This is a genomic window from Sphingopyxis sp. MC1, from assembly GCF_000371385.1.
In the GTDB taxonomy this organism is placed as follows: Bacteria; Pseudomonadota; Alphaproteobacteria; order Sphingomonadales; family Sphingomonadaceae; genus Sphingopyxis; species Sphingopyxis terrae.
This window is the reverse complement of sequence record NZ_AOUN01000006.1, coordinates 225549-283219: the sequence shown is the minus strand read 5'-3', so window position 1 is coordinate 283219 and position 57671 is coordinate 225549. Positions and strand designations below refer to the sequence as shown.

The following is a 57671-nucleotide window of genomic DNA, read 5'->3' as shown; positions in this document are numbered from 1 at the left end:
GCGCGCATGATTCGGGGATGATTCGTTGACTGCGGATTGTCGCCGATCAGCAACTCCTCATAGAGCTTTTCGCCGGGCCGCAGGCCGGTTTCTACGATCTCGATATCACCGTCGGGATTGTCGCTGTCACGGATCGAAAGTCCCGACAGGCGAATCATGGTGCGGGCAAGCTCGATGATCTTCACCGGCTGGCCCATATCGAGCACGAACACTTCGCCGCCCTTCGCCATCGCGCTCGCCTGTATGACGAGCTGCGCGGCTTCGGGGATCGTCATGAAATAGCGGGTGATCTCGCGGTCGGTGACGGTGACCGGGCCGCCGGCGGCAATCTGCGCCTTGAAGCGAGGGACGACCGACCCACTCGAACCGAGGACGTTGCCGAACCGGACCATGCTGAAGATCGTTTTCGAGCCCGGCTGTTCGGCACGCGCCTGAAGGATCAGTTCGCACACGCGCTTCGAGGCACCCATGATGTTCGTCGGGCGCACCGCCTTGTCGGTACTGATCAGGATGAAGTTCGAAACTCCAGCGGCCTCCGCCGCCTCGACGCTGTGAAGCGTCCCCATGATATTGTTGCGCAATCCTGACAGCGGGTTCGCCTCCACGAGCGGCACATGTTTGTAGGCCGCGGCGTGGAAGACCGTATCAGGCCGGTAGTGTCGATAGATGCGCGTCATCGACGAGCGTTCGGACACATTGGCAAGCTCAGGGATCAGCGGGACATCGACGCCAAGCTCTTGCATCAACTCGCCGAGTTCCTGCTCGATCGCGTAAAGCCCGTATTCGGACTGTTCAAGCAGGATCAATCGGGCAGGGCCGCAACGGACAATCTGGCGGCAAAGCTCGCTGCCGATCGATCCCCCGGCGCCCGAGATCAACACAGTCTTGCCGACGATCGTCTTGCCCATCAGCAGCTCGTTCGCGGCGACGGTTTCGCGACCGAGCAGCTCCTCAATCTGGATTTCGCGTAGATCGCTTACCGTGATGCTGCCGTCGATAACGTTGGTCAGATTCGGCAGCGAGCGAACATAAATCCCTTCGTTCTGGAGGGTTTCGATAATCTCGCGCCGCCGCGTGCGCGACGCGCTGGGGATCGCAAGCAATACTTCATCCACATGCGTATCGTCGAGCAGACGCTCCAGCCGGGTGGAACCGAAGACGGGCGTACCGTCGAGGCGCTGTCCGTCGAGTCGCAGATCGTCGTCGATGAAGCCTACGAGATGGACCTTCGGTTCGTGTCGCAGCGACAGTGCGAGCTGCTGCCCGGCGCGGCCGGCTCCGTAGACGAGCACACGGCGGGCATCGACATCGACGACCTTGAGCAGGTCGAGCAGGGCGAAGCGGACAAAGATACGGCTCGACGCCAGCAGCAGGAGGAAGATGATCGGGTGCAGGACGGCCAGTGTGCGAGGTACGTCGTGGATGCGGAAGGTTACGAGGATCGCGACCAGCGGCAGAGTAAGCAGACCGCAGGCGATAACGAGATCGGCAACAGTACGAGCGCCTGAATAGCGTACGAGTGAACGATAGACACCCGCTCTCCAGGCTATGGGATACCATAATGCCAGCGCGATGGCGCTAAAGATCAGGATCGGCGTTGACACAAGATCCCAGACGCCGAGCCGCAGCGAAAAGGCGATCACCACCGCTGCGTAGCACAGCATGGCGTCAACGGCGACGGCCGTGAGCTGGCGCTGACGACGGGGCCGATCAACAATGAAGTTCAGGATGGCGACGCGAAAATGGCGCCGATATTTATCGTCGGAGATCATCATTTATCGACCAATTTCAGATGAATATCCAACACCTCGAAGCCCCCGATAGTTGCTAGCGAGGTTGCGCTCAAGGGAGCAGTTACGCTTCAGCAATCTGAAAGTCTCCGTTCCGGAGAAAAATATTTGGCGCATACGAAACACTCTCCGCCCCACAACGCAAACGCGGCCCGGCTGCATTGGTTCCGCTGCTAGGCTGTCAGTTACTTTCAAACCCGCGCGGATTCTCCGACTGCCACCGCCAACTACTAGCACACATAGCGTCCGCAGCGAGGTCAGCACGCCACCCGAGCCGGTCGAAAGCCTTTGTCGTTGCGGCAACGCTGCTTGCGACGTCACCTAGTCGACGCGGGGCGATTTCGACGGCGATGGCGTGGCCGCAGGCGCGCTCGTAGGCGGCGACGAGTTCCTTGACGGTGATGCCGGTACCGGTTCCCACGTTGATCGCCTCGCAGCCGATGGCGCGCCCACTGTAGTCGATCGCCGCGAGATGCGCGGCAGCGAGATCGACGACGTGGATATAGTCGCGCTCGCCGGTGCCGTCGCGGGTGTCATAATCGTCTCCGAAGATCGCAAGCTTCTCGCGCCGGCCCACCGCCACCTGCGCGATGAAAGGCATCAGATTATTGGGGATACCCTGCGGGTCTTCGCCGATGCGGCCCGATTCATGCGCGCCCACGGGATTGAAATAGCGCAGCAGCACCGCCGATGCGTCCGGGGTCGCTTTGGCCCAGTCGCCGATGACGCCCTCGGCCATCGCCTTGGTCCGGCCATAGGGGTTGGTGGGGGCGATCGGATGATCCTCGTCGAACGGCAGATAATGCGCCTCGCCATAGACGGTTGCCGATGAGGAGAAGACGATCCGCTTGCACCCGGCGGCATCCATGGCCGCGAGCAGGTTCATCGTGCCGCTGACGTTGGTCTGATAATAGAGGAGAGGGAGGTCGCTCGATTCCCCGACGGCCTTGAGCCCGGCGAAATGGACGACGGCGTCGGGCGCAAATGTGGTCACCGCATCGCACAGCGCGTCGGCGTCGCGAATGTCTGCTTCGACCAGCCCCATGTCGCGGTTGGTCAATTGCCGCACCCGGTCAAGCGCGACGGGCGAGCTGTTCGCGAAATTGTCGAACACGCACACCTCATGCCCCGCCGCCAAAAGCTGAACGAGCGTGTGGCTGCCGATATAGCCGGCGCCGCCGGTAACAAAGACTTTCACCCATCGCCTCCTTGCTTCGCCTGCCTAGCGGTTCGCTGGCCATGGTCAATTCTGAAGGGCTTAGGCGCCAGAAGCAAAGGGTGCGTTACGTGCTTTGGCTGCGACGAAAATAGAGCGCGCTCGATCCGTCGCTGGCAAAGACGGGCTCGCGGGTGAAGAGCGCCGGGACATGCTGCGCAAAAGCATCGTGGGTTGCGGGCGTTAGCGCAGCAAGCTGGCCGCCGACGATCCACAGCACCGTGTCGGCAAATTGCGCGACCAGCGAAAGGTCGTGGAGCACCGCGACGACCGTGCGGCCGTCGGCGGCGAGCGCGGCAAGGCATTCCAAGACGCGATATTGATTGGCGGGATCGAGCGCCGCGACCGGTTCGTCGACGAGCAGGACCGGCGTTTCGGCGGCGAGGACGCGCGCGAGGCAGGCGAGGGCCGCTTCGCCGCCCGACAGGCTGGTAACGCCGCGATGGGCAAGGTCGGTGCAGCCGGTGGCGGCCATTGCGCGGTCGATCGCCGCCTTGTCCTCGGCCGAGAGCCGTCCCGGTGCGGCGCCATAGGCGAAGCGGCCGAGCGCGACCATGTCTGCAACGCTGATGTCCCAGGCGAGTTCGTGCACCTGCGGCAGATAGGCAAGCCGCCGCGCGCGTTCGGCGGGGCGCAGTGAAGTGACGTCGGCGGCGCCCATGCGAATCGTGCCCTGCGCTGGCACGACGCCCGCCACCGCGCGAAGCAGCGTCGATTTGCCTGCGCCATTGGGGCCGACGATCGCGGTCAGCTGCCCCGGGTGGAAGCGGGCACTGATATCGTCGATTAGGGGCGTTCCTTGCGCCTCGACGCGCAGCGCCTCGATGATCAGGTCGTCAGTCATGCGCACCTCCACGGCCGCGGCGCAGCACGATGAGCGTGAAGACGGGCGCGCCCGCGAGCGCGGCGACGACGCCGAGGCGCAGCTCGTTGTCTGTCGGCAGGATGCGCACAACGAGATCGGCAAGCACGAGGAGCAGCGCGCCCAGCCACGCCGACGGCGCCAGTGTCCGCCCCGGATCGTGCCCCGTCCACGGGCGAACCAAATGCGGCGCGACGATCCCGACGAAGCCGACCGCGCCGGCCAGCGCCACCGCAGCGCCGGTCGCGATTCCGGTTCCGGCGACGATCGCGATGCGGGTGCGGCGGACGTCAAGGCCGTGCGCCGCGGCAGCAGTCTCGCCAAGCGTGAGCAGCGACAGGTTCGCGCGCTGGGCGAACAGGAACAGCGCGCCGACGAGGATCAGCGGCGCGGTCATCGCGAGATCGGCGAGCGACCGGTTGGCGACCGACCCGAGCGTCCAGTTGACGAGATCGGAAAGCGAAAAGGGATTGGGCGCGAAGTTGAGGATCAGCGCCATCAGCGCGCCCGCGAGGCTCGAGAGACCGACGCCGACGAGGATCAGGCTCGCCATGCCCTGCGTCCGCACCGCCGCCGAGGCGAGGAGCAGGGTCGCGAGCGCGGCGCCCGCGATCGCGCCGAGGGGAAGCGCCCAGGGGAACAGTGCCGCGAGCCCGAAATAGAGCGTCAGCGTTGCCCCGAGCGTTGCCGCCGCCGAGACGCCGAGGATGCCGGGTTCGGCAAGCGGATTGCGCGTGAGCCCTTGCAGCGCGGCGCCGCAGAGGCCCAGTGACGCGCCAACGACCGCGGCGCTGAGCACGCGCGGCAGCCGGATGTCGGCAAGGATGATCGTCGCGGCGGAGTCATGCCCGCCGAGCCAGCCGGCGAACAGCGACGGCGACACGCCATCGGGGCCGGTCGCCAGCGCAAGCAGCGCGGCAAGGAGGAGCAGCGCGGCGAGGGTCAGGTTCAGGCGCGTCATCGCATATCCCTTCGCGCATCGGCGAGCGCCTTGACCGCGTGTCCCGTCAACCAATTGCCGCACGAGAGCCAGCCGCCGGGCACCTCGACATCGCGGGCATGGCGCGTGGCTTCGGTCACGACGGGGTGGCGCGAGGCGGTCCAATAATCCTGCCGATAGCGCGCGCTGTCGAAAAAGGCACGGAACACGAGATCGGGCGGACGGCGCACCATCTCCTCGATCGGCAGGCTGCCCCAGCCGGGGCGGGTGCGATAGGGGGTGAAGCCCGCCGCCTTCATGACCTCGGCGACCAGTGAACCGGGGCCGGTCGTGACGTCGCCGGGGGTGATGTAAAGCGCGGTGCCCGCGTGCCCGCCGCCCCGGCGCGCGGCGGCGACCTCGGTATCGAAGGCCTTGACCAGCGCCGCGGCGCGCGGGCCGGCGCCGAGCGCCGCGCCTGCCTGGAGCATCTGGCTTCGGACATCGGCGAGCGTGCCCGCATAGCCGAGCTGCACGACCCTTATCCCCATCGCTTCGAGCTGCCGGTCGAGCTTCGCGCTGCCGCCATAGGAGCGCACGACCACCGCGGGGCGCAGCATCGCAATATCCTCCAGCTGCGGGCGCAGCCGCGGCAGGCCCGCGGCGCGCGGCGCGGCAAACGCGCTGTCGCTCGCCGCCTCGAAGGATATGGCGCGGATGCGCTCCCGGGGCACGAGGCCAAGGAGCATCTGGTCGGCGCAATAGTCGATGCTGACGATGCCGTGACGGGCGGGGAGCGGCGCGCGCGGCTGGCAGGCCGAAAGGGCCGTCAGCATCGCGAGGGCCGCTCCCGCGCGCATCAGAAGGCCCAGCGGGCCCCGACATAGGCCGAGCGGCCCGCGGTGCCATAGCCGGCCACAGTCTGATAATCGGTGTTGAACAGATTTTCGATGCGGCCATAGACATCGATCCCGGCGACGAGCGGGTAGCTCGCGCGCAGATCGACCAGCCAATAATCGTCCAGCGTCACATTGTTGGCGCGATCGTCGAAGCTTTTGCCCGCATAGCGCGCGGCGACCGACAGGTCGGCGCCAGCAAAGGCGCCGCCGGGCGTCCAGCCGAGTTCGGCATTGGCAAGATGCTTGGGGCGCCGCGCGAGCCGGTTGCCCTCGTAGACCGAACCGGGGGTGCGGTCGGTGGCGACGACGAGGCTGTAGTTGGCGCTGAAGCGCAGGCCCGGCGACAGCTGTACCGCGCCCTCGACCTCGACCCCTTGGCCGCGCGCGCGGTTGATATTGTCGTAGGTGCCGAAAGGGCGGTTGCCCGTCGCGCAGATGGGGGGCAGGGGATTGGGACCGGCGGGGCAGCTCACGAAATCGATAAGATTGCGCGTGTCGCGGCGATACCAGGCGATATCGATGAACCCGAGCGGTGCGGCTTCGATGCGGACCCCGACTTCATAGGCGCGGGCGCGCTCGGGCTGCAGATCGGGGTTGCCGTAGGCGCCTGCGGTATCCGAAAGCTGGAACAGCGTCGGCGCCTTGAAGCCTTCGCGATAGCTCGCGCGCAACGTGACATGATCGCCGAGCTTCTGCCCCGCATCGAAGGCGAGGCTCGTCGCGCCGCCGAAGTCGCGGTGATTGTCGCGGCGCACCCCCGCGGTCAGCGACAACGTCTCGGTCGGCTTGCCAACGATCATCGCCCACAGTCCGGTGGTCGCGGTGCGGCCGCTGTCGCTCGAAAAGGCGTCGGCGGTCAGCGAGCGCGTCCATTCGCGCTCGGCGCCCGCGATCAGCCGCACTTGCTGTCCGCTCGCGTTGCCCGCGGTCAGCCAGTCGATGCTGTACGAAAGCCGTTCGCTGCGCCCGCGCGCCTTGAAGCTCGGATCGCTGCCCGCCGCCGGGTCGTAATTGTCGCGGTTGATGTCGGCAAAGCCGAAGGCGAGCTTGTGCGAGAAGCCGGTCGTGCTCGCGTTGCCGCCCGGGCGGTGTTCGACCGAGGCGGCGGCATAATGTTCGCGCATCTTTTGATATTCGGCGGTGTCGCCGAAGCTGTAGGTCGGGGGCGCGAAGCCGTCGAGGTCGACGCGGCTGTCGGCATACAGGCCGAAGGCGCGGAAGGTCAGCGTATTGCCGATCTCGGTCCGGTTGGTGAGGTTGAGCGCATATTGGCGGTATCCGTCGCGCTCGGTGCCGACCGCGGCGTTGCTGATTCCGTCGGTGCGGACATAGCCGCCGCCGAGGCCGAATTGCGACGCGCCGAGATCGGTGCGGAGCTGACCGTTGACCCGCGCCGTATCGCGCGCGCCATATTCGGCGCCGATCCGGCCGCTCGTGCCGCCGCCGACCGCGTCGGGCTCGGTGGTCGAGATGGCGACAACCCCGCCGATCGCCTGGCTGCCCCACGGCAGGCTGTTCGCGCCGCGCAGCACCTCGATGCGGTCGATCGCGCCGAGCATCAGATTGGCGAAGTCGAAGCCGCCGCCCGGCGAGGAGGGGTCGCCGACGCGCACCCCGTCGATGACGACCAGCGTCTGTTCGCCCTCGGCGCCGCGGATGCGCACATTCGATACGCTGCCGAGGGTGCCATATTGGGTGATGCTGACCCCGGGCAGGCGCGCAATCAGATCGGCGGCGGTGCCGTTCTGGGCGCGGCGGATGGCGGCGGCGTCGATGACCGAGACCGAGGCATTGCTTTGGTCGGCGCTGAGCAGATCGCCAACGACGGTGATCGTCGAACCATCGGGATCAGCGTCCTGCGCCCATGCAGGCGAGGCCGCGGCAACGGCCACGAGCGACAAGGTGGATTTCCAGAAAAATGACTTCACGAGTACCTCCAGCGTAACGGCTTGCCGTCACGCGAGGATCCTCGCCTGCGCCCGGTACACCCCGCCCGCGTGCAGATAACGGCGACGCCCTGGCAGGTCTCCTGGCTCGCCGGGTCAGCGGTGGGATGCGGCCTTCCCGGAAGACAAGCTTCCAGTGGCATGATTGCATCCACCTCGCCGGACTACAGTTGCGGGGGCAGCGCCGGATCGACCGGTCTTCCCTTTTCATGCCTGTTTCCAGGCAACCCGAGGTCACGGTGCGGGCCGCTAGCAAAAGCGCGGCCGCGCTGCAATCGCCAATTCGCAGGCCGAGGTTGGACCGGCGCGCCGTGTTTCAGGTGAAGTCGGGGTTGGCCGCGGCCGGCTCGATAGCGGGCTCGGCCGGGACTTTCCTGTCGGCGGCGCCAGAATGGCGGCCGCGAACGGCCCGGGCAACGAGGAGGGTCGTGAGCGGCCAGACGATCGTATTGAACAGGTCCATACGCGTGTCGGGCCAGTTCCAGTTGCCGAGATTGATCCGGTCGAGCACTTCGTTGCCGCAGGCGGCGATGATGACGATGCCGAGCGGCAATATGTCATCGAGGCCCCGGCGCATCACGAGCGCGGTCGCGAGGAAGATGAGCATCCCCGCATGCAGGTGCAGCATCGCATCGGGGAGGCCCGTCGTCGCCCCGATATCGAGAATGAGGCCGTGATAATCGGCGGCGGCTTGCTGCAGAATTTGCATTGATCTCTTTCAAATTGCGCGGAATTTCGAATCGGGCCGCCGCCCCTTGCCGCGCGCTGCCTGAACCTCGCTTGTATGCGTCGAGCTTGCGGGCATTGGCGGAAAAGTTGAAGGCCCCGCCGTCCGGCGGGGCCTTCGAGGCTGGTGCAATCCTATCCACTGGAGGTGCCCGGCCCTTGTCCAAAACTCAATCTGCCATGAGCTTTTTCACCGCTACAAATATTTGTCAACGAACGATAATTTATTTCGAGCCAAATTGGATGCTATTGTGCATTCGTCGATGGACGAGGATTCAGCATCGCTTGCCCTCATGCGGAAATACATTCCGTTTCAATATACTATCTTTTTTTGCGATCGCTGGCGTTGCTTTTGCCATGCCCTGCGAAGATTGAAATCCGCTGCGCGGCGAGTGGACGCCGCTTCGCGATATATCGATCGCAGCGCGGATAATGACGCTAACCTTGACTTGCTGTGGGTTGCAATCGTTGGCGCTTCGACCGACATTGCTGCCCCAGGGAGCCGGGCATGGATTTTGCGTTCGACAATAGTTTTCATGACGCCATGCCGGGCTTTTACGCGCCCGCGGAGGCGGCGAAGCCGTCGGCGCCGACGCTGTTGATCTTCAACCATGCGCTTGCCGAACGGTTGGGGATCGATGCGGCGGGCGCGAGCGATGCACAGCTCGCCCGGATCTTTTCGGGCGAGGAAATGCCCGGTGGCGCCAACCCGCTGGCGCTCGCCTATGCCGGGCATCAGTTCGGGCATTTCTCACCGCAACTGGGCGACGGCCGTGCGCTGCTGCTCGGCGAGATCGTCGCGCCCGACGGGGCGCGGTTCGACGTGCAGCTCAAAGGGTCGGGGCCGACGCCCTTTTCGCGCAACGGCGACGGCAAGGCGGCGATCGGCCCCGTGCTGCGCGAGTTCCTCGTGTCCGAGGCGATGGCGGCGATGGGCATCGCGACGACGCGCGCGCTTGCCGCGGTGGCCACCGGCGATCGCGTCCAGCGCGAGCAGGCGCACCCCGGCGCCGTGCTGACGCGCATCGCGAGCAGCCATATCCGCGTCGGCACCTTCCAATTCTTCGCCGCGCATTTCGGCGCCGACCATGTCGCGCAATTGTCGGATTATGCCGTGCGCCGGCATTTTCCCGAGCTTGCCGAGGCGGCCAATCCGCATCTGGCGCTGCTCGACCGGGTGATCGGCCTGCAGTGCGATCTCGTCGCAAGCTGGCTGGGCGCCGGCTTCATCCACGGGGTGATGAACACCGACAATGTCGCGATCAGCGGCGAGACGATCGATTATGGCCCCTGCGCCTTCATGGACCGCTTCGCGGTGAACACCGTCTTCAGCTCGATCGACGCGAACGGACGCTATTCCTATGGCCGCCAGCCGCAAATCTTGCACTGGAACATGGCGCGCTTCGCCGAAGCGCTGCTCCCGGCCATCCACGCGGTAAGGCCGGACGATGTCGAAGAGGCGAAGGCGCTTGCCAACGCCATTCCCGAACGCTTTCGCATGGCCTGGTTCGCACGGATGCGCGCCAAGCTCGGCCTGACGCAGCCGGGCGATGGCGATGCCGAGTTGATCGACGGCTTGTTCGATCAGCTCGAGACGCATCAGGTCGATTTCACGCTGTTCTTCCGCGCGCTCGCCATGCTGCTCCGCGGCGAGGGCGATATGTTGCAGGCGCTGCTCCCGGCGCCCGACGCCATGGCGCCGTGGATCGCCGAGTGGTGGGCGCTGATCGAGCGCGAGCCCGCAGGGCCGCTCGAATGCGCCGACGCGATGGACCGGGTCAACCCGCTCTATATCCCGCGCAATCATCTGGTCGAGGCGGCGCTGGTCGATGCCGAGGCCGGCGATATGACGGCGTGGCGCGAACTGCTCGATGTCGTGCGTCAGCCGTTCGTGCCGCGGGGCGAGTGGGAGGCTTTTGCCCACCCGGCACCCGAAGGCTTCGGACCCTATACGACCTTTTGCGGAATCTGACCGGCGTGCCGGGCGCTGTTGAGCGGCCGCCCGGCACTTGCTAGAGCGGCCGCCAACCCAATCGAGGATCGCATCTTTGTCCCAGACCGAATCGGCGGCAGCCAGCTCGCCCAAAATCACCGTGGTCGGTACCGGCTATGTCGGCATATCGAACGCGGTGCTGCTCGCGCAGCGCAACCGCGTCGTCGCGCTCGATATCGATCAGCAGAAGGTCGATCTCATCAACGCCCGGACCTCGCCGATCGCCGACCCGGAGATCGAGGAGTATCTGGCGAACCGTCCGCTCGATCTGGTCGCGACGACCGACAAGCAGGACGCCTATCGCGACAGCGATTTCGTGATCGTCGCGACGCCCACCGACTATGATCCGGACAATAATTATTTCAACACGAGCACGGTCGAAGCGGTCATCGCCGACGCGCTGGCGCTCGCGCCGCGCGCGCTGATCGTTATCAAATCGACGATTCCGGTCGGCTTCACCGACCGCATGCGCGCCGAGTTCGGCAGCGACAATATCGTCTTCTCGCCCGAATTCCTGCGCGAAGGGCGCGCGCTTTACGACAATCTCTACCCCTCGCGGATCATCGTCGGCGACACCAACCAGCGCGCCGCCGATTTCGCGCGGCTGCTCGAGCAGGCATCGCTCAAGGACAAGACCGATGTGCTGCAGACGGGCAATACCGAGGCCGAGGCGATCAAGCTGTTCGCCAACACCTATCTTGCGATGCGCGTCGCCTTCTTCAACGAACTCGACACCTATGCCGCGATGCACGGAATCGACAGCCGGCAGGTGATCGACGGGGTGGGGCTCGATCCCAGGATCGGGCAATTCTACAATAACCCGTCCTTCGGCTATGGCGGCTATTGCCTGCCCAAGGATACCAAGCAGCTGCTTGCCAATTATCAGGACGTGCCGCAGAATCTGATCCAGGCGATCGTGGCATCGAACACCACGCGCAAGGATTTCATCGCCGCCGAGGTCGTTCGCCGCAAGCCGCGCGTTGTCGGCATCCACCGGCTCGCGATGAAGGCGGGATCCGACAATTTCCGCGCGAGCAGCATCCTGGGCGTGATGAAGCGCGTCAAGGCCAAGGGGATCGAGGTTATCGTCTATGAACCGCTGATCGAGGAGGATCGGCTGTTCAACTCGCGGGTCGTGCGCGATCTTGATGCCTTCAAGGCCGAGGCCGACGTGATCATCGCCAATCGCGTCGCCGACGAACTCGCCGATGTGGCCGACAAGGTCTACAGCCGCGATCTGTTCGGCGCCGATAGCTGAGCGGTTGCCACGGGGCCGCCTTTTCGACGGACCGAGCCGGTTTCCCCGAAAATCGGGTTGCGTGCGTGCGGCGGGCAAGCCACAAGTGCGCATCGGTTGTGGACAGATGGCCAGCGAAAAAAAGCGTCACGAATTGAACGGCTTTGGCGTCGATGCTCGGCGGCGGTGGGGACTATTGTCCGCGTCGCTGCTCTCGCTCGCCTGCGCCAATGCGGTAGCGGCGCAGGAGCGCGAACCGGCCGCGCCGCCGGCTGCAGAGGCTGCGACCGCGGAGCCCGCTGCGGCCGATGCGCCTCCGCCTGACGATGATACCCCGATCGCGAGCCCATCGCCGCCGCCCGAAGGAGTCGTCTTGCCCGAGGTGGCGCCGATCATTCCCGATGACGAATTCAAGAAGGCGATCCCTCCGATCAGTGCGGAGGACGATCCCGAGCTCGACAAGCCGCTCGAATCGATCGCCGATTTCGAAAAGCGCGTCGCCGATGCGGCGAAGCAGAAGGCGAACGGTACCGCCGACGCCGTGCCGCAGGTCGATGGCACGCCCGTTCCCGCGCTCGCCGACGGGCAGACGGTCGAGCCGATCGGCGATGCGCCGATAACCGATGCCGAGCTCGCTGCGCCCTTGCCGCCGCTCGAAAGCTTCGACGTTCAGCCCGTCCAGTTCGTCGATGCCGAGCCCGAGGGCGAGAACCGGCAGGTCGCCTATTCGGTGCAGGTCAATGGTCTTGCCGCGGCCGACGACAGCACCGATGCCGACCTCTCGGGGTTGTTCGGCGACCTCTCGGCGCTCTATGACGGCGATGGCAAGGCCGACAATTTCGCGATGCTGCGCGCCCGGCTGAGCAATGATGCCGAGCTGATGCAGCGCATCTTGTCGTCCGAAGGCTATTATGACGGCAGCGTCGATACGCGTATCGATCGCGCCGGCCGCGAGCGCGGGCAGCCGGTTTCCGCGGTGATCGATGTAAAGCCGGGTCCGCGCTACAGCTTTTCGGACATCATCCTCGATGCCAAGCCGACGGTGCCGCCGGGGCTGATCGCCGACAATTTCCCGCTCGCTATCGGCGAGCCGATCGTCGCCGAACGGGTTCAGGGCGCCGAAGCGGCGATCTCGCTCAAACTTCCCGAGGAAGGCTATCCCTTCGCCAAGGTCGGCCAGCGCGACATCCTGCTCGATGGCGACAAGGCGACGGGCGTCTATACGCTGCCGATCGACATCGGCCCGCGCGCCCGTTTCGGCGGTTTTGCGAGCACGGGCGAAGAGGCATTCGACGCCGAGCATGTGGAGATCATGGCACGGTTCAAGCGCGGCGATCTCTACGACAGCCGCAAGGTCGACGATCTGCGGCAGGCGCTGGTCGCCACCGGCCTGTTCGCGACCGTGTCGGTCGAGCCGCAGGCGACGGGCGAGAGCGCGGGCGACGACACCGAATATGTGACGATGCTGGTCAACCAGCAGGCGGGACCGCCGCGCACGCTCGCCGCCAGCGCCGGCTATGGTACCGGCGAGGGGATTCGCGTCGAAGGAAGCTGGACCCACCGCAATCTTTTCCCGCCTGAAGGCGCGTTGATCGTGCGCGGCGTCGCGGGGACGCAGGAGCAGGGGCTGGGGGTCACCTTCCGCCGGTCGAATGCGGGGCGGCGGAATCGCACCTTTGAACTGGTCGGTGAGGCGACGCGGAGCAATTATAACGCGTTCGAGGCGCTGACGGGGCGCATTGCGGCGCGGGTCAGCTATGACTCGACGCCGATCTGGCAGAAAAAGCTGACCTATGCCTATGGCGTGCAGCTTATCGCGACGAGCGAGGATGATTACAGTTTCCTGCTCGCCGATCGCGAACGCGACCTATATTATATCGTCGGCCTGACCGGACAGATCGGGATCGATCGCACCAACAGCCTGCTCGATCCGACCAAGGGATTTCGCGTCACGACGCTGATCGAGCCCGAAGGGTCGATGAGCGGGCGCTTCTCGCCCTATGCGCGCGCGCGCGTCGATGTCAGCGGCTATTATCCGGTGGCCGAGAATATCGTGCTCGCGGGCCGCGTGCGCGTCGGTTCGATCCTCGGCGCCGCGCGCGAGCGGCTGGCGCCGTCGCGGCGCTTCTATGCCGGCGGCGGCGGTTCGGTGCGCGGCTTCGGCTATCAACAGCTTGGTCCCAAGGATCCCAACAACGACCCGATCGGCGGGCGCAGCGTCAACGAAGCCGCGTTCGAGGCGCGCTATCGCTTCGGCAATTTCGGGATCGTCGGCTTCGTCGATGCGGGGCAGGTCTATACCGGATCGACCCCCGATTTTTCGAATATGCGCTTCGGCGCCGGTATCGGCGGCCGTTTTTACACCAATTTCGGCCCGATGCGGCTCGACGTCGCGACGCCGATCGACCGCAAGCCCGGTGAATCGCGGATCAGCGTCTATGTCTCGATCGGGCAGGCTTTCTGATGGCCGGGGGCGCAGCCGAGCCTATGGAGGACACGCCGCCGCAGCGGAGCAATCCATGGCCGCGCCGCGTGCTGCGCTGGACGGGGATCGTCGTCGGCGGGCTGCTCGCGCTGATCGCATTGTTCGTCGTCGGTCTCAACAGCGACGCGGGGCGCCGCTTCGTCGTCACCCAGATCGAGAAATATGAATTCTCGAACGGGATGAAGATCGGCATCGGCCGGCTCGACGGATCGCTCTACGGCGCGATGGTGGTGCGTGACTTCACGCTGTCGGACCCGAAGGGCGTGTTCCTGCGCTCGCCCGAGGTCAGGATCGACTGGCGGCCGTTCGCCTATCTCAATAACCATGTCGATGTCCGTTCGGCGACTGCCTCGACGATCGTGCTGCAACGGCTGCCCGCATTCCGTCCGACGCCCGACACCGGCGAACCCCTGCTTCCCGACCTCGATATCGACATCGGGCGGCTGCGCGTCGACCGGTTCGTTGTCGAGCCTGCGGTGACAGGCGCGCGGCAGGAACTCCGCATCGATGGCAAGGTCGCGATCGCTGACCGGCGCGCGCAGGTGACGGCGAAGGCCGAGACCATCGGCGGCAAGGCGAAGGGCGACCGGCTCGCGCTGCTTCTCGACGCGGTGCCCGAAAAGAACCGCCTGGCGCTGACGCTCGACGTCAACGCTCCCGCCCGCGGGGTGCTGGCGGCACTCGGCGGGTTCAAGGAGCCGCTGACGGCCAAGCTCGCCGGCCGCGGCGACTGGACGCGCTGGGACGGGCGCTTCGACGCGACGCTGGGCGCGGCGCCGCTTGCCGGGCTGGCGCTGAGCGCGCGCGACGGCACGTTCGCGGTCAAGGGCACGACGCAGGCGGCGCGCCTGTTCGCGGGTACGCCGGCGGCGCTGCTCGGCCGCGAGACGGCGGTCGATGTCACCGCGCGGCTCGCCCAGCGCAAGGCCGATCTCGACGGACGGCTTTCGTCCGATGCGATGCGGCTCGGGATCAGCGGCGGTCTCGATCTCGGTGCCAATCGCTATGATGGCCTGCAACTGGCCTTCGTGCTGCTGCGCCCCGCCGCGATCGCGCCGGCGCTTCGGGCGAGCGGCGGCCGGGCTTCGGTGCGGCTCGATGGCGCATTTGCGACGCCGACGGTCGCCTACCGCGTCGATGCGGCGAGCCTTGCGGTCAATGATATCGTCGTCGAGGCGCTGAACCTGTCGGGCAAGGCGCGCGTCGATGCCGACCAGATCGTCATCCCCGTGACGGGGCGCGCGGCGCGCATCCGCGGGCTCGATACGGTAGCGGGCGGAACGCTCGTCGCGGTGCGGCTCGACGGCGATCTTGCCTATAAGAACGGGCGACTGCTCAGCGATAACCTCCGCCTGCGGTCGCCGCGCATCGACGCCAAGGCGATCATCGTCGCCGACCTCAACCGCGGCTTCTACACCGGCGCCATCGACGGGCGGGTCAATAATTACCGCATCGAAAGCGTCGGCATCTTCGACATCGGCACCGATGTCGATCTGAAGCGTGTCGGTGCCGACGGGTTCGAGATTGCCGGCCGCATTCGCGCGCGATCGACCCAATTGTTCAATTCGGGGGTTCGCGACCTGCTCGGCGGCAATGCCGTGGCGACGAGCGACATTCGCTATGGCACCGACGGCATCGTGCGCTTCGCCAATCTGCGCCTCACCGCGCCGCGGCTGCGGGTGACGAGCGGGCAGGGCAGCTATGCGCCGGGCGGCCAGCTCCAGCTCGCGGCGCGCGCCACTTCGGTCGATTACGGGCCACTCGGCGTCGAGGTGGCGGGCACGATCAGCGACCCGCGCGCGACGCTGCGCGCCGAGCGCCCCGGTCTCGGCATCGGCCTCGCCAATCTGGAAGCGCGACTGACGGGCGCCCCCAACGGCTACCGGCTCGCGGCAAAGGGGGAGACGGATTACGGCCCGCTGACCGCCGATGTCGTGCTGCTGACTGCCGCCGGCCCGCTGACCATCGATGTCGAACGCGCCGACCTGTCGGGGATCGGCTTCAAGGGACGGCTCCAGCAAAGCGCGGCGGGGCCCTTCGTCGGCCGGCTCGACGCATCGGGGCAGGGGCTGGGCGGTATCGTGCGGCTGAGCGCCGACGGTCAATATCAGGCGGTCGCGGCGAATATCCGCGCGAACAATGTCGTGCTGCCGGGTGCCGCGCGGCTCGCGGTCGGCAGCGCGATCGTCGATGCCGACATGATCCTTTACGACAAGCCGCGGATCATCGCCGACATCCAGCTCGCCGACACGCGCATCCGCGATTATGACATTGCGGTCGGGCGGGTGAAGATCGACTATCGCGACGGGCGCGGCAAGGCGCAGGCGCTGGTCGAGGGAACGAGCGGCGTGCCGTTCCGCATCGCCGCCAATGCCGATCTGACCCCCGAGCTGTGGCGCGCATCGGTGCAGGGCCGCGCCAGCGGCATCAACTTCCGCACCGCGTCGCCCGCGCGCATCGTGCCGCACGCCGACGACTATGAACTGCTTCCGACGACCATCGACCTCGGCCGCGGCAGCAGCGCGCGTCTGGCGGGCCGCTTCGGCGAGGGCATCGTCGTCCAGAGCCGCCTTGAGCGCGCCAATATGACGATCCTCAACGCCGTCTATCCGGGACTGGGGCTCGGCGGGCGCGCGACCGGCAGCCTCGACTTCGCGCAGGAAAATTCCGACGCTTTCCCGCGTGCCGACGCGCGGCTGACGATCAACGATTTCACGCGCACGACCGCGGCGGCGGTGAGCCAGCCGGTCGACGTCAATTTCGCGGGTAAGCTGCTCGCCGACGGGGGCGAATTGCGCGCCGTGGTGCGCAAGCGCGGCAGCGTGATCGGCCGGATGCAGGCGTCGCTGCGCCCGCTCGGGCCGGGCGCGGGCGACTGGATGACGCGCCTGCGCGCCGCACCGCTCGGCGGCGGGCTGCGCTATAATGGACCTGCTGACACGCTCTATTCCTTCGTCGGTCCCGCCAATCAGGGGCTCGCGGGCCCGGTCGCGGTGGCGGCGGACTTCAGTTGCCAGCTTGCCGATCCCTGTCTGCAGGGTGTGCTCAAGGGCAATGGCATGACCTATGAGAACCAGACCTATGGCACCAAGCTGACCGACATGGTGGTCAGCGGCCGCTTTACCGGCAACCGGCTCGAAATCGATCAGCTTACCGCCAAGGCCGGCACCGGAAGCGTCGCGGCAAAGGGCTATGTCAGCCTGTCGTCGGCCGACGGCTATCCGATGAACATCGTCGCCACGCTCGACAATGCGCGGCTGGCGCGCAGCGAGAATATCGGCGCGCGCGCGACTGGCACGCTGACGCTCGCCAAGACGGCGGGAGAGGCGGCGCTGTTGTCGGGCGACCTGCGCCTGCCCGAAACACGCTATCGCATCGTGCGCGAGGGCGCGGCGAGCGTTCCGGTGCTCACGGGCGTGCGCCGCAAGCCGCCGAGCGGCCGCCGCCGGATCAGCGGCGACGGACTGGCGGCGGTGGGCGGCAGCCTGTTCGACCTGATCCGGCTCGACATCCGCCTGCGCGCCGGCGAGCAGATTTTCGTCACCGGCATGGGGCTCGAATCCGAATGGCAGGCCGATGTCACCTTGAAGGGCACGACCGTCGCGCCGCGCGTGACCGGCGAGATCGAACTGGTGCGCGGCACGCTCGACTTCGCAGGGCGCTCGTTCGAGCTTGAGCAGGGCAAGGTGACTTTCCCCACCGGCGATGCCTATGATCCCGCGATCAACCTCCTCGCCACCGACACTTTCGACAATGTGACCGTCAATGTCGCGGTGACCGGGCGCGCGAGCAACCCGCAGGTCGCCTTTTCGAGCGTGCCCGGACTGCCGCAGGACGAAATCGTCTCGCGCATCCTGTTCGGCGATTCGATCACCTCGCTGTCGCCGCTCCAGGCGGTGCAACTCGCTGCGTCGCTCAACACGCTGCGCGGCGGCGGCGGCGGGCTCAGCCCGCTCGGCGCGCTCCAGTCGGCGGCAGGGATCGACCGCCTGCGCATTCTGGGACCCGACGATACGACCGGTCGCGGCACCGCGCTGGCGGCAGGGCAATATATCTCGAAGGACATCTATCTTGAGGTCATCACCGATGCGCGCGGTTATACCGCGACGCAGCTCGAGATCAGCCTGACGCGCGCGCTGTCGATCCTGAGCCAGGCGGGCGGTTCGGGGCAATCGAACTTCTCCGTCCGCTACCGCAAGGATTATTGATGCACCGCGCGCTGATGCTCTTGCCGCTGTTCGCGCTGGCGGCGTGCAAACAGCAGCCCGATTTCGACCAGCGGTACGACAAGGCTGCATCCGACATCGAAGCGCGCGCGCGGGCGATGGACAAGGATCTGTCGGAGGCGGACAAGGCCGCCGCCGCGGCCGCGCCGGGCAATGGTTCGCAGACGAAGGGCTTGCCAGCCGCGTCGACCGCGTCTAACGCACCCCCGTCATCTGGGGAGTAGCCAGCCGTCCTGCCGGACGGGCCGCAGCGTCAACATACTCGGTCGAGAGGCCGTGGCGCCGCGGAAGCGCGAAAGCGTTTGGGCGAGACCAATGGCGTCGCACCTTCGTCCGGGCCGGGCGGCGGGCGCGATCGCTGTTGGAGTTCGCTTGCCGCTCGGCCCCGGAGTAACTCATGGAAGCCTTGTTCACCTCGACCGCGGTCGTCGCGCTCGCCGAGATCGGCGACAAGACGCAACTCCTCGCGATTCTGCTCGCGACGCGCTTCAAACGGCCGCTTCCGATCATCCTCGGCATTTTGGTCGCAACGCTCGCCAATCATGCGCTCGCCGCGCTGCTGGGGGCGCAGGCGGCGGCGTTCCTCGACAGCGATATCTTCCGCTATGTCATTGGCGCCTCGTTCGTCGCGATGGCGGCGTGGACGCTGATTCCGGACAAGTTCGAGGATGATGATGCGCCCAAATCGCATGCAGGCGCGTTCATGACGACGCTCGTCGCCTTCTTCCTCGTCGAGATGGGCGACAAGACGCAGGTCGCGACGATCGCGCTCGGCGCGCGCTTCCACGATGTCTTCACCGTGACGGCGGGTACGACGCTGGGGATGATGATCGCCAATGTGCCCGCAATCTTCCTTGGCCACGAACTGCTCAAGCGCGTCGATCTGAACAAGGTCCGCATGATCGCTGCGGCGCTGTTCCTGGTGATCGGCCTGTGGGTTCTGGCTCAGACCGCGGGACTGTTCGGCGCAGGCTGAACGCCGCGATCAGAACGGCTTGCAGGGCTTGCCGTTGTCGTCGAACCGAGCGGCGAGATCATATTCGCGGCCGTTCCAGCGCAGATAGGGGAAACAGAAGCCGGGAAGGCCGACCTGGATATCGGGATAATTGTCGACGCCGTGGCTTTTGAGGAAGTTTGCGAAGCCCTGGGTGGTCAGCATCACCTTCCAGCTTCCCGCCGGCGTTTTGGTCAGGACGATCGAATTGACGCCGGCCGATCCGTTGCAGAAGATGCCATTGTCGTGGATCATCGCTTCGGGTCGGCCGTCGCCGTTGACGTCGCCGATAAAATCGACCTGCGCCTCCGAATGGCCGCTGTCGTCGTCGGTGCAGGCTGTCCAGCGGCCGCCCTTGACCGGCTTGATTTCGGCGGCGCGAAACAGCGCGAGGCGCTCGGTCGCCGGGATCGCCTTGGCTTCGGGGGTTTGCGAGCCGTCCCAATCGAACAGATAGTCGCGCGAAATCGGCATCGGGCCGCTACGCGGCGGCGCGGCGCTTGCCGGGGTGGCAGCGGCCTTCCCGTCCTGGCTGCACGCCGTCGGCGCGCCATAGCTGCCGCCCGCGAAATGGCGCGTGCCGGGGCAGGCCGAATAGCGCGCCTCGAGCGTCAGGTCGCGCCAGCCGCCGGTGCGCGTCTTGGCGAAGCCGACGATGCCATCCTCGGCGATCAGACGGCGCCAGCGCCCGTCGGTGCCGAGCATCAGCACCGCAAAATAGGCGCCGGGCTTGCCATAGCATTTGGGATCGACATCGGCGACATGCGCCTCCGCCCGCCCGTCGCCGTTGAGATCGGCAAAGGCGACGCGCGGGTTCGACGCGCCGCCGCAGCGGTTGATCGCGCGCCCGTTTTCGACCCGGAAACCCGCAGCTTCGAACAACTGGATGCTCTGTTCCCTGGTCAGGCGCGGCTGCGCCGTACCCTGCGCCGCGCTCTGCGCCGGACCGGCAAGCGGCAGCGCGGCCAGTGACAAACCCAACAGCATCCGGATGTTCGACATGGTGGTCCCTCCCGTCGCGGCGAAGGCTAACACGAACCGCCCCCGCCTTGCCACGCAAATCGCGGGCGGTGTTCGCCCGGCCTCGCTTGCAATCGGGTGCGGTTTCGCGGATGGCTGAAAGCGGCAAGGCAAGCGACGACCCGCCCGGACGAGGCCGGCGCGCTGCGAGGAGAGGCTTATGGACTTCGATCTGGTCGTGCGCGGCGGGCTGGTTTTTGACGGGAGCGGCACCGCGCCCTTCGTCGGCGACATCGGCCTTCGCGGCGGAAAAATCGCCGCAATCGGGCAGATAACGGGCCGCGGGGCCGAGGAGATCGATGCCAGCGACCGCATCGTAACCCCAGGCTTCATCGACATTCACACCCATTATGACGGGCAGGCGACGTGGGAGACACGCATGGCGCCCTCCTCGAATCATGGCGTGACGACGGTGCTGATGGGCAATTGCGGCGTCGGCTTCGCGCCGTGCCGGCCGCACCAGCGCGACATGCTCGTCAAGCTGATGGAGGGGGTCGAGGATATTCCCGAGGTCGTGATGGTCGACGGGCTGCCATGGAATTGGGAGAGTTTCCCCGACTATCTCGACGCGCTCGATGCGCGCGAACTCGACATCGATATCGCGGCGCAGGTGCCGCATTCGGCGCTGCGCATCTTCGTGATGGGCGAGCGCGGCGCGCAGCACGAGGCCCCGACCGCCGACGATCTGGCGCAGATGCGCGCGCTGGTCGCCGATGCCGTCGCCGCCGGAGCCTTCGGGGTCACGACGTCGCGCAACATGATGCACCGGACCAAGGCGGGCGAACTGGCGCCGAGCCTTTATTCCGAAGCCGACGAGCTGCGCGCGCTGATGGACGGCCTTGGCGATGCCGATGCAGGGGTGTTCCAGATCATCCCGGCACCGGCCAATGATGCCGAGAGCGAATTCGCCTTGCTGCGCGCGCTTGCCGAACATGGACGGCGCCCCTTGTCCTTCACCCTGCTCGACGTGCCCAACCAGCCGGGGGCGGGGTGGCGATCGATGCTCGCGGGGCTCGAACAGGCGCGCCGCGACGGGTTGCAGATGCGCGGTCAGGTCGCGCCGCGTCCGGTCGGCATGTTCTTTGGCCTCGACCTCAGCCTCCATCCGTTCAGCTCGCACCCGAGCTACAAGGCGATCGCCGACCGCCCGCTGGCCGAGCGCGTGGCGGCGATGCGCGATCCGGCCTTCCGCGCGCGCCTGCTCGGCGAGACGGCCGAGGACAGCAATCCGGTGACGCTGGCACTGATCGATGCGTTCCGCGCCGCGCATGAATGGACCGACGGTCCCGACTACGAACCGCAGCGCGAGACGCGGATCGAGGCGCGCGCCGCGGCGGCGGGCAAGTCGGTTGCCGAATTCGCCTATGAGCTGCTGCTGAAGGATGAGGGGCGGCGGCTCTTCTATCTGCCCGCCGCCAATTATTCGGAGGGCAATCTGAACGCGGTGCGCGAAATGCTGGGTCATCCCGATACGGTGATGGCGCTGGCTGACGGCGGCGCGCATTATGGCTTGATCTGCGACGCGAGCTTTCCGACCTATTTTCTCCAGCGCTGGGTCCGCGATGCCGATCCCGGCGACCGGATCGCGCTCGCCGACGCCATCGCCGAGCTGACCGCGCGTCCCGCCGCGACCGTCGGCATGACCGACCGCGGCCGGATCGCCGAGGGGATGAAGGCCGATCTCAACATCATCGATTTCAACGCCTTGCGCCTGCATGTTCCGACGATCCGTTACGATCTGCCCGCGGGCGGGAAGCGCATGCATCAGGCCGCCGACGGCTATGTCGCGACGATCGTATCGGGCTCGGTCACCTATCGCGACGGGCAGCCGACGGGCGTGCTGCCCGGCCGGCTCGTGCGGCGGGGACGGGATGCGGCGCCGGCCGGCGCGGGCGATCCGTCGATCCCGCGTGCCGCCTAGCCCAAAAGGATCAGCATGACGGACGATACCGACTTCACCGGAAAGGCGGTGCTGGTGGTTGGCGGATCGAGCGGGATCGGCAACGGCATCGCCCATGGCTTTCGCGCGCGCGGCGCGGCGGTCCATGTCTGGGGGACGCGCGCGCAGGCGGCCGATTATGACCCGGACGATGGCTCCGATCTTGCGGGGCTCGGCTATAGCTGCGTCGATGTCGGCGACCCCGACGCGATCGAGGCGGCGGCGATGCCGTTCGACCGGCTCGACGTGCTGATCCTGTGCCAGGGCACGGTGGTCTATCGGCGCGGCGAGTTCGAGCGCGAGGGATGGGACCGGGTGATGGCGGTCAACCTCGACAGCCTGATGCATATATCGCGCAAGTTCCGCGCGCAGCTGTCGCAAAGCGCCGGATCGATCGTCATCGTCAGTTCGATTTCGGGGCTGAAGGCGAATATCGGCAATCCCGCCTATGCCGCGTCGAAGGCCGGGGCGATCAGCCTGACCAAGACGCTGGGGCAGGCCTTCGCCGCCGACGGTATCCGCGTAAACGGCCTCGCGCCGGGGCTGGTCGATACCAAGCTGACCAAGGTGACGACGCAGAATCCCGACCGGCTGGAGGGCGCACTCGCGCATATCCCGCAGCGACGGATGGGAACGCCCGAGGACATGGCGGGGGCGGCGATCTTTCTTGCCTCGCCGCTTGCCTCCTATGTCACCGGTCATACGCTGATCGTCGACGGGGGCCTCTCGCTCTGATCGCGCGCCCCATCAATTCCTGCAGGTGACGCGCCGCGATTTTCGCGGCAGGAGAGGGCGGCTACGCGATTTTGCAGAGTCGGTGCGGGAGAGACTATTGTGTTCGACACGCTGGAACCGAGCAGCCTGCCGCCCGAGGATGAGGCGCTGCGCAGCCGCGTCCGCGCGCTCGCCGAGGCGGCGACGGCGGCGCGGCCCGCCGACGTCCGCGCCCGGTCGTGGCAGGGCTTCGATGCCGATTTCAGCCGCAAGCTGGGCGCCGCAGGGCTGCTCGGCCTGACGCTTCCCAAAGCCTATGGCGGCGGCGAGCGCGGCCCGTTCGCGCGGTTCGTCGTCGTCGAGGAATTGCTGTCGGCCGGCGCGCCGGTGGCGGCGCACTGGATCGCCGACCGGCAAAGCGCGCCGCTGATCCTGAATTACGGGACCGAGGCGCAGCGCCAATTTTATTTGCCGCGCATTTGCCGCGGCGAATTGTTCTTCTGCATCGGGATGAGCGAGCCGGGATCGGGATCGGACCTTGCGAGCGTTCGCACCCGCGCCGAGCGCACCGCGGGCGGCTGGCGGGTCAACGGGCAGAAGATATGGACGACCGGCGCGATGCACTGCGACTATATGATCGCGCTGCTCCGCACCGCGGGAAGCGCTGAGGATCGCCATGCCGGGCTGTCGCAGCTTATCATCGACCTGAAGGCGCCGGGGATCACCATCCGTCCGATCGTCGATCTGACCGGCGACGCGCACTTCTGCGAAATATTCTTCGAAGATGTCGATCTGCCCGCCGACGCGCTGATCGGCGCCGAAGGCGAGGGGTGGAAGCAGGTCACCGCCGAGCTCGCCTTCGAGCGCAGCGGCCCCGAGCGCATCTATTCGAGCGTCGTGCTTCTGGATGCCTGGGTGCGGCATTTACAGCATGTCGGGCGAGACGATGTGGCGGTGCGCGCGCTGGTGGGCGATTTCACCGCGCGGCTCGCGACGCTGCGCGCGATGTCGATCGCCTGCACCGCGCGGCTTGCGGCGGGCGAAAGCCCGGTGGTCGAGGCATCGCTGGTCAAGGATCTGGGGACGGCGTTCGAGCAGCAGCTTCCGGTCGCGATCGGCGACGACCTTGCCGCGCATCCCGATGAACCCGTCTCGGACGAGCTTTACCGCACGCTGACCTATGTCACGCATGTCGCGCCCAGCTTTTCGCTGCGCGGCGGCACCCGCGAAATATTGCGCGGCATCATCGCCCGCGGCATGGGCCTTCGGTGAGGAGACTTAACGGATGACCGATTTCCTCGACCCTTTCGAACGGATGATCGCCGCGCTTTTCACGCCCGCCGCGGTACGCGCGGCGGAGCGCGGCGAAGCGGACGACACGGCGTGGTCGGAACTCGCGGCCTCGGGCTTTCTCGATGCGCTGGTTCTTGAAGACGCGGGCGGTGCGGGGCTGTCCTTCGCCGATATCGTCCCGCTGTGGCTGGTCCTCGGCCGCCATGCGGTACCCTGTCCGGTCGGCGAAACGATGATTGCGCGCGCGCTGCTCGCGCAAGCGGGAAGGGCCGCGCCCGATGGACCGATCGCGATCTCCGCGCAGGCGCCGGGCGCCGCCGGGCGGGTGATCGGTGCGGCGCTGGCGCGACATCTGCTCGTCGAATGGGAGGGTAATCTCTATCTTGCCGCCGTGCCGGGCCAAGCGGATGGCGGCGCGGGGGAACTCGCGGCATCGGTGCGCTGGGATAGCGAAGCCGCAGCGCCGGTGGGGCCGATAGTCCCCGGCGGATTGCGCCGCGCGGTGGCGGTGCTGCGCGCCGCGCTGATCGCGGGCGCCGCCGACCGGCTGACCACGATGACCGCGGGCTATGCGAACGAGCGTATTCAGTTCGGCAAGCCGATCGGCAAGCAGCAGGCGCTGCAACAGCAGCTTGCCGTGATGGCGGAGGATATGGTCGCGGCGCGCATTGCCGCGCATATCGGCGGCGCGGGGTCTTTCCCGCCTGCGCTCGCGGCGGCCGCGACCGCCAAATCGGTTGCAAGCAGCGCCGCCGCGCGGGTCGCGGCGATCGCGCATGCGGTTCATGGCGCGATCGGCATCAGCGAGGAATATGATCTTCAGCTCTATACGCGCCGCCTGCAGGCCTGGCGCCTCGCCGACGGATCGGAAAGCTATTGGAACCGCCTGCTCGGCGCCGACCGGCTGGCGGCGCCGTCGGGGTCGGTCGATTTCGTCCGCGCGGCGCTGGCACCGGCCTGACCGCATGGCGCCGCCGAAGCAAGGCCGATAGGAAGCCGATATGAAGCGCCTGCCGCGGCTCGACCTCAACCTGCTCCAGATATTCGACGCCATCTATACCAAGGGCGGCGTGTCGGCCGCCGCGTCGCACCTCAATCTGTCGCAGCCCGCGATCAGCCATGCGCTGGCCAAGCTGCGCGCGATGCTGGACGATCCCTTGTTCATCCGTCAGGGCAATCGCCTCGTCCCCACCGGGACCGCGCGAGCGGTCGCCGAACCGATCCATACGGCGCTGCGCGAACTGGTCGCGGCGCTCGACGGGGCGGGGAGCTTCGATCCCGCACAATCGACGCGCGAGTTTCGCATCGGGATAAGGCTGGCGGGCGAGATGTCCCGCTTTCCTGCGCTGGCCTCGCGCGTGCTTGCGGATGCACCGCACGTCCGCCTGATATCGACCGCCTTTCGGCGCCGCGATCTGGTCGCTGCGCTGGCCAACGGCGATCTCGACGTCGCGATCGACGTCGACCTGCCCGTCGAGGACCGGCTGTGCCGCGAGCCGCTCGGCGTCGAGCCGCTGCTGGTGGCGGCGCGGATCGGCAACGACCGCATCGCAGGGGCGCTCGACCTCGACCGCTATCTCGCGCTCGATCATGTGTTCGCGACGCCGCGTCCGCACGGGCCGGGGATCGAGGATATCGCGCTGGCGCGGCTCGGCTTGCAGCGCCGCGTCGCGGTGCGCTGCCAGCATGCGATCACCGCTTGGCAGATCGTGGCGAAGACCGACATGCTCTGCACGCTTCCGCGCAGCCATGTCCGCATGCTGCAGGACATCTGGCCGATGCAGTTGTTCGACCTGCCGATCGCGGTCGCACAGAGCAGCAGCTATCTCTATTGGCATCGCGCGGTTCAGGCGGATGTCGGCCTCGCTTGGCTGCGCGCGATCATCCTCGAGGTGATGCGCGAAGAATAGGCGCCTATTCCTCAGGCGAATAGACTTTATTCGAAGTTATCATTTTTCCTGATGCCGCAGGGGCACTAGCCTTGGCCCCAACCAAGGAGAATAGCGATGACGCCGATCGAACTCGAAGCCGAACTCAACGACCTTAGAATGTCAAAGGAGGCGCAGCCGCTGTTCGATGCGGTGAAGCGCCACATCGCCGAAAATGTCGATCCGATCACCGAGGAGTTTTTCCGCTTGGGCGAAGGGCGCGCCGACCGCTGGAGCTGGGCGCCGGGGCAGCTGGAGCTGCTTGAAGGCGCGAAGGCCAAGGCGAAGGCGGCAGGGCTGTGGAATTTCTTCCTGCCCCACGGCGATACGGGAACCCCGCTCACCAACCTCGATTATGCCTATATTGCGGCCGAACTCGGCAAATCGCCGCTGGCATCCGAATCGCTCAACTGTTCGGCGCCCGACACCGGCAATATGGAAGTGCTGGAAATGGTCGGCACGCCCGAACAGAAGGATCGCTGGCTGAAGCCGCTCCTCAACGGCGAAATCCGCTCCGCCTATGTGATGACCGAACCCGGCGTTGCCTCGTCGGACGCGAGCAATCTGGAAACCAGCGCGACGCTCGAGGGCGACGAATGGGTCATCAATGGCGAGAAATATTTCATCAGTGGCGCCGGCGATCCGCGCTGCAAGATCCTGATCTGTATGGTCAAGACCAACCCGGAGGCGCCGCGCAAGGCGCAGCATTCGCAAATCCTGGTGCCGATGGACACGCCGGGGGTGCAGGTGCTCGGGCCGATGCGGGTGTTCGGCGCCGACCATGCGCCGCAGGGGCATATGCATATGCGGTTCGAAAATGTCCGCGTGCCGCGCGATAACATCCTGCTCGGCGAGGGGCGCGGATTCGAGATTTCGCAGATGCGCCTCGGGCCGGGCCGCATTCACCATTGCATGCGCACCATCGGCAAGGCCGAGGTCGCACTCGACCTGATGGTCAAGCGCGGCAATTCGCGGACCGCCTTCGGCCGGCCGCTGTCGCAGCTCGGGAAGAATCTGGAAGTCATTGCGCGGGCGCGCTGCGATATCGAGGCGATGCGCCTGATCGTGCTGAAGGCCGCGAAGGCGATGGACCTGCTCGGCAATCGTGAAGCACGTGTCTGGGTCAGCATGGCGAAGGCGATGATCCCCGAGCGCGTGTGCCAGATTATTGATCAGGCGATCCAGATCCACGGCGCGACCGGCATCTCGCACTGGACGCCGCTCGCCGAGCTTTATGCCGATGTGCGCCATCTGCGCTTTGCGGACGGCCCCGACGAGGTCCACTATATGGTCGTGGGCCGCGACGAACTCGCGCGCCACTAAGCCGCCGAAGGGCGGGGTGGGCGGCGCCGGAGCGCCGCTCGCCCCGCATCCGCCGGCGTTCGTTTTCCGCGCCGCGACCGATCAGCTTTCGAGATAGCGCGCCCAGATGCGCTTGCCCAAGCGGTCGTAGCGCGTCATCGCCGCAATCAGCGCGGCGAGCGCATCGCTTGGACAAAGCGTTTCGGGTAGCAGCGGATCGCGCATGATGGCGCGGATGGCCTGCCGCCCCAGGAGCAGCGTTTCGGCCGCCGCCGCGGGCAGCCGGCTTTCGTCGATGCCCACCGCACTCTCGTCGAGACGGTGGGCGAGCCGCTGGTGCGAGGCGCGCAGGGCTTCGCCCTGCCACAAGGTCCGGAAGCGGGCGTCGCGGGCGGCGTCCAGCCCGCTCGCTTCGGCAACGAACAGCGATGGCGCGGCGTCGAGTTCAATCAAATCTTGCCGCATCCCCGCGGCCCCACGCTCCAGATTGTCGGGGCGCACCCAGATATTGGCGTCGGCCTCGGCAAATCCTTCAAGATCAAGCGCGCGCAGAGTCCGGCGCCAGATGGTGCGGTCTGCGCGCTCCTGCGGCCCCGCGACCGCGACGAGCCAGCGTCCCTCCCAGGGCTGCCGCCGATCGATCCGGGTGCGCCAACCGAGGATCCGCTGCTTCAACACCTCCGCATTCGCGCCGATCGTATAGCGGCCGCGCGCGATCGCTTGAACCCGACCTTCCGACTTGAGGCGCGTCAACGCCGTCCGGATGCCCGGCGCCTCGATCCCGAAGGCCGCGCCGGCGCGCACCAGTTCGGCGACGGTGAACGCCGGCGGAGCGCCGGTGTCGAGCAGATCGAGAATGAGCATCCGCGCGCTCATCCCTCCGGCATCGGCCGAGTTTACTATATTGCGTTCTGTGTCCATATCCGACAATATATGCAACAAATAAGATGGGAGAGGAAGATGCTGCCCCTCGACGGCGTGACCGTAATCGATCTTACCAGCGTTGTCGCGGGGCCGCTGGCGACGCAGATCATGGCACAGCAGGGCGCCCGCGTATGGAAGGTCGAGCCGCCCGAAGGCGATCGCGCGCGCCTGCTCGGCGCGGTCGCCGCGCCGGGGTTCAGCTCGGCGCATGTCGCGCTCAACGCCGACAAGCAATCGGTCGCGATCGATCTTTCGCGCGCGGATGGGCAGGCGCTGCTGCGCCGCCTGGTGCCGCAGGCCGATCTCCTCATCCATAATTTCCGGCCCGGTGTGATGGAGCGGTTGGGGCTTGGCACCCCGGCGCTGCACGCGCTGCGCCCCGATCTGGTCATCGCGCGGATCAGCGGCTTCGGTCAGGACGGGCCGATGGCGGCCGGGCGCGCCTATGATCCGATTGTGCAGGCCGAATCGGGGATGGTCAGCTGGACCGCCGAAGGCCCGCTGCTCGCCCCGCAATGGATTTGCGACAAGACCGCGGGCCTCTACGCGGCGCAGGCGGCGACCGCCGCGCTCGTCGCACGGGCGCGCAGCGGAAAGGGGGCGGTCGTCGATATTTCGATGCTGGAGGCCGCGGTCGCTTATGGCTGGATCGACCTCCACGGGGCGCAGGCCTTTCCCGATGCCACCTCGCGCATGCCCGACATCGCCGCCGTCTATCGCCCTTGGGCGACCGGCGACGGCTGGATCGTCGTTGTCATGCTGTCGCAATCGGAATTCGAAGGCTGGGCGCGCGCGATCGAGGCGCCCGAATTGCTCGCCGATCCGCGCTTTGCCGACATGACGACGCGATTCCTCAACTGGGACGATCTGCGCGCGATCTCGGCGCCGCGCATTGCCGCGTTGACCACGCGCGAGGCGGTGGCCCGGCTGGCCGACGCGGGCGTACCGTGCGGCGTCGCCAACCGGTCGGCGGCGCTGCCCGGTCACGCCCAGATCGTCCATGACGGCTTCGTCGCGCTGACCGACCACCCGCAGGCCGGTGCGGTGCGCCGGACCCGGCCCGTGGCGCGCTTCGACGGCGCGCGGCCGGGGTTCGAGGCGCATGCGCCGCGCGTCGGTGAACACAGCCGGATGGTGCTCGCCGCGGCCGGCCTCACCGCCGAAGAGATCGAAGCCGCCATCGCAAACGGCGCCGCCTGCTGCCCTGAGGAGACCCCATGACAACCTATCAGACCCTGTCCTATGCCGCCGAAAACCGGGTGGCGACGATCACGCTCAACCGTCCCGAACATTTCAACGCGATCGCGCACGGTATGCCGCGTGAGATCCGCGCCGCGGTCGAACGGGCGGAGGCCGATGCGGACGTCCATGTCATCGTCGTACGCGGCGCGGGGCCCGGCTTTTGCGGCGGATACGACCTCAAACATTATGCCGAACGCAAGGGCGAGATCAGCGGGTCGCAGGATATGCCGTGGGATCCGACGCTCGATTTCCAGATGATGTGGCGCAATACGCAGGACTTCATGGCACTGTGGCGCGCGACCAAGCCCACAATCGCGCGCGTTCATGGCGCCGCGGTTGCCGGCGGGTCCGACATCGCGCTGTGCTGCGACTTTCTGATCATGGCCGACGATGCGCGCATCGGTTATCCCCCTGCGCGCGTCTGGGGCGTGCCGACCCCGGCGATGTGGGTCTATCGTCTGGGGCCGCAGATGGCGAAGCGCATGATGATGACGGGCGACCTGATCGACGGGCGCGAAGCCGAACGGATCGGGCTGGCGCTCGAAGCGGTGCCCGAGGCCGAACTCGACGATGCGGTCGAGCGGCTCGTCGGGCGGCTGCGCGGGGTTCCGCGCAACCAGCTGATGATGACCAAGACGGTGGTCAATCAAGCCTATGACAATATGGGGCTCAACAATACCCAGATGTTCGCGACGCTGTTCGACGGGGTATCGCGCCATTCGCCCGAGGGCATATGGTTCCGCGACCGCGCGCAGGAGGTCGGCTTCAAGCAGGCGGTGGCCGAACGCGACAGCGGCGATCCGATCGCGAGCCAGGTGTCGAAGCGCCTGCCCGCCGACGATTGAGGAGACGAAGCATGACCGCACTTCAGCCGATCGACCGGCTCGACACCCATGATGTGTTCAACCAGGCGCCGCCGTTCGAAAACAGGAACCTGTTTACCGGCGACCGGGCGCTGGTCGATGCGGTGAACAGCGCAGGCGCGGGCGAGCATGGCGCCCGGCTCGCCGCGCTCGGGCAGCGCTGTGGTTCGGCCGAGGTGATTGAATGGGGCGTCGAGGCAAACCGCCAGCCCCCCGTGCTCGAAACCTATGACCGCTATGGCCACCGCGTCGACGAGGTGCGCTTTCATCCCGCCTATCACGACCTGATGCGGCTCGGGCTCGATAGCGGCTTTGCGGCATCGGCGTGGGACGGCAGCGCACGCGGCCATACGCTCCACGCGGCGATCCTCTTCCTGACCGGGCAGGCCGATTCGGGCACAAGCTGTCCGATGACCATGACCTATGCCGCCGTGCCGGCGCTGCGAGCCGAGCAGGCGGTCGCCGACGTCTGGGTGCCGCGCATCGCGGCGGGCCGCTACGATCCGGCCTTCCGCCCGGCGGCGGAGAAAGCGGGCGTCACGATCGGCATGGCGATGACCGAGAAGCAGGGCGGCAGCGACGTGCGCGCCAACACGACGCGCGCTGAACCGACGGGCGAAGCGGGCTGGTACAGCCTGACGGGGCATAAATGGTTCTGTTCGGCGCCGATGTGCGACGCCTTCCTGACGCTCGCCTACGCCGAAGGTGGACTGACCTGTTTTCTTGTCCCGCGCTGGCTTCCCGACGGCAGCCGCAACGCGGGGTTCCGTGTCATGCGCCTGAAGGACAAGATGGGCGACCGGTCGAACGCCTCGTCCGAAATCGAATATCATGGTGCGCTGGCCCAAAGGCTGGGCGCCGAAGGGCGCGGCGTCGCGACGATCATCCAGATGGTCCAGCATACGCGCCTCGACTGCGTGATCGGTTCGGCGCAGCAGATGCGCGGCGCGCTTGCCCAGGCGCTGTGGCACACGGCCCATCGGTCGGCTTTTCAGAAACGACTGATCGACCAGCCCGCAATGGCGGCGGTGCTCGCCGACCTTGCCGTCGAAAGCGAGGCGGCGACGGCGCTCGGCTTCCGGCTGGCGCAGGCGTTCGACGAAGAGGATGCGCTGACGCGGCTGCTGACGCCGATTGCCAAATATTGGGTATGCAAACGCGCGCCGGGGCTGGTTTACGAGGCGATGGAGGCGCATGGCGGCGCGGGATATGTCGAGGCGGGGCCGATGCCGCGGCTGTTCCGCCAATCGCCGCTCAACGCGATTTGGGAAGGATCGGGCAATGTCATCGCGCTCGACGTGCTGCGCGCCATCGCGCGCGAACCCGACGGAGTGGCGGCGCTTCAGGACTTTCTGGCGGCGCAGCGCGGGCGCGACGCTCATTATGATCGCTGGGTCGAGACGATCGACCTGACGCGCGCCGACGAGGGAACGGCACGGCTGCTCGTCGAGCGGCTGGCGCTTGCGGCGCAGTCCGCGGTCCTGATCGGACAGGATAGTCCGATTGCCGAGGCCTTCTGCCGCCTTCGCCTGAGCCCGCGTGGCAGCGCCTATGGCGCGTTCGATGCAACCGTCGATGCGCGCGCCATCGTCGACCGCGCGATGCCCGCGGCATGAGCGTACGGATCACCAACGACGGCGCGGTGCGCACCGTCACCATCGACCGCCCCGACTGCCGCAACGCGGTCGACCCGGCCACCGCCGACCTGTTGCGGCAGGCGTTCGCCGACTTCGACGCCGACGACAGCGCCGCGGTCGCGGTGCTGACCGGCGCGTCGGGCCATTTTTGCGCAGGCTTCGATTTGAAGGCGGTGGGCGCGGGCAACGAGCGATACCAACCCGAAGGCGTCGGGCCGATGGGGCCGTCGCGCATGTTGCTTTCCAAGCCGGCGATCGCGGCGGTCGAAGGCTATGCGGTTGCCGGCGGCCTTGAACTCGCGCTGTGGTGCGACCTGCGCGTCGCGTCCGCCAGCGCGGTGTTCGGCGTCTTCTGCCGCCGGTGGGGCGTGCCGCTGATCGATGGCGGGACGGTCCGCCTGCCGCGCATCGTGGGACAGGGGCGCGCGCTCGACATGATCCTGACCGGGCGCCCGGTCGATGCGGCCGAAGCGCTCGCAATCGGGCTTGCCAACCGGGTCGTGGCGGAAGGGCAGGCGCTGGCGGCCGCGCAGGCGCTCGCCGCCGAGATCGCGCATTTTCCGGCGCTGTGCATGCGTACCGACCGCATGTCGGCCTATCGCCAATGGGATTTCGACCTTGCCGACGCTCTCCGGTTCGAAGGGCGCGAAGGCGCCGCGCCGTTGCGCGCCGAAGCCGCAAAGGGGGCGGAACGCTTTGTCGGCGGGGCGGGTCGCAGCGGACGCTTCGACTGACCGGACGGCGGCCGGTCGTGCGTGTGATTTCCGGCATCCACAAAGCGCGTGCGGCGGTATAGATTGCCGCGGACGGTTATTCCGGCGCGGGAGGGTGAGCGATGCGGTTTCGGGTCTTTGCAGGTGCGGCGTTGAGCGCTGCCGTGATTCTGGCGGCGCCGGCGACAGGCAAGGCGCCGCGCAAGGTCAAGGCGGTGGCCGATTGTCCCGCCGAGCCCGCGCTGCCGCCCGATCTGGCCGATTGGGGGCGGATGAGTTCGGCCAAGACCATCTATGCCTATGGCGAGGCGCGCGCCGCCGACTGGCCGTCGCTCGGCGCGGCGCGAACGGGCCTGTTGCTCCATAAAGCTGAAAGCCTGCGCTACTGGATCGCGCCCGAGCGGCGGCAGGATGTGTTCAAATTCGGCGGCATGATCCCGGTCGAGGTGAAACGGGCCGGCCGACTCGTGATCGCGCTCGACGCGGGCGCCTGGATCGATCTGGTACGCGACGGCAAGGCGCAGCCGGCGGCGGCGCACGGCCATGGCCCCGCCTGCTCGGGCATCCGCAAGATGGTCGAATATGACGTGACGCCGGGCCGCTACCTCGTCCAGATCGTCAACGCACCCGAACTGTCGATCCGCGCGATGGCGGTGTTGCGCGACTGATCGGGCATAGCGGAACCGGCGCGCGCGGTTCCGATCGCGTTTCGCAGGTCAGCGTTGCGGCGCAAGACTTTCGAGCAGCGCGCCGCGCGCATCGTTCGGCAGCGGCTTGACGCCGATCAGGCGCATCAGAAGCGGATAGACCTCGATATTGTCGACCAGCCCGACGTCGCCGCGCAGGCCGCTGCCATAGGCGATGAACAAGGCGCGCATGTCGGGGTCGTCATTGTCATAACCATGCGCTCCGCCCATCACCGGATAGGCCGGCTTGCCCGCGACGATCGTCCAGCCGTTCTCCGCGATGCAGATGATCGCCGCAACGCGCGGGTTGTGCCCATAGTGAAGGCGTTCGGGCAGATCCTCGCGGCGGCGGCAGGTCATATGGTCGTGCGGCTTCAGCAGTGCGTCATAGACCCGGTCGTCGGTGCCGGCGGCGGGTTCGATCGCGGCATAGGGGCCGGTCTCCACCGCTATGATGCTCGGCAAATCGATCAGGTCGGCAAGGTCGACGATCCGCGCGTCGCTGATCGCGTGCATGCCATGATCGGCCACGACCAGAAGCCGAACGGGCTGGTCGAGGTCTTTCAGCCCCGACAAGAGGTCGCCGATGCGGGCATCCACCTCGGTCACCGCGGCATTGAGTTCCGCCGAGTCCGGGCCGAAATGATGCCCGGCAGTATCGACGGCGTCGAAATAGAGCGTCACGAAGGCCGGGCGGATCGCGCGCGGGCGGCGCAACCAGTCGAGGACCGCGTTGACGCGCTGCACATTGCTGATATTTTCATCGTAGCGCAGCCAATCGGCCGGACGCACCTCGTGGATCGCGACCTCGCTGCCCGGCCAGAACATCGTTGCCGTTCGCACCCCGGCCTTTTGCGCCGTCACCCACGCGGGTTCGGCCTCGTCCCACCAGAAGGGGTCGAGCGCCTGCTTCGCATTGCCCAGGCTGAAGCGTTCGGCGGGACGCCGCGGGTCGATCATGTTGTTGCCGACGATGCCGTTGGTGTCGGGGCGTTTGCCGGTGACGATCGCATAATGGTTGGGGAAGGTCTTGGTGGGGAAGGAAGGGCGGAGCGCGCCGCGCGCGCCCTCGGCGGCGAGTTTCGACAAATTGGGGGTGATTCCGCGGTCAAGATAGTCGGCGCGGAAACCGTCGATCGAAATCAGGATGATGACGGGCGTGCGCTGTTCGGCGTTCGCTTCCGTAGCGCGGACATGGGGCGAGGCCAGCGAGCAAAGCGCGGCGATCAGGATCATCAGGCGAGTCATGGTCATCGCGCTAGGATGGCGGCGTGACAACCGCGCGACAAGTTCATTGCGCGTTGGCGGGGGCGGTTCGGCCATATCATGCTTGCAATCGCACCCTCGCCATGGTGCACCCGGTTTCATCCGAAACCACGGACGAAATGAAGGGGACGCGTTTATGAACAGGGGTTTGATGGCGGCGCTGCTGGTCGGCGCAGCATGTCTGGCCGTGCCGGCGACGGGACAGAGCGGCGACGACACCAATCGCATCATCGACGAAGGCTATAATCGCAGCCAGGTGATGCAGACGGCACAGGAAATGACCGACGGTATCGGTCCGCGCCTGACCAATTCGCCCGCCATGCGCCGGGCCGAAGCCTGGGCGATCGGAAAGTTCGAAGGCTGGGGCCTGTCCAATGTCCGCCGCGATGGCTTCGAATTCGGCCGCGGATGGGAAATCCTGTCGGTCAGCGCGCGCATGGTCGCGCCGCGCTCGCTCGCGCTGACCGCCATCCCGATTGCCTGGACGCCGCCGACCAACGGACCGGTGACCGCTCCGATCATCGTCGCGCCGATGTCGAAGGAAGAACATTTCGCCGAATGGAAGGGCAAGCTCGCCGGCAAGATCGTGCTCGTATCGCTGCCGGGCGATGGCGACGAACCCGACAAGCCGGCCTTTCGCCGCCTGAGCGGCGACGACATCGGCAAGCTCGACGAATTTCGCCAGCCCAAATATGATCCCGATGCGCTCAATCGCCGACTGGAGCGGGTGACGTTTGCCGAAAAGCTCGATGCCTTTCTGAAGGCCGAAGGCGCGGTGGCGATGGTTCGGCAGTCCTATCGCGACGGCAAGCTCGTCCATGGCGAGGGCTATAATTACCGCGTCGGTCATTCGCCGACGCTGCCCGGCATCGAACTCGCCGCAGAGGATTATCGCCGCCTGGCACGGCTCGCGAAAAGCGGGGCGCCGCCGCAGCTCGAGATCGATTCCAACGTCCGTTACGACGACAGCGACACGCGCGCCTATAATATTATCGCTGAAATTCCGGGGACCGACCTCAAGGCCGGCTATGTCATGGCCGGTGCACATTTCGACAGCTGGGTGGCGGGCGACGGCGCGACCGACAATGGCGCCGGCAGCGCCGTCGTGATGGAGGCCGCGCGCATCATTCGCAAGCTCGGCATCCGGCCCAAGCGCACGATCCGCTTCGTCCTGTGGAGCGCGGAGGAGCAGGGGCTGCTCGGGTCGCTCGCCTATGTCGACAAATATCTCGCGGCGCGCCCCGGCCCGACCGAGGGCGAGGACGGCAACGCGCTCTATTATGGCTGGCCGAGCCGGTACCCGATCACGCCAAAGCCCGGTTACGGCGACCTCAAGGCCTATTTCAACATGGACAATGGCTCGGGCAAGCTGCGCGGCATCTATGCCGAGGGCAATGTTGGCGCGGTTCCGATTCTGCAATCCTGGCTCGCACCCTTTGCGAGCATGGGCGCGGGCAAGGTCGTTGCGGGGCCGACGGGCGGCACCGATCATGTCTATATGCAGTCGGTCGGCGTGCCTGGGTTTCAGTTCATCCAGGATCCGCTCGATTATGGATCGCGCACCCACCACAGTAGCGCCGACACCTTCGACCATCTGAAAGCCGACGATTTGCGCCAGGCTTCGGTCGTGATGGCGGGGATGCTCGTCACGGCGGCGAACAGCGACAAGACGCTGCCGCGCTTCCCGGTGCCGACGCAGCCGACGCCCTATGATCCGTTCAAATACAAGGACCCCAACGACTGAGCGACGGGTATCCGCCGCGGTCAGGCCATCTTGATCCCGGCGATGCCGTTGTCGACGACGCCCGTCGCGCGTTTCGACAGCGTGCCTAGCGGCACCGTCACCTTGTCGACGACCATGAAGTGCGTCTGCCACGCATCGCGGTTCACATCGCACACGACATAGCCGCGCTGGTCATTGGCGAATTTGAGTTCGGGATTGAGCTTCAGAAACTGGTCGGTGCCGGCGCGCAGATCGCTGCCGTCGCCGCCGCTGCTGATCGAGGTGGCGACGAATTCTGCGCCGACGACCTTGTCTTTGAGCACCAGATCGCCGCAGAAATTCTGATGCTCGTCGCCCGTCAGTACGACGCAGTTCTTGAGACCGGCGAAGCGCGACAGAATGCGTTCGCGCGGCGCCTCATAGCCCGCCCAGCTGTCGAGGTTGACGATCTTTTCGGGCTCGTCGGCCTTGCGCCGCCGGTCGAGCGACATCATCGTCACCTGCTGCGCGATCGCGTTCCACGTCGCGCCGCCTTGCGCGAGATTTTTGGCGAGCCACTCTTCCTGCGCCTTGCCGAGAATTTGCGCATTCTTTGCAAAGACATCGGGGCAGGCGGGCTTGAACCCGTCGCCGCACGGCTGGTTGTCGCGATGCTGGCGGGTGTCGAGCACCTGCATCGCCATCAGGTCGCCATAGCGGAATTCGCGGTTCGCGGCGATGAAGCCGCCGCGCGGCAGCAGCGCCTTGCGCACCGGCATATGTTCATACCACGCCTGGAAGGCGGCCTGCCGGCGCAGCATGAACACTTCGGGCGGCGGGGCGTCGGGATCGTTGCCGTCGAGGCCCATCTTCCAGTCGTCATAGACCGATACCCAGTCGTTGCGGATTTCATGGTCGTCGAAGGTCGAGATGAAGCCGTGCGCCGAACGCGCCGCCTGCATGTCGATGTCGAGCAGCGTCTGGGTATAGGCGGTGCGGAAATCGCTCAGATCCTGAAGCCCGCGGAGCGCATATTTGCGCACCGGCCGGATCGGCAGGCCGCTGTCGTAAAGATAGTCCTGCTGATATTCGTAGATGAAGTCGCCATAATGGTAGACGAAGTCCAGCTCTTCGCGCGCAAGATGGCGATAGGCGCCATAGAAGCCCGATTCATAATGCTGGCAGCCGCAAACCCCGAACTTGACCTGATCGGTGCGCGCGCCGGCCGCGGGCAGCGTGCGGGCGCGGCCGCGCAGGCTGCGTTCGCCGCCAGCGGTGAAGCGGTAATAATAGGGGCGGCTGGGCTGCAGCCCGGCAACCTCGACATGGACGCTGTGGCCAAGCTCGGGGCGCGCCAGTTCGGTGCCGTTCGCGACGACCTTGCGAAAGCCGCCGTCCTCGGCGACTTCCCATTCGACCGGAACCGGAACCAGCGGCATGCCGCCGTGCGGCGCCATCGGGTCGGGCGCGAGGCGGGTCCAGATGACGAAACCGTCGCTTGCGGGATCGCCGGCGGCGACGCCGAGGCTGAACGGGAAATCGCGAAAGAAACCGGCCTCGGCGCGCAATATCGTCGGGGCAGTCAGCCCGGCAAGCGTGGCGGTGGCAAGGAAATTGCGGCGCGAGAACATGGCGGGACTCCGGGGGGAAACGAATCGTGCTCCCCAGATAGACTAGTCATGCGTCACATCAATGATCTTGGCGGCGGGGTCAAAACCAGAAGCGGACCCCGGCAACGACGCTGGACTGCGACGGGTCGTTGCCGACGGCGCGCGCCAACTGCGCAGATCGGCCGATCTTGCCTTCCCAGACATAGCCCAGATAGGGCGCGAATTCGCGGGCGATCTCATAGCGTAGGCGGAGGCCCAGTTCGGCACTCGACAGCCCGGCGCCGATACCCTGTTCGCGCACGTCCTGAAGCGCGACGTTTAGTTCCGCCGACGGCTGCAGGATCAGGCGCTGGGTGATGCGCTGGTCGTAGCTGCCTTCGATGCGGGCGGTGACATCGCCCTTGTCCGACAGGAACAGCGCCGCTTCGACGTCGAACCAATAGGGGGCGAGTCCTTCGACGCCGACAACGGCGTAAGTGGGCGAGGGGCCGGGGCCGACATCCTGACGCAGCCCGGTCTGGAGATCGAAATAGGGGCCGATGGCGCGGCTCCACAATAGCTGCCCCTCGCCGCGGTCGAACGCGCCGCCGAAGGCGCCTTCGCCCTCGCTTTTGATGACGAGCTTGTCGATGTCGCCACCGAAGCGGGCTTCGCCGTCCCAGCTATAGGTGGTTTCGCCGGAGCCGACGCGGACTTCGGCTTGATCGAGCATGATTGTGGAAATGCTGCCGCCGCCATGCTCGGCATAGAGCCGGGCGCGGACGGGTGCCATCGCGTCGGCGCCGAAGATCGCATCGGCCGCCTCGACGCGCGGCGCGGGCGGCGGCGGCGCGTTGCCGACGGGCGGCGCGGGTGGTGGCGCGGCGGGTTCGTCTGGCGTGCAGTGCCCCATGGCGGCGTGCTCGGGCGGGCAGGCGGGGGACGGGGGCGGTGCAGGGACTGTGCAATGGCCCATCGCGGCATGCTCGGGCGAGCAAGGCGGCGGCGGAGGCTCCGCCTTCGGCATCGTGCAATGGCCCATGGCGGCATGTTCGGCTGTGCAGCCGGGCGCCGGCGCGGAGACGGTGTGCGCCATCGCATCGGGTTGTGCGGCCAGCAACAGGAGTGCCATTGGAATCATGCCGCATCCTCCGCCGCGCGCACCGTCACGACCTGCATCATCCCGGCGTGCATGTGATAGAGGAGGTGACAGTGAAAGGCCCAGTCGCCCGGCGCATCGGCAGTCAGGTCGAAGGTCACCTTGCCGCCCGGCTGGACGTTCACCGTATGCTTGCGCGGGGCATGGTCGCCCTTGCCCGTGACCAGTTCGAAGAAATGACCGTGCAGGTGGATGGGGTGCGTCATCATCGTGTCGTTGACCAGCGTCACGCGCACGCGCTCGCCCAGCGTGAAGGGAATGGGTGCGGTGACCTCGTTCATCTTCACCCCGTCGAACGCCCACATATAGCGTTCCATATTGCCGGTCAGATGGATCTGCATCTCGCGCGACGGGACGCGGGTGTCGGGGTTGCGATCAAGCGCGACGAGATCGCGATAGGTCAGCGCGTCCGCGACATCCTCCAGCCCCTGTCCGGGCTCACCGGTGCGATCGACCGGCATCGGCGAGATCGACTGGACAGCGGGCGTGTCCTTGACGCTCGGCGCGCTTTTCATGTCACGCATGCCGTGCCGCATCGGTTCGCCCGGCGCGGTCATCCCATGCCCCATTGCGCCATGATCCATACCCATATCGCCCATACCCATATCGCGCATCGTCGCGAGCGGGCGGGCGCGCAGCGGCGGAACCGGCGCGGTCATGCCGGGGCGCGGCGCGAGCGTTGCGCGCGCCATACCCGATCGGTCGCTGTTCTCGGCGATGATGCTGTAGGCGCGGTCTTCGGGCTCGACGATCACGTCATAGGTTTCGGCGACCCCGATCTGAAATTCGCCCACTTTCACGGGACGGACGTTCAGGCCGTCGGCCTGCACCACGGTCATCGCAAGATCGGGCACGCGGATGTTGAAGGTCGTCATCGCCGATGCGTTGATGACCCGCAGCCGGACGCGTTCGCCCGCAGCGAACAACCCGGTCCAATTGTCGGCGGGGCCGTGGCCGTTGACGAGATAGGTATAGGCCGCCGCGGTCACGTCGCTGATGTCGGTCGGGTCCATCCGCATCGCGCCCCAGGCGACACGGTCGTTCAGCGGCTGGTCGCGGCCCGCGATCAACCCCGCAAGCGTCTGCTTGTTGTGGTTGAAATAGCCGCCCATCTGCTTGAGCTTTTTGAAGATCGCGTGCGGGTGCAGCGCGCTGTGGTCGGACAGGACGATAACATGCTCGCGGTCATAGGCGACGGGATCGGGATCGGCGGGGTCGATGACGATCGGGCCGTAGTGGCCCATCTGTTCCTGCAGCCCCGAATGGCTGTGATACCAATAGGTGCCCGACTGCCGCACCGGAAATTCATAGGTGAAGGTCGCGCCCGGCGCGATTCCGGGAAAGCTGATGCCCGGCACGCCGTCCATATGAAAGGGCAGGATCAGCCCGTGCCAGTGGATCGAGCTATCCTCGTCGGGCAGGGCGTTGGTAACGTGCAGCCGCGCCGTGGTGCCTTCCTTCAGCCGCACCAGCGGCCCAGGAATCGTCCCGTTTATGCCGATCGCATGGCTGGTCCTGCCATCGACGCTCAGCATCCGGTGCGCGATGCTCAGGCGGATATCGGCGCCGCCGACCGTCGGCAGCCCCGACGCGATCGGTTGCGCCCAGGCTGGCAGCCACGGGACAAGCGCCGCCGCTCCGCCTGCCGCCAACAGCGAACGGCGGCCGATCGCGCCGCTCATGCGATGGCTCCGCGCAGCATCCAGAGCGCCATCGCGATCATCATCAGATTTTCGGTCAGCGACACGAAGCCCAGCGGCACCTTGCTGCTGCCGCCGACGCAGGCGCATTTGATATCGCGGCGGTCGATATAGACCGCCTTGAAGACCGACACCGCGCCGATGACGGCGATGAACAGCGCGACCGGGATCGACAGCCACGGGAGGGCGTGCGCGGTCATCAGTACCCCGGCCAGCCCCTCGGCAAAGGGGTAGACATAGGAATAGGGAACCCAGCGCCGCGCGAGCAGGTCATAGTTGAGGAACATCGTCGAGAAGCTCTCGACGTCCTGCAGCTTGAGCAGCGCCAGGACGATCATGCTGAAAGAGATGAACCATTCGGCGGCGCGCAGGGTGAAGGGGCTGCCGTAGGCGGCGAAGCTCGCGGCGAGCGCCATCAGCGCGGTCATCGCGAACAATGCGATCACGGGCGTATAGCTCGTCGCTCCCGGATCGCGGACGGCAAGGCCGAAATGGCGGCGCAGATCGTCATAGCCGCCGATCCGGCGGCCATCGATAAAGGTCTGCGGCGTCGTCTTGACGCCATGTTCGGCCTTGAACGCGTCGGTTTGCGCGCGCGTCTCCAGCCAATGATCGTCGACGGTGAAGCCCTTTCGTTCGAGGAGATGCTTCGCCTTCAGGCCATAGGGACAGATATGCTGTGGCATGACCATGCGGTAGAGGGTTGCTGTCTGTGTCATGCCGCCTGTATAACCTCCGTACCATGGTACGGAGTCAAGCGATGCAGCTTTCGATCGGAAAACTGGCCGAAGCAGGCGGCGTCGGGGTCGAAACGGTCCGTTATTATCAGCGCCGCGGGTTGATGACGACGCCAGCGCGCAGCGGCGGCGAGGGGTGGGGCGCCGGCATCCGTCGCTATGATGCCGACGATGTCCGCCGGCTGAAATTCATCCGGTCGGCGCAAGGGTCGGGCTTCACGCTCGAGGAAATCGCCGAGCTGCTGGAACTCGAACAGAGCGACGATCGTGCGCGGGTCCGCAGCCTGGCGCGCCAGCGCATCGCCGCGCTCGACGCCAAGATTGCCCAGATGAGCGAAACCCGCGCTGCGCTCGCGCGGCTGGCGGACCAGTGCGCCGCGACCGACAAGGGCCCTTGCCCGATACTCGCGGCATTCGAGCCCTGATGTCATCGCGCGGAGCGCAGCGACGACGCAATCGCCCGCTGTCGGCCGTGCGCAAGGTCGATGGCTGGAGATTGCCTCGCTTCGCGCGCAATGACGACGTTTCTGGGCGCAGCGCGGCCTAGCTGTGCAGGAAGTGCATGACGTCGCCGTCGTGCACGACATAGGCCTTGCCTTCGGCGCGCAGCTTGCCGGCTTCGCGCGCCTTGGCTTCACCGCCCAGTGCGACATAATCGTCATAGGCGATGGTTTCGGCGCGAATGAAGCCCTTCTGGAAATCGCTGTGGATTTCGCCCGCGGCCTCCGGCGCGGTCGCGCCGGTATGGACGGTCCAGGCGCGCGCTTCCTTCGGGCCGACGGTGAAGAAGGTCAGCAGGTGGAGCAGCTCATATCCCGCGCGGATCACGCGCGCGAGGCCGGTTTCGTGCAGCCCCATTTCTTCCAAGAACATCATGCGTTCTTCGCCGTCCATGCCGACAAGCTCGCTTTCGATCGCTGCCGAGACGATCACCGCCTGTGCCCCTTCGGCCTTGGCGCGCGCGAAGACGGCTTCGCTGTGCGCATTGCCGGTCGCGGCATTCGCTTCTTCGACATTGCAGACATAGAGGACGGGCTTGCTGGTCAGCAGCTGCGCCTGCCGGAGGATGCGCTCTTCATCGGCATCCTTCGGATCGGTCAGACGCGCGGGCTTGCCGTCGCGCAGCAGATCGAGCGCCTGGCCAAGCACCGATGCGGCGGCCTTGGCTTCCTTGTCGCCCTGCGCGGCCTTTTTCGCGAAAGCGGGAACGCGCTTTTCCAGGCTTTCGAGGTCGGAGAGCAGCAGCTCGGTCTCGACCGTCTCGGCGTCGGCGACCGGATCGACCTTGTTTTCGACATGCTGGATGTCGTCATCCTCGAAACAGCGCAGAACGTGGATGATCGCGTCGACTTCGCGGATGTTGCCGAGGAACTGGTTGCCGAGCCCTTCGCCCTTCGACGCGCCGCGCACAAGGCCGGCGATATCGACGAAGGCGAGCTGCGTCGGGATGATTTTCTGACTGCCCGCGATCGCCGCAAGCTTGTCGAGCCGCGCGTCGGGTACCGCGACATTGCCGATATTCGGTTCGATCGTGCAGAAGGGATAATTCGCCGCCTGCGCCGCCTGCGTCTCGGTCAACGCATTGAACAGCGTCGACTTGCCGACGTTCGGCAGCCCGACGATCCCGCATTTGAAACCCATTTTCCTACCCTTTTAATCAAGCCGGCGGGCAAAGACCCGCACCGGCTGCAAATCCCAGTCGAGGCGCTCATAGAGCCCCGCGGCGGGATTTCCATCCCGAACCATCAATTCCACCTTCGGACAGCCCCGCGCCCGCAGCCAGTCGCAGCCGGCATCGAGCAGACCGCGCGCGATCCCGCTGCCGCGCCGGTCGGGCTGGACGCCCAGATAATAGATCCAGCCGCGGTGGCCGTCGAAGCCGACCATGATCGTACCGACAACCGCGCCTCCCGCTTCGGCGAGCAGGATCGTCGCGGCGTCGTGGCCAAGCGCGCGATCGAAGTCGGCGTCCGGGTCGTTCCAGGGCCGGGTGAGGTCGCAGCTTTGCCACAGGGCGACCGCGGCGTCGCGATCGGCGGGCGTCGCGGCGCGGATCAGCGTCATGGTTGCAGCCGCAGCGCCAGATCGTTCTGGAACCGCACGTCGTCGCCCTCGGCAAGCCAGCTCGCTTCGGCGGCGATCGCGCCAAGCAGGTCGGTCAGCGGTTCGATCTCGGTCTTGTGGTAATTGCCGAGGACATGGCCCGTCACGCGGTCCTTGTGCCCCGGATGACCGATGCCGATGCGGACGCGGCGGAAATCGTCGCCGATATGCTGGATCATGCTGCGGATGCCGTTATGTCCGGCCGCGCCGCCGCCCTGTTTGACCTTCACCTTCATCGGCGCAAGGTCGAGTTCGTCGTAGAAGGCGGTCACGTCCTGCGGCGCAAGCTTGTAGAAATCCATCGCGGCGCGCACGCTGCGGCCGCTTTCGTTCATGAAGGTGCCGGGCTTGAGCAGCAGAATGCGGGTCCGGCCGATGCGGCCGTCCTGCAACCAGCCCTGAAATTTCTTGGCGGGCGGCGCGAATTGATGGGTGTCGGCGATCACGTCGATCGCCATAAAGCCGACATTGTGCCGGTTCATCGCATATTGAGGCCCGGGATTGCCGAGGCCGACCCAGAGCTGCATTGCGGTGCCTTTCCCGGGTCCGATGGAAACGCCCCTCCCGCCGGGGAGGGGCGCATCCGGTAAGCTTTAGGCTTCGCCTTCGGCGGCTTCGCCTTCGTCCTTCGTCGTGTCGCCGTCGCTCGACTTGAGCGCCGACGGAGCGACGATGGTCGCAATCGTGAAGTCGCGATCGCTGATCGCGCTCTCGACACCCTTGGGCAGAGCGACGTTGCTGATGTGGATCGAATCGCCGACGTCGAAGCCGGTGACGTCGATGCTGATTTCGTCGGGGATCTTGTCCGCTTCGCAGACGAGTTCCAGCTCGTGACGAACGATGTTCAGCACGCCGCCGCGCTTCAGGCCGGGCGAGGCTTCTTCGTTGGCGAACACCACCGGCACTTCGACATGGACCTTGGCGTCCTTCGAGATGCGCAGGAAGTCCGCGTGGATCGGGCGATCCTTGACGGGATGAAAGGCGACGTCCTTGGGCAGGGTGCGGACGGTCTTGCCGCCCACTTCGATCATCACGACCGAGTTCATGAAGTGACCCGTCATCAGCTGCTTCATCAGCAGCTTTTCTTCGACGTGGATCATCAGGGGTTCTTCGTTGCCGCCATAGACGACGGCGGGGACGCGGCCATTGCGACGCAGGTCACGCGAGGCTCCCTTGCCTGCACGTTCGCGCGTCTCGGCCGTCAGCGTCAGCTGATCGCTCATATCATTTCTCCGAGAAACAGTTGCACATATCCGCCACGCCTCCAGGGATGACCATGGCGGAAGCGCGGGCGCATAGCCGGGAACCGGCGGAAAGGCAAGCGCGATGCGGGAAAGGGGGATCGGATCGGCGAAAAGGGGAATGTCGGTATCGCATCCCGTCTTGCCGCCGGGCTATTGCACCCGCACCACCCGGTATCCGGCCGCTTCCAGAGCGGCGGGAACGCCGTCAGCGCCCACCAGATGTCCCGCACCGACCGCGATCAGCACCGTGCCGGGTTTCGCCATGCGCTGCTCCACCCACTTGGTCCAGCGCCGGTTGCGATCGGTGATGATCGCGGCGCGCGCGGCCGGGACCGCGTCGACATCCTCGTTCACCACCTTTTCGAGTGCGGCGACGTCGCCGCGCGCCCAGGCGGCGTTCATCGCCTTCACGTCGGCGACGCCGCTTGCCGAATTGGCGAGCGCGCGCGTCAGCAGGCGGCGCTGCGTTGCGGCGTCGAGCGTTTCGAACAGCGTCAACTGCCCCCGCGCCGTCTCCAGCCCGCCGATCGGCTTTCCGGCGTCGGAAAAGCGCTGCGTCAGCCGGGCCTCGACGCCATTTTCGGGCGACAAATCGGCCTGCTGCGCGACACGCTGGCCCATCATCACCAGGATTGCCCAGTCGTCGAGCGCATCGCCGCCGAAACCGCTGCCCGCGCCTTCTATCTTGCGATAGGCGGCAAGCGCTGCCGGATCGAGCCGGCGCTCCATCGCCAGTGGCGCGCTGCGCGGTGCAAGTTCGCGGAACACGTCGCCCGCTGCTGCAAGCTGATCGGGCGCCAGTTCGAGGACCAATTCGTCGGCCGCCGCAATCGCCGCGCCGACCTTCCCGCCGTCCCAGCGCGTGCCGGCGGGAAGCGCGTGCATCGAACCGAGCAGGAAGATGCGCGTGTCGGCGTCTTCGACCAGCCACATCGCCGGATGCGCTTCGGTTATCGGCGCTGCGGGTTTGCAGGCAAGCAGCAGCAACGGCAACAGGGCCGCCACGGCGCGGCGACCCCAGGGCCGAAAGGCAAGGGCGCCCCGATGCCTCACTGGATGCGCGTCACCTTCAACCCGCGCTCCTTGAGATAATCCTGCACGCTCTTTGCTCCCGCCAGATGGCCCGCGCCGACTGCGACGAAAACGGTGCCCGGCTGCGCCATGCGCGCCTCGATATGTTCGGCCCAGCGCGCGTTGCGGTCCCATAGCAGGGTTTTGGCGACGTCGGGCGTTTCGGCAAGCCCCTCGTTCATCGTTTCGGCGAGCGCAGCCGGATCGCCGGCCCCCCATTGCCCGACCATCGTGTCGAGCTGCGGCCCCAGCTTGTCGAGATCCTTGACCATGACGTTGAGGAAGGCGATCTGGCTGGACATGGGCAGGGCATCGAAAAAGCCGAGCTGTTCGCTGAGCGTTTCGAACCCGGAGATCGGCTTGGCGGCCGCCTTTGCCGCATTGCTCAACTGCTTTTCGGCACCCTCTTCGGGGTTATAGCCCATTTTGGTCAGCGGCAGCACCGACAGGGTGATCCCCGCAAACCACGGCTTGAAGCCGTCGAAGCTGGCGGGCGGCAGGCCCAGGCTGGTCATCGCCGCCTGATAGGCCGCAAGCGCTGCCGGATCGAGCCGCGCAGAAAGCGCCGTTCCGCTCTGGTCCAATGCCAGCGCCATCGTTTCCTTCGCCACTTCATTCTGGTCTTCGGGCAGCACAAGTTCGAGCTTGAGTTCGTCCGATTTGTCGAACGCGTCTTTGACGGCGCCGTCGAACCAGCTCAATCCGGGCTTCAGCACATGCACGGTGCCGAACAGATAGACGGTGGTGTCGTCGTCCTTCACCGCCCAGAGCGCGGGTTTGATCGCGGTCGTCGTTGCCGCGGCGGGCGCGGCGGCTTCCTGTGCCGCGGCGCTATTGTGTCCCGGCACGACCGCGCATTGGGCGAGGGGAATGATCGCGCAGCTGAGCGCCAGTTTGCGGAAGAAGGAGGTCATCGGGCCTGCTTTCGTTTCAAAAAGGGGAGGGGCAAGAGGTTCGCTGATAATCAACGATATTTGAACCAGAGATAGACGATCAGGTTGACGGCGAGCGTCAGGACAAAGAGCGCCATGGCGTCGACCGGCGGCGCAAGGCTCGCGCGGGCGGCGACCCACCACACGGGGCAGGCGATCACAAAGGCATGAAAGCCGGCGACGCTTCCCAGATAATAGGCATGGCGTTCATGATCGTCGACCGCGCGGAAATAGAAGAGGCTGGCGACGCTCATCCCGACAACCCAGATCGCCGAGACGATGATCGCGGTTGCGGGGGTCAAGGGCGCATTGCTCGCCAGATCGCCCGACCCCTGCGCAACCTGGAGGGTCAGCGCGACCCCTGCGCCAAGGCTCATCGACGCGACCATCGTCACCCAATAGAGGCGCTTGCGCGGCGACCAGCCGGCCCAGGCTTCGCGGTTCAGGCGGATGTAGAGCGCCATGCCGGCCAGCGCGAGGGCGAGCGCCGCCACCGGGCCGACCCATGTCGGCAAGGGTTGGCCGCCAGCCTCGACCGCGCCATCGCTATAGCCCGCAAAGGCACCGGCGACGGCTCCGGCGACCATGATGATGGCAACCGGCCACAGATAACCGGGACCGGCGCGGCGTTCCTTCGGCATGTTCGTCATCATTCCTGTCCTGCAAAGCCGTCGTCGAAAATCTCTTCGATCGGCATTTCGAATAGTCGGGCCAGCTTGAAAGCGAGCGGTAAAGACGGGTCATATTTCCCTGTCTCGATTGCATTTACTGCCTGCCGCGACACGTCGAGCCGGTCGGCCAGTTCGGCCTGGCTCCAGTTGCGCATTGCGCGCAGGACTTTCAGTTTGTTGTTCATCGGCGCCTCGCCAATAGGATCCCTTCGGGCCTGCATATAGTCACAATCGCTATCCTTTTGTCAGCCGATCGAAACGCGATGCCCGCCCGCGGGGATTTTCGGGATCAAGAGGCTGGAGCGCCGCCGCGTCGGGCCGCGCTCCAGCTCAAGTCGCCTGCCGACACCGGGGAGCATCGACGCGGACGAAGCCCGATGGAGGGGATCAGCGGCCGGGCTTGATCATCAGCAGCGCCAGCTGGGTGCCGCCGTCGGCGCGGGCAATGGCGCGTTCCATCTGCGGCTTTGCGGCGGCGAGGGCAGTCGCCATGCAGGCATTTTCCGAATTCCGCGCGGCAAGACCGCGAGCCGAGGTAGCGCAAATCTGGCGGGCAGCGCTGTGGACGCGTGCCTCCAGCCGCTCGCGCCCCTTGGCGCTCGTGAGCTTGAGGTCGTCGATGCGGATGGTGGCGGTGGGCGCTTCATCGGCGGTCGCGGCGAGTGCCGGCGTGCCGGCCAGAGCGAGCGAGAGGGCGAGGATGGCGGTACGAGCGATCATGATGGGTCTCCTTGGATGATGTCTTGGTCACGTCAACCTGTCTTCATGTCAGGTATGCATGACTATATGTCGTGATTCGCTGACTATGTCAACAACACATGACAAAAAGTTTTGTGACCGTGACACGCGGCGTGATTTGGTCGGTGTGCAGTTGGCAGCGAGCCTTGACCCTGCGCGCCCGCTGCGCCAAGGGCGGCGGCGATTGTTGCACCTGCGAAAGATGTGGACTCGTGGCCGATACGGCAGAAAAGAAACCACTCAGCTTTCAGGACATGATCCTGACGCTTCACGATTATTGGAGCGCGCGGGGCTGTGCGATCCTGCAGCCCTATGACATGCGGGTGGGCGCGGGGACGTTTCACCCGGCGACGACGCTGCGCAGCCTGGGTCCGGAGCCGTGGAACGTCGCCTATGTTCAGCCGAGCCGTCGCCCGACCGACGGCCGCTATGGCGAGAACCCGAACCGCCTTCAGCATTATTATCAATATCAGGTGATCCTGAAGCCGTCGCCCGCCGACCTGCAGGAGCAATATCTCGGCAGCCTGGCCGCGATCGGCATCGATCCGCTGCTCCACGATATCCGGTTCGTCGAGGATGACTGGGAATCGCCGACGCTCGGCGCATGGGGGCTGGGCTGGGAAGTCTGGTGCGACGGGATGGAAGTCACCCAGTTCACTTATTTTCAGCAGATGGGCGGTTTCGACTGCAAACCCGTCGCGGGCGAGCTGACCTATGGGCTCGAACGCCTCGCCATGTATATCCAGAATGTCGACAATGTGTACGACCTCAGGTTTTCCGACCCCGTCGGCGACGTGCCGGGTTTGAGCTATGGCGATGTCTTCCTCGAAAACGAGCGCCAATTCTCGAAATGGAATTTCGAGGTTGCCGACACCGATACGCTGTTCGCGGGGTTCAAGGCGGCCGAAGACGAATGCAAGCGCGCGATTGCGGCGAATGTGCCGCTTGCTGCGTACGACCAGGCGATCGAGGCGAGCCATTTGTTCAACCTCTTGCAAGCGCGCGGCGTGATCAGCGTGCAGGAACGCGCCAATTACATGGCGCGCGTCCGCGACCTCGCGAAGGGAAGCTGCAAGGCGTGGATCGACAGCCAGTCTGAGCGCTGGACCGAAAAATATCCGGGGTGGGTGCTATGAGCGACCGGCTTGCTTCCGGCGCGGCCGACAAAGGCGCCGACTTTCTTCTCGAACTGCGCAGCGAGGAAATCCCGGCGCGGATGCAGGCGGGCGCGCGTGCCGAGCTGGAAAAGCTGTTCCGCGCGCAGATGGCAGCGGCGGGCATCGACGTCGGCGATCTGACCATCTGGTCGACCCCGCGCCGACTTGCGCTGATCGCAAAGGGGCTTCCGCAAGCGACCGCTGCGGTCAGCGAGGAGATCAAAGGGCCGCGCTGCAGCGCGCCGCCGCAGGCGCTCGAAGGCTTCCTCCGCAAGACCGGGCTGACGCAGGATCAACTGAAAGATCGCGATGGCGTTTACTTCGCCGTGATCGACAAGCCCGGCCGCGCGACGGCCGAGGTGCTCGCCGAGGCGATCCCCGCGATCGTCCGCGGCTTCGCCTGGCCCAAGTCGATGCGCTGGGGCAAGGAAAGCGCGAGCAGCGAAAGCCTGCGCTGGGTGCGCCCGCTGTCGGGCATCGTCGCGATCTTCGGCGACGAATTGGTGCCGTGCGAAATCGGCGGGATCGCCAGCGGCTTCGTGACGCGCGGCCACCGCTTTCATTGCCCCGGCGAAATCACCATCGGATCGGCGGCGGATTATGCCGAAAAGCTGCGCGCCTGCCACGTCATCGTCGACCATGAGGAGCGGCAGGCGATCGTTCGCGATGGTGCAGCCAAAGCCGCGGCCGACGCCGGGCTGAGCCTTGTCGAGGACGAGGGGCTGGTGATCGAGAATGCGGGCCTCACCGAATGGCCGGTGCCCTTGCTCGGCCGCTTCGATGAAGCGTTTCTGGAGGTGCCGCCCGAGGTCATCCAGCTCACCGCGCGCGTGAACCAGAAATATTTCGTCGTGAACGGGACAGACGGCAAGCTCGCCAACGGCTTCGTCTGCACCGCGAATATCGACGCCAAGGACGGCGGCGCGGAGATCGTCGCGGGCAATCGCAAGGTGCTGGCGGCGCGGCTTTCGGACGCCCGCTTCTTCTGGGAACAGGACCAGAAAAAGACGCTCGCGCAGCACGCCGAGAAGCTCGCGAACATCACCTTCCACGAAAAGCTCGGCACGGTTGCCGACAAGGTCGAACGCGTCGCGAAGCTGGCTCGCTGGTTGGTCGAGGAAGGCATCATTATGCCTTCGAGTGTTCCCGCGCAGGCGGGAACCCAGAGCGGAGATGGGCCCACAGCGGATGGACGCTCTGGACCCCCGCCTTCGCGGGGGAACATGGACGTGTCTCGCGAGGAATTGGCCGACCAGGCCGAACTCGCCGCGCGGCTCGCGAAGGCCGACCTCGTCACCGAAATGGTCGGCGAATTCCCCGAATTGCAGGGCCTGATGGGCGGCTATTACGCCCGCGCCGAAGGCTTGCCCGACGCGGTCGCCGACGCGATCCGCGATCATTACAAGCCGGTCGGGCAGGGCGATGACGTCCCGACGGCGCCAGTGACGGTGGCGCTGGCGTTGGCGGACAAGTTGGATAGCTTCGGTGGCTTTTTTGCGATCGACGAACGGCCCACCGGCTCAAAAGACCCATTTGCATTGCGGCGGTCAGTAATTGGTATCGCATCTATCGTTCTCGCAAACGGGCTTCGTTTCTCATTGCAGGATGCCATGAAATGGTCGGTTGGGCGGGTTGTCGCCGGGCGCATCGGTAAGGAGCACGCTCAGCATGCCAATGCGATTGAAGGCGCGTTGGTTGCTGCTGGATTGGCTTCATCTGGTCAGCCAATTGAAGATTATAAAGAGACGCACCTTTTGCCGAATATAGACGCATTGGCGGCAGAGGCGTTTGATCGGGCCGTCACCGTATCCGGTGAAATGATGAACTTTGTGGCCGACCGCCTCAAAGTCCAGCAACGCGAAGCCGGTGTCCGTCACGACCTGATCGACGCGGTGTTTGCGCTCGGCGGCGAGGATGATCTTGTTCGGCTGCTCGCGCGCGTGAAGGCGTTGCAGGCGTTCATGGCGACCGAGGACGGCGCCAATCTGCTTGCGGGCTACAAGCGCGCGGCGAATATATTGAAGCAAGCCAGTGTTCCGGCGGAAGCCGGAACCCAGGGTGGACAAGAACCGACGTCTGCGGATGCACGCCCTGGGCTCCGGCTTTCGCCGGAGCACATGACGGAGCATGACGCCGCGCTGCTCGCCGCGCTCGACGCCGCCGAGCCCGCGGCGTCCGCTGCGGTCGCCGACGAACGCTTTACCGACGCCATGGCGGCGCTCGCCAGCCTGCGCGGGCCGATCGATGCGTTTTTCGAGGGCGTGATGGTCAACGATCCCGATGAAGCGGTGCGCGCCTATCGGCTCGGCCTGCTGTCGCGCTTTACCGGCGCGGTGCATGGCGTTGCCGATTTCTCGAAGATCGAGGGCTGACGCGCCGACTATCCGCCAGAGCTTATAACGAACGAAGTAAAACTTAATCGACCAACCGCGATTGCATACCTATCCAGCCGCGACCTCCTCCCCGGGGCAGCAGGAGTAAGACATGACGAAGATGGTGCATTTGTTCGGCGGCGCGGCCACGACGGCCGAGCGTTCGAAGGAATTGCTGGGCGGCAAGGGATCGAACCTTGCCGAAATGGCGTCGATCGGCCTGCCGGTCCCGCCGGGCTTTACGATCACCACCGACGTCTGCACCGCCTATTACGCCAATGGCGAAGCGTTTCCCGACGGGCTGACCGCCGACGTCGAAAGCGGCATCGCGCATATCGAGGGGATCACCGGCAAGCGGTTCGGCGACGCGGCGAACCCGTTGCTCGTCTCGGTCCGGTCGGGCGCGCGCGTGTCGATGCCGGGGATGATGGACACCGTCCTCAACCTCGGGCTGAACGATGCGACCGTCGCGGGGCTTTCCGAAGCCTCGGGCGACCCGCGTTTCGCGTGGGACAGCTATCGCCGCTTCATCCAGATGTATGCTGACGTTGTCATGGGGCTCGACCATGCCGAGTTCGAGGAGGCGCTTGAAATCGCGAAGGAAGACAAGGGCTTTTTCCTCGATACGGAGATGTCGGCTGAAGACTGGCAGGCGCTGGTGAAGGAATATCAGGCGATCGTCGAGCGCGAGACCGGCGCACCCTTTCCGCAGGAACCGAAAGACCAGCTATGGGGTGCGATCGCCGCCGTCTTCGCCAGCTGGGAAAGCGACCGTGCGAAAGTCTATCGCCGCCTGAACTCGATCCCCGGCGAATGGGGCACCGCGGTCAATGTGCAGGCGATGGTGTTCGGCAATATGGGCGACACATCGGCGACCGGCGTTGCCTTCACGCGCGATCCCGCGACCGGCGAGCGTGCCTGGTACGGCGAATGGCTGATCAATGCGCAGGGCGAGGACGTCGTCGCCGGCATCCGCACCCCGCAATATCTGACGAAAATCGCGCGCGAAAAGGCGGGGGCAAAGCCGCTGTCGATGGAAGAGGCGATGCCCGAAACCTTCGGGGAATTGGGCCGCGTCTTCGACACGCTCGAAACCCATTACCGCGACATGCAGGATATCGAATTCACCGTCGAACGCGGGATGCTGTGGATGCTGCAGACGCGATCGGGCAAGCGCACCGCCAAGGCGGCGCTGCGCATCGCGGTCGAAATGGCGGCCGAAGGGCTGATTTCCGAAGAGGAAGCGGTCGGCCGTGTCGATCCGGGTGCGCTCGACCAGCTGCTCCACCCGACGCTCGACCCGAAGGCGCCGCGCGACGTTCTGACCAAGGGGCTGCCCGCCAGCCCCGGCGCCGCGTCGGGCAAGATCATGTTCGACGCCGACAGCGCCGAAAAGGCGGCGGGCATGGGTGAGGCGGTGATCCTTGTCCGCGTCGAAACCAGCCCTGAGGATATTCACGGCATGCACGCCGCCAAGGGCATTTTGACCGCGCGCGGCGGGATGACGAGCCACGCGGCGGTGGTCGCGCGCGGCATGGGGCGCCCCTGCGTCTCGGGCGCCGGCGGGCTGGCGATCGACGGCAATGCGCGCGTGCTGCGCGTCGCGGGGCGCGAGCTTCGCGAAGGCGATGTCATCACGCTCGACGGGTCGACCGGCGAAGTGATGGCGGGTGAGGTTCCGACGCTTCAGCCGGAATTGGTCGGCGATTTCGGCACGCTGATGGGCTGGGCCGACAAGGTGCGCCGCATGAAGGTGCGCACCAATGCCGAAACCCCCGCCGACGCGCAGGTCGCGCGCGATTTCGGCGCCGAGGGTATCGGGCTTTGCCGCACCGAGCATATGTTCTTCGACGCCGCGCGGATTACTGCGGTGCGCGAGATGATCCTGGCCGACAGCGAGGATGGCCGCCGCGCCGCGCTCGCCAAGCTGCTGCCCGAACAGCGCGGCGATTTTGCCGCGATCTTCGGTGTGATGGCGGGGCTGCCGGTCACGATCCGGCTGCTCGACCCGCCGCTGCACGAATTCCTGCCGACGCGCGAGGAGGATTTTGCCGATGTCGCCGCCGCGGCAGGGGTGGGGGTCGAGGCGCTGAAGGCGCGGGCGAACGAACTCCATGAATTCAACCCGATGCTCGGCCACCGCGGCTGCCGCCTTGGCGTCACTTACCCCGAAATCTATGAGATGCAGGCGCGGGCGATCTTCGAGGCGGCGTGCGACGTCGCCGCCGAAACCGGCGCCGCGCCGATTCCCGAGGTGATGATCCCGCTGGTCGCGACGCGCCGCGAATTCGATCTGATGAAGGCGGTCGTCGACGCGCAGGCGAAGGCGGTGTTCGCCGAAAAGGGGCGCGAGATCGCCTATCTTGTCGGGACGATGATCGAACTGCCGCGCGCTGCGCTGATGGCGGGCGAGATCGCCGAAACGGCGGAATTCTTCTCGTTCGGTACCAACGACCTCACACAGACGACGATCGGGATCAGCCGTGACGACGCGGGCCGATTCCTGACGCAATATGTCGACAAGGGCATCTTCCTGACCGATCCTTTCGTCAGCCTTGACGTCGAAGGCGTCGGACAGCTGATCGAGATCGCCGCCGAGCGCGGCCGCGGCGCCCGCGCGGGGATCAAGATGGGCATTTGCGGCGAGCATGGCGGCGATGCACCGAGCATCCACTTCTGCGAACAGACCGGGCTCGACTATGTCAGCGCCTCGCCCTACCGTGTGCCCATCGCACGTCTGGCAGCAGCACAGGCGGCGCTGAAGAGGGGATGACGCCATGAAGAGCTGGCACCGCTATGCGATCACCCTGGTGGGCGGGATAGCGGTGGGGCTCGGCGGCGCCTGGGGTCTGACGCGAGGCGGGCTCGGCGACGGTGCAATCCGCAACGGTCCGTGGACGACCTCGCTCGGCTATGGGACGAAGGCGACCGATCCGCTGACGCGCGCGATGGTCGCGCGTTCGGGGCTGCTCGCGCTGCCGGCAAAGGAGACGCTCTACTGGATGGCGCGCACCGACGCCTCGGGCGCGCGGCTCGACGGCGATTGCCGTTACCGTCTGTCGGGAAAGCCGCTCGATGCGCGCTGGTGGAGCGTGACCGTCTATGACGCCAAAGGCTATCTGGTCCCCAATGCCGCGAATATCTGGTCGGTCAACGGCGCCAATGTCCCGCTCGACGACAAGGGTGAATGGCATGTGACCATCGCGCCCGACCGGCCCGCCGATGGTGCCTGGCTTCCCGGGATCAAGGGACAGCCGTTCGACCTGACGCTGCGCATGTACAATCCGGGCGAGGGTGTTCGCGCCGCGCCATCGGCGGCCGCGCTGCCCGCGATCGTCAAGGAGGGGTGCTGACATGCGCCGCTGGATCGGACCGCTCGCTTTCGGGCTGATCGCCGCGCTCGCGGTCGGCTATGCGGCCATCGCCGCCATCCCCTATGGCATGATGAAGATTGCGATGGACCGGCTTGCCCGCGGCGGCATCAATCAGATGTCGCAGGGACCGCTCGCGACGCCCGCGCGCCAGCCTGTCGTGCGGCCGAGCCCCGATCTTGCCTATTCCAGCTGTCCGTTCGACCTTGCGGCGGGGCCGGTCGAGATTAGGGTCGTGCCTGTCGCGGGGCGCTATTCTTCGCTCAGCATCTTCGATGCCGCGACCGACGTCGCCTTCGTGCGCAATGACGTCGAAGCGGGCGGAAAACCCTATCGAATCATCGTCGTGCGCGACGGGCAGGCGGTGCCGCCGGGCGCCGAGGTGGTGCGCGTCGGCCACGACCGCGGGATTGCGCTGATTCGCCTGCTGCTGAAGGATCCTGCGGAAATCGGGTCGCTCGACGCAATTCGTCGTCAGTCGACCTGCCGAACCGTCACAAAGTCGAAATAGGGGGTTGCGCGCCCCGCCGACTGCTCCTAAAGGCACCGCTCCACGCACCCGTAGCTCAGCTGGATAGAGCATCAGACTACGAATCTGAGGGTCGGACGTTCGAATCGTTCCGGGTGCGCCATTTCCCTTCGGCATCGAAATTCAGGATTCGCGGGCGCGACCGTGCATAGCTATGCCCTGTTGCATCGCTGCCGGGCCTGCGACATTCCGGACGCGATCCGGCCATGATGGACCGGCGAGGGAGAGTCATGAGCGAAGCCATCGTCACGGTCGATATCGGCGGCACGCACGCCCGTTTCGCGATCGCCGAGGTGGCGGCCGGCCGCGTTGTTTCGCTCGGGCCCGAAACGACGCTGCATACAAAGGATCACGCCAGCTTTCAGACCGCCTGGCAGGATTTCGAGCGGCGGCAGGGCGGTGCGCTCCCGCGCGCCGTCGCCATTGCGATCGCGGGGCCGACGCGTGGCGAGATCATTCGCTTCACCAACAATCCCTGGATCATTCGCCCGGCGCTGATCGGCGAGAAGCTGAATGTCGACCGCTATACGCTGGTCAATGATTTCGAGGCTGTCGGTCATGCGGTCGCGCAGGCCGAGGCGCAATATTTCGAGCGGCTGACAGGCCCGGACGAGCCGCTTCCCGCAATGGGAACGGTCAGCGTTATCGGCCCCGGGACCGGGCTTGGCGTCGCGCATGTATGGCGCGATGGGACCGACTATCGCGTCCAGGCGACCGAAGGCGGACATGTCGATTTCGCGCCGCTCGACAGCATCGAGGACGCCATCCTCGCGCGGCTGCGCAAACGCCATCGCCGCGTGTCGGTAGAGCGTATCGTATCCGGTCCCGGCATCGTCGATATTTATGAAACGCTGGCGAGCATGGAAGGACGCGCGATCACTCCGCTCGATGACCGCACGATATGGGCAGCGGCGCTGAGCGGCGAGGATGCGCTGGCGGCTGCGGCTGCGGATCGCTTCTGTCTGTCGCTCGGCAGCGTTGCAGGCGACCTTGCGCTTGCACAGGGCGCCAGCGGCGTCGTGATCGCGGGGGGGCTTGGCCTGCGTATCCGCGACCAGCTCGTCCGGTCGGGTTTCCCCGAGCGCTTCGTCGCCAAGGGGCGCTTCGAGAATTTCATGGCGGCGATCCCGGTCAAATTGATCACCCACCCGCAGCCCGGCCTTTTCGGTGCCGCTGCGGCATTCGCGCGCCAGCATCGCTGAAAAAATCCGCTGGCGCGAGGACGCAAAAGGCGGCAGCAAGGGGGCATGTCCGCGCGCCCCGTCCTCGGTATTATCGCCTGCAACCGCACCGTCGGGACAGAGGTCGCGCAAACGGTGATCAACCGCTATGCGACCGCCGCGATGCGCTACGCCGATTGCGCGGCGCTCATCATCCCGTCACTTCCCGACCATATGCACGCGCGCGAGATCGTCGGGCGGCTCGACGGCGTGCTGCTCACCGGAACGCCGTCGAATGTCGCGCCGGCGCTCTATGGCGATACGGCAGCGGGCGAGGGACCGTTCGACCCCGATCGCGACCGGATGATGATCGAGCTTGTCGAAGCGACGATCGCCGCACAGCGCCCGCTGTTCGGCATCTGCCGGGGTTTTCAGGAAATCAACGTGGCGTTGGGCGGAACGCTGCGCCGCGACACGTCGGCGAGCGACGAACTGTTGCACCATCACGCCCCTGACGATGCCGCTTTCGACGCGATGTTCGACCATCGGCACAAGGTCGATCTCGTCGAAGGCGGCCTGCTTGCGTCGGCCTATGCCGCGCCCTCGCTCGAGGTCA

49 protein-coding genes, 1 tRNA gene and 2 riboswitches (2 of these 52 cut by a window edge) are annotated in these 57671 nt (G+C 66.3%); of the genes, 27 read left to right on the top strand and 23 right to left on the bottom strand.

Features of this window, described 5'->3' with window-relative positions; translation table 11 throughout:
* The 7 genes from EBMC1_RS10440 to EBMC1_RS10410 all read right to left on the bottom strand — a co-directional run.
* Positions 1–1775: the 5' portion of a polysaccharide biosynthesis protein gene (locus tag EBMC1_RS10440; RefSeq protein WP_003044748.1), read on the bottom strand. It extends 157 nt beyond the left edge of the window; 1775 of the gene's 1932 nt are visible here — the first part of the coding sequence; the start codon lies at positions 1773–1775; its stop codon lies beyond the left edge, outside the window.
* 196 nt (positions 1776–1971) lie between these two features.
* Positions 1972–2988: a UDP-glucose 4-epimerase GalE gene (galE, locus tag EBMC1_RS10435; protein WP_003044744.1), complete on the bottom strand. Its 1017-nt coding sequence runs from the start codon at positions 2986–2988 to the stop codon at positions 1972–1974.
* Positions 2989–3073: 85 nt separating this feature from the next.
* A complete protein-coding gene (locus tag EBMC1_RS10430) occupies positions 3074–3850 on the bottom strand; it encodes an ABC transporter ATP-binding protein (RefSeq protein WP_003044741.1) in 777 nt (258 codons plus the stop codon).
* Positions 3843–4829: a FecCD family ABC transporter permease gene (locus EBMC1_RS10425; RefSeq protein WP_003044738.1), complete on the bottom strand. Its 987-nt coding sequence runs from the start codon at positions 4827–4829 to the stop codon at positions 3843–3845. Before EBMC1_RS10425 ends, EBMC1_RS10430 begins: the two co-directional genes overlap by 8 nt.
* Positions 4826–5623, bottom strand: coding sequence for an ABC transporter substrate-binding protein (locus EBMC1_RS10420; protein ID WP_196795408.1), 798 nt, complete (start codon positions 5621–5623; stop codon positions 4826–4828). The genes EBMC1_RS10425 and EBMC1_RS10420 overlap by 4 nt, the downstream gene beginning before the upstream one ends.
* Positions 5624–5646: 23 nt before the next feature.
* Positions 5647–7614 carry a TonB-dependent receptor plug domain-containing protein gene (locus tag EBMC1_RS10415; protein ID WP_003044733.1) on the bottom strand — a complete coding sequence of 656 codons (1968 nt, stop codon included), beginning with the start codon at positions 7612–7614 and terminating at the stop codon, positions 5647–5649.
* A gap of 74 nt (positions 7615–7688) precedes the next feature.
* A riboswitch (cobalamin riboswitch) is annotated at positions 7689–7878 on the bottom strand.
* 70 nt (positions 7879–7948) lie between these two features.
* Positions 7949–8341 carry a hypothetical protein gene (locus tag EBMC1_RS10410; protein WP_003044730.1) on the bottom strand — a complete coding sequence of 131 codons (393 nt, stop codon included), beginning with the start codon at positions 8339–8341 and terminating at the stop codon, positions 7949–7951.
* Between the two features lie 525 nt (positions 8342–8866).
* On the opposite strand from EBMC1_RS10410, the gene EBMC1_RS10405 reads away from it, so the two are divergent.
* The 6 genes from EBMC1_RS10405 (at position 8867) to EBMC1_RS10380 (ending at position 19275) form a co-directional block, all read left to right on the top strand.
* Positions 8867–10330: a protein adenylyltransferase SelO gene (locus EBMC1_RS10405; RefSeq protein ID WP_003044728.1), complete on the top strand. Its 1464-nt coding sequence runs from the start codon at positions 8867–8869 to the stop codon at positions 10328–10330.
* A 76-nt stretch (positions 10331–10406) separates the two neighbouring features.
* A complete protein-coding gene (locus EBMC1_RS10400; RefSeq protein ID WP_003044725.1) occupies positions 10407–11609 on the top strand; it encodes a nucleotide sugar dehydrogenase in 1203 nt (400 codons plus the stop codon).
* A gap of 106 nt (positions 11610–11715) precedes the next feature.
* Positions 11716–14052, top strand: a complete 2337-nt coding sequence (locus EBMC1_RS10395) for an autotransporter assembly complex protein TamA (RefSeq protein WP_003044722.1) — start codon at positions 11716–11718, stop codon at positions 14050–14052.
* Positions 14052–18281 (top strand): translocation/assembly module TamB domain-containing protein, encoded by a 4230-nt coding sequence (locus tag EBMC1_RS10390; RefSeq protein WP_040590044.1) that lies wholly within the window; start codon positions 14052–14054, stop codon positions 18279–18281. The genes EBMC1_RS10395 and EBMC1_RS10390 overlap by 1 nt, the downstream gene beginning before the upstream one ends.
* Complete coding sequence (locus EBMC1_RS10385; RefSeq protein ID WP_003044715.1) at positions 18281–18523, top strand: hypothetical protein; 243 nt, start codon at positions 18281–18283, stop codon at positions 18521–18523. Before EBMC1_RS10390 ends, EBMC1_RS10385 begins: the two co-directional genes overlap by 1 nt.
* Positions 18502–18680: riboswitch (yybP-ykoY riboswitch) on the top strand. It overlaps the preceding gene by 22 nt.
* 16 nt (positions 18681–18696) lie before the next feature.
* Positions 18697–19275 (top strand): TMEM165/GDT1 family protein, encoded by a 579-nt coding sequence (locus EBMC1_RS10380; RefSeq protein WP_003044711.1) that lies wholly within the window; start codon positions 18697–18699, stop codon positions 19273–19275.
* Positions 19276–19284: 9 nt separating this feature from the next.
* Here the strand turns inward: EBMC1_RS10380 and EBMC1_RS10375 are convergent, their stop codons facing one another.
* A complete protein-coding gene (locus EBMC1_RS10375) occupies positions 19285–20295 on the bottom strand; it encodes a hypothetical protein (protein WP_003044707.1) in 1011 nt (336 codons plus the stop codon).
* 178 nt (positions 20296–20473) lie between these two features.
* On the opposite strand from EBMC1_RS10375, the gene EBMC1_RS10370 reads away from it, so the two are divergent.
* The 6 genes from EBMC1_RS10370 to EBMC1_RS10345 all read left to right on the top strand — a co-directional run bounded on the left by EBMC1_RS10370 (position 20474) and on the right by EBMC1_RS10345 (position 27510).
* On the top strand, positions 20474–22234 hold the full coding sequence (locus EBMC1_RS10370; protein ID WP_003044704.1) for an N-acyl-D-amino-acid deacylase family protein: 1761 nt from the start codon (positions 20474–20476) through the stop codon (positions 22232–22234).
* A gap of 15 nt (positions 22235–22249) precedes the next feature.
* Positions 22250–22987, top strand: coding sequence for an SDR family NAD(P)-dependent oxidoreductase (locus tag EBMC1_RS10365; RefSeq protein ID WP_003044701.1), 738 nt, complete (start codon positions 22250–22252; stop codon positions 22985–22987).
* Between the two features lie 99 nt (positions 22988–23086).
* Positions 23087–24238 (top strand): acyl-CoA dehydrogenase family protein, encoded by a 1152-nt coding sequence (locus EBMC1_RS10360; protein ID WP_003044698.1) that lies wholly within the window; start codon positions 23087–23089, stop codon positions 24236–24238.
* Positions 24239–24251: 13 nt separating this feature from the next.
* Positions 24252–25220: an acyl-CoA dehydrogenase family protein gene (locus tag EBMC1_RS10355; protein WP_003044696.1), complete on the top strand. Its 969-nt coding sequence runs from the start codon at positions 24252–24254 to the stop codon at positions 25218–25220.
* Positions 25221–25260: 40 nt separating this feature from the next.
* Positions 25261–26169, top strand: a complete 909-nt coding sequence (locus EBMC1_RS10350) for a LysR family transcriptional regulator (RefSeq protein ID WP_003044692.1) — start codon at positions 25261–25263, stop codon at positions 26167–26169.
* A gap of 96 nt (positions 26170–26265) precedes the next feature.
* Entirely contained in the window at positions 26266–27510 is a 1245-nt protein-coding gene (locus EBMC1_RS10345; protein ID WP_003044690.1) for an acyl-CoA dehydrogenase family protein, read from the top strand.
* 81 nt (positions 27511–27591) lie between these two features.
* Here EBMC1_RS10345 and EBMC1_RS10340 read toward each other — a convergent pair whose 3' ends face one another.
* Positions 27592–28410 (bottom strand): hypothetical protein, encoded by an 819-nt coding sequence (locus EBMC1_RS10340; RefSeq protein ID WP_040590043.1) that lies wholly within the window; start codon positions 28408–28410, stop codon positions 27592–27594.
* Between the two features lie 39 nt (positions 28411–28449).
* Between EBMC1_RS10340 and EBMC1_RS10335 the strand changes: the two genes are divergently transcribed.
* The 5 genes from EBMC1_RS10335 (at position 28450) to EBMC1_RS17835 (ending at position 33536) form a co-directional block, all read left to right on the top strand.
* On the top strand, positions 28450–29634 hold the full coding sequence (locus EBMC1_RS10335) for a CaiB/BaiF CoA transferase family protein (RefSeq protein WP_003044685.1): 1185 nt from the start codon (positions 28450–28452) through the stop codon (positions 29632–29634).
* Positions 29631–30500 (top strand): crotonase/enoyl-CoA hydratase family protein, encoded by an 870-nt coding sequence (locus EBMC1_RS10330; RefSeq protein WP_003044683.1) that lies wholly within the window; start codon positions 29631–29633, stop codon positions 30498–30500. The genes EBMC1_RS10335 and EBMC1_RS10330 overlap by 4 nt, the downstream gene beginning before the upstream one ends.
* A gap of 11 nt (positions 30501–30511) precedes the next feature.
* On the top strand, positions 30512–32134 hold the full coding sequence (locus EBMC1_RS10325; protein WP_003044681.1) for an acyl-CoA dehydrogenase family protein: 1623 nt from the start codon (positions 30512–30514) through the stop codon (positions 32132–32134).
* The gene (locus tag EBMC1_RS10320; RefSeq protein ID WP_003044679.1) at positions 32131–32889 is read left to right on the top strand and encodes a crotonase/enoyl-CoA hydratase family protein; all 759 of its coding nucleotides are present in this window, start codon (positions 32131–32133) and stop codon (positions 32887–32889) included. Before EBMC1_RS10325 ends, EBMC1_RS10320 begins: the two co-directional genes overlap by 4 nt.
* A gap of 131 nt (positions 32890–33020) precedes the next feature.
* A complete protein-coding gene (locus EBMC1_RS17835) occupies positions 33021–33536 on the top strand; it encodes a hypothetical protein (RefSeq protein WP_051066396.1) in 516 nt (171 codons plus the stop codon).
* Positions 33537–33584: 48 nt separating this feature from the next.
* Here EBMC1_RS17835 and EBMC1_RS10310 read toward each other — a convergent pair whose 3' ends face one another.
* Positions 33585–34808, bottom strand: a complete 1224-nt coding sequence (locus tag EBMC1_RS10310; protein ID WP_040590120.1) for an alkaline phosphatase family protein — start codon at positions 34806–34808, stop codon at positions 33585–33587.
* Between the two features lie 148 nt (positions 34809–34956).
* Here EBMC1_RS10310 and EBMC1_RS10305 point away from each other — a divergent pair, with 148 nt between their 5' ends.
* A complete protein-coding gene (locus EBMC1_RS10305; RefSeq protein ID WP_003044673.1) occupies positions 34957–36564 on the top strand; it encodes a M20/M25/M40 family metallo-hydrolase in 1608 nt (535 codons plus the stop codon).
* 20 nt (positions 36565–36584) lie between these two features.
* Here the strand turns inward: EBMC1_RS10305 and EBMC1_RS10300 are convergent, their stop codons facing one another.
* The 4 genes from EBMC1_RS10300 to EBMC1_RS10285 all read right to left on the bottom strand — a co-directional run bounded on the left by EBMC1_RS10300 (position 36585) and on the right by EBMC1_RS10285 (position 41689).
* The gene (locus tag EBMC1_RS10300) at positions 36585–38153 is read right to left on the bottom strand and encodes an alkaline phosphatase D family protein (protein WP_003044672.1); all 1569 of its coding nucleotides are present in this window, start codon (positions 38151–38153) and stop codon (positions 36585–36587) included.
* Between the two features lie 79 nt (positions 38154–38232).
* On the bottom strand, positions 38233–39252 hold the full coding sequence (locus EBMC1_RS10295) for a copper resistance protein B (RefSeq protein WP_156001129.1): 1020 nt from the start codon (positions 39250–39252) through the stop codon (positions 38233–38235).
* Entirely contained in the window at positions 39249–40952 is a 1704-nt protein-coding gene (locus EBMC1_RS10290; protein WP_003044665.1) for a copper resistance system multicopper oxidase, read from the bottom strand. Before EBMC1_RS10290 ends, EBMC1_RS10295 begins: the two co-directional genes overlap by 4 nt.
* Positions 40949–41689, bottom strand: coding sequence for a glutaredoxin family protein (locus tag EBMC1_RS10285; RefSeq protein WP_040590042.1), 741 nt, complete (start codon positions 41687–41689; stop codon positions 40949–40951). The genes EBMC1_RS10290 and EBMC1_RS10285 overlap by 4 nt, the downstream gene beginning before the upstream one ends.
* Positions 41690–41730: 41 nt before the next feature.
* Here EBMC1_RS10285 and EBMC1_RS10280 point away from each other — a divergent pair, with 41 nt between their 5' ends.
* Positions 41731–42132 carry a MerR family DNA-binding protein gene (locus EBMC1_RS10280; protein WP_003044661.1) on the top strand — a complete coding sequence of 134 codons (402 nt, stop codon included), beginning with the start codon at positions 41731–41733 and terminating at the stop codon, positions 42130–42132.
* Positions 42133–42250: 118 nt separating this feature from the next.
* On the opposite strand, the gene ychF is transcribed toward EBMC1_RS10280, so the two are convergent.
* The 9 genes from ychF to EBMC1_RS10235 form a co-directional block, all read right to left on the bottom strand.
* Positions 42251–43348, bottom strand: a complete 1098-nt coding sequence (ychF, locus tag EBMC1_RS10275; protein ID WP_003044658.1) for a redox-regulated ATPase YchF — start codon at positions 43346–43348, stop codon at positions 42251–42253.
* Positions 43349–43360: 12 nt separating this feature from the next.
* Positions 43361–43771 (bottom strand): GNAT family acetyltransferase, encoded by a 411-nt coding sequence (locus tag EBMC1_RS10270; protein ID WP_003044656.1) that lies wholly within the window; start codon positions 43769–43771, stop codon positions 43361–43363.
* Complete coding sequence (gene pth / locus EBMC1_RS10265; RefSeq protein WP_003044654.1) at positions 43768–44337, bottom strand: aminoacyl-tRNA hydrolase; 570 nt, start codon at positions 44335–44337, stop codon at positions 43768–43770. The genes EBMC1_RS10270 and pth overlap by 4 nt, the downstream gene beginning before the upstream one ends.
* Before the next feature lie 66 nt (positions 44338–44403).
* Positions 44404–45033, bottom strand: coding sequence for a 50S ribosomal protein L25/general stress protein Ctc (locus tag EBMC1_RS10260; protein WP_003044652.1), 630 nt, complete (start codon positions 45031–45033; stop codon positions 44404–44406).
* A 171-nt stretch (positions 45034–45204) separates the two neighbouring features.
* Entirely contained in the window at positions 45205–46059 is an 855-nt protein-coding gene (locus EBMC1_RS10255) for a TraB/GumN family protein (protein WP_003044650.1), read from the bottom strand.
* A 44-nt stretch (positions 46060–46103) separates the two neighbouring features.
* Positions 46104–47039, bottom strand: coding sequence for a TraB/GumN family protein (locus EBMC1_RS10250; RefSeq protein WP_003044648.1), 936 nt, complete (start codon positions 47037–47039; stop codon positions 46104–46106).
* A 50-nt stretch (positions 47040–47089) separates the two neighbouring features.
* Positions 47090–47710, bottom strand: coding sequence for a hypothetical protein (locus EBMC1_RS10245; RefSeq protein WP_231292892.1), 621 nt, complete (start codon positions 47708–47710; stop codon positions 47090–47092).
* A complete protein-coding gene (locus EBMC1_RS10240) occupies positions 47707–47913 on the bottom strand; it encodes a helix-turn-helix transcriptional regulator (RefSeq protein WP_003044644.1) in 207 nt (68 codons plus the stop codon). The genes EBMC1_RS10245 and EBMC1_RS10240 overlap by 4 nt, the downstream gene beginning before the upstream one ends.
* Positions 47914–48115: 202 nt before the next feature.
* Positions 48116–48448, bottom strand: a complete 333-nt coding sequence (locus tag EBMC1_RS10235; protein ID WP_003044642.1) for a UrcA family protein — start codon at positions 48446–48448, stop codon at positions 48116–48118.
* 272 nt (positions 48449–48720) lie between these two features.
* Here EBMC1_RS10235 and EBMC1_RS10230 point away from each other — a divergent pair, with 272 nt between their 5' ends.
* The 8 genes from EBMC1_RS10230 to EBMC1_RS10195 all read left to right on the top strand — a co-directional run.
* Positions 48721–49602: a glycine--tRNA ligase subunit alpha gene (locus tag EBMC1_RS10230; protein ID WP_231292896.1), complete on the top strand. Its 882-nt coding sequence runs from the start codon at positions 48721–48723 to the stop codon at positions 49600–49602.
* Positions 49599–51995, top strand: coding sequence for a glycine--tRNA ligase subunit beta (glyS, locus tag EBMC1_RS10225; RefSeq protein WP_003044637.1), 2397 nt, complete (start codon positions 49599–49601; stop codon positions 51993–51995). The genes EBMC1_RS10230 and glyS overlap by 4 nt, the downstream gene beginning before the upstream one ends.
* Positions 51996–52107: 112 nt before the next feature.
* Positions 52108–54768: a pyruvate, phosphate dikinase gene (ppdK, locus tag EBMC1_RS10220; protein ID WP_003044635.1), complete on the top strand. Its 2661-nt coding sequence runs from the start codon at positions 52108–52110 to the stop codon at positions 54766–54768.
* Between the two features lie 4 nt (positions 54769–54772).
* Positions 54773–55348, top strand: coding sequence for a DUF1214 domain-containing protein (locus EBMC1_RS10215; protein WP_003044633.1), 576 nt, complete (start codon positions 54773–54775; stop codon positions 55346–55348).
* A gap of 1 nt (position 55349) precedes the next feature.
* On the top strand, positions 55350–55877 hold the full coding sequence (locus tag EBMC1_RS10210) for a DUF1254 domain-containing protein (RefSeq protein ID WP_003044631.1): 528 nt from the start codon (positions 55350–55352) through the stop codon (positions 55875–55877).
* Between the two features lie 44 nt (positions 55878–55921).
* Positions 55922–55998 (top strand) — tRNA-Arg (locus tag EBMC1_RS10205).
* 127 nt (positions 55999–56125) lie between these two features.
* Positions 56126–57097, top strand: a complete 972-nt coding sequence (gene glk / locus EBMC1_RS10200; protein WP_003044629.1) for a glucokinase — start codon at positions 56126–56128, stop codon at positions 57095–57097.
* Between the two features lie 45 nt (positions 57098–57142).
* Positions 57143–57671 carry the 5' portion of a gamma-glutamyl-gamma-aminobutyrate hydrolase family protein gene (locus EBMC1_RS10195; RefSeq protein WP_003044627.1) on the top strand. The gene runs 212 nt beyond the window's last position, so only the first 529 of its 741 coding nucleotides appear in the window; its start codon is at positions 57143–57145; its stop codon lies beyond the right edge, outside the window.

Bases quoted from the DNA above. Each gene is read 5' to 3' on its own strand.
- EBMC1_RS10430 (WP_003044741.1), bottom strand. From the start codon at position 3,850: ATGACTGACGACCTGATCATCGAGGCGCTGCGCGTCGAGGCGCAAGGA.
- EBMC1_RS10425 (WP_003044738.1), bottom strand. From the start codon at position 4,829: ATGACGCGCCTGAACCTGACCCTCGCCGCGCTGCTCCTCCTTGCCGCG.
- EBMC1_RS10420 (WP_196795408.1), bottom strand. From the start codon at position 5,623: ATGCTGACGGCCCTTTCGGCCTGCCAGCCGCGCGCGCCGCTCCCCGCC.
- EBMC1_RS10410 (WP_003044730.1), bottom strand. From the start codon at position 8,341: ATGCAAATTCTGCAGCAAGCCGCCGCCGATTATCACGGCCTCATTCTC.
- EBMC1_RS10405 (WP_003044728.1), top strand. From the start codon at position 8,867: ATGGATTTTGCGTTCGACAATAGTTTTCATGACGCCATGCCGGGCTTT.
- EBMC1_RS10395 (WP_003044722.1), top strand. From the start codon at position 11,716: ATGGCCAGCGAAAAAAAGCGTCACGAATTGAACGGCTTTGGCGTCGAT.
- EBMC1_RS10390 (WP_040590044.1), top strand. From the start codon at position 14,052: ATGGCCGGGGGCGCAGCCGAGCCTATGGAGGACACGCCGCCGCAGCGG.
- EBMC1_RS10385 (WP_003044715.1), top strand. From the start codon at position 18,281: ATGCACCGCGCGCTGATGCTCTTGCCGCTGTTCGCGCTGGCGGCGTGC.
- EBMC1_RS10380 (WP_003044711.1), top strand. From the start codon at position 18,697: ATGGAAGCCTTGTTCACCTCGACCGCGGTCGTCGCGCTCGCCGAGATC.
- EBMC1_RS10375 (WP_003044707.1), bottom strand. From the start codon at position 20,295: ATGTCGAACATCCGGATGCTGTTGGGTTTGTCACTGGCCGCGCTGCCG.
- EBMC1_RS10370 (WP_003044704.1), top strand. From the start codon at position 20,474: ATGGACTTCGATCTGGTCGTGCGCGGCGGGCTGGTTTTTGACGGGAGC.
- EBMC1_RS10365 (WP_003044701.1), top strand. From the start codon at position 22,250: ATGACGGACGATACCGACTTCACCGGAAAGGCGGTGCTGGTGGTTGGC.
- EBMC1_RS10355 (WP_003044696.1), top strand. From the start codon at position 24,252: ATGACCGATTTCCTCGACCCTTTCGAACGGATGATCGCCGCGCTTTTC.
- EBMC1_RS10350 (WP_003044692.1), top strand. From the start codon at position 25,261: ATGAAGCGCCTGCCGCGGCTCGACCTCAACCTGCTCCAGATATTCGAC.
- EBMC1_RS10345 (WP_003044690.1), top strand. From the start codon at position 26,266: ATGACGCCGATCGAACTCGAAGCCGAACTCAACGACCTTAGAATGTCA.
- EBMC1_RS10340 (WP_040590043.1), bottom strand. From the start codon at position 28,410: ATGGACACAGAACGCAATATAGTAAACTCGGCCGATGCCGGAGGGATG.
- EBMC1_RS10335 (WP_003044685.1), top strand. From the start codon at position 28,450: ATGCTGCCCCTCGACGGCGTGACCGTAATCGATCTTACCAGCGTTGTC.
- EBMC1_RS10330 (WP_003044683.1), top strand. From the start codon at position 29,631: ATGACAACCTATCAGACCCTGTCCTATGCCGCCGAAAACCGGGTGGCG.
- EBMC1_RS10325 (WP_003044681.1), top strand. From the start codon at position 30,512: ATGACCGCACTTCAGCCGATCGACCGGCTCGACACCCATGATGTGTTC.
- EBMC1_RS10320 (WP_003044679.1), top strand. From the start codon at position 32,131: ATGAGCGTACGGATCACCAACGACGGCGCGGTGCGCACCGTCACCATC.
- EBMC1_RS10310 (WP_040590120.1), bottom strand. From the start codon at position 34,808: ATGACCATGACTCGCCTGATGATCCTGATCGCCGCGCTTTGCTCGCTG.
- EBMC1_RS10305 (WP_003044673.1), top strand. From the start codon at position 34,957: ATGAACAGGGGTTTGATGGCGGCGCTGCTGGTCGGCGCAGCATGTCTG.
- EBMC1_RS10300 (WP_003044672.1), bottom strand. From the start codon at position 38,153: ATGTTCTCGCGCCGCAATTTCCTTGCCACCGCCACGCTTGCCGGGCTG.
- EBMC1_RS10295 (WP_156001129.1), bottom strand. From the start codon at position 39,252: ATGATTCCAATGGCACTCCTGTTGCTGGCCGCACAACCCGATGCGATG.
- EBMC1_RS10290 (WP_003044665.1), bottom strand. From the start codon at position 40,952: ATGAGCGGCGCGATCGGCCGCCGTTCGCTGTTGGCGGCAGGCGGAGCG.
- EBMC1_RS10285 (WP_040590042.1), bottom strand. From the start codon at position 41,689: ATGACACAGACAGCAACCCTCTACCGCATGGTCATGCCACAGCATATC.
- EBMC1_RS10280 (WP_003044661.1), top strand. From the start codon at position 41,731: ATGCAGCTTTCGATCGGAAAACTGGCCGAAGCAGGCGGCGTCGGGGTC.
- ychF (WP_003044658.1), bottom strand. From the start codon at position 43,348: ATGGGTTTCAAATGCGGGATCGTCGGGCTGCCGAACGTCGGCAAGTCG.
- EBMC1_RS10270 (WP_003044656.1), bottom strand. From the start codon at position 43,771: ATGACGCTGATCCGCGCCGCGACGCCCGCCGATCGCGACGCCGCGGTC.
- pth (WP_003044654.1), bottom strand. From the start codon at position 44,337: ATGCAGCTCTGGGTCGGCCTCGGCAATCCCGGGCCTCAATATGCGATG.
- EBMC1_RS10260 (WP_003044652.1), bottom strand. From the start codon at position 45,033: ATGAGCGATCAGCTGACGCTGACGGCCGAGACGCGCGAACGTGCAGGC.
- EBMC1_RS10250 (WP_003044648.1), bottom strand. From the start codon at position 47,039: ATGACCTCCTTCTTCCGCAAACTGGCGCTCAGCTGCGCGATCATTCCC.
- EBMC1_RS10245 (WP_231292892.1), bottom strand. From the start codon at position 47,710: ATGATGACGAACATGCCGAAGGAACGCCGCGCCGGTCCCGGTTATCTG.
- EBMC1_RS10240 (WP_003044644.1), bottom strand. From the start codon at position 47,913: ATGAACAACAAACTGAAAGTCCTGCGCGCAATGCGCAACTGGAGCCAG.
- EBMC1_RS10235 (WP_003044642.1), bottom strand. From the start codon at position 48,448: ATGATCGCTCGTACCGCCATCCTCGCCCTCTCGCTCGCTCTGGCCGGC.
- EBMC1_RS10230 (WP_231292896.1), top strand. From the start codon at position 48,721: ATGATCCTGACGCTTCACGATTATTGGAGCGCGCGGGGCTGTGCGATC.
- glyS (WP_003044637.1), top strand. From the start codon at position 49,599: ATGAGCGACCGGCTTGCTTCCGGCGCGGCCGACAAAGGCGCCGACTTT.
- ppdK (WP_003044635.1), top strand. From the start codon at position 52,108: ATGACGAAGATGGTGCATTTGTTCGGCGGCGCGGCCACGACGGCCGAG.
- EBMC1_RS10215 (WP_003044633.1), top strand. From the start codon at position 54,773: ATGAAGAGCTGGCACCGCTATGCGATCACCCTGGTGGGCGGGATAGCG.
- EBMC1_RS10210 (WP_003044631.1), top strand. From the start codon at position 55,350: ATGCGCCGCTGGATCGGACCGCTCGCTTTCGGGCTGATCGCCGCGCTC.
- glk (WP_003044629.1), top strand. From the start codon at position 56,126: ATGAGCGAAGCCATCGTCACGGTCGATATCGGCGGCACGCACGCCCGT.